The sequence below is a fragment of the Buchnera aphidicola (Pemphigus populi) genome, assembly GCF_964058935.1.
Classification (GTDB): Bacteria; Pseudomonadota; Gammaproteobacteria; order Enterobacterales; family Enterobacteriaceae; genus Buchnera_C; species Buchnera_C aphidicola_D.
Genome location: NZ_OZ060372.1, coordinates 403,701 through 461,371, shown reverse-complemented (window position 1 = coordinate 461,371; position 57,671 = coordinate 403,701). Strand labels below are relative to the sequence as shown.

Below are 57,671 nucleotides of genomic sequence, written 5' to 3'. Positions count from 1 at the left end.
TTTTTTTATTTTTAATTCTAAATGTGTGATGATTTTTATCATTTTATATAAATTTTCGTTTTTGCTATTTATGCAAGCATTAATTAATATTAGATTTCGTTTATGACAAATTTTTTTTTCATTTAAAAATAGATGATAATTTATTTTTTGATTTCTTTTCATATGAATTAATATTAGCAAATCTTTTTGTATTAATCGGATTAAAAGTGTAGGATTATATTGTTGTTTATGCAATCTATCTATTATTTTAAGAGACTTTTTTTTTTATTTTCAAATATGGCATTTATCCATTGTACAGGAGTAAACAGTGATAAATCTTCTATTATTTTTTTTGATTGATGTAAGGTAATTTCAGTAGATGGATAAAGCAATGCAAATATATTTAATATATTTGATAATGCAAAGAGATTCCCTTCATAGTTTTGATATAATAATTTTTTTACATTATCATTGATATTTAGTTTCATTTTTAAAATTTTTTTATCTACCCAATTATACCAATCATTCAATTTAAGCGTATTACAGTAAATAATAGTGGATTTGGTTTGTAATTGATCAAAAAAATTTTTTTTTTGATGATAAATTTTGGTGTTTTCAAATTGCATAATGAATAAAATATTTTTATTAAATAGGAAAGATAGTTTTTTAAAATTTTTATAAAAATTATTATCTAATGTATCTTTTTTATATATTAAAATAATAATTTTTTTTGTAAAAAATATACTCTGATCTTGATACGTATTCATTATTTTTTGCCAATCTGTATTGGATTTAATATATACTGAAATTGTTTCAAAATATTGTTTTTTTTTTGCTAATTTTAATAAAATTTTTTTACTTTCTTGAATAAAGAATTCTTCTTTTCCAATAATAAAATAAGAATTATTTAATCCTTTCAGTAACTGATTTTCTAAATTTTCTGCATTAATTTTAAGAATCATTAATAACTTTTTTCGAATAGATTTTATATTTTTATATTTTATATGATATTTTAAAAAAAGTATAAGAATATTATTCTTATATTTTAAGATATGATAAAGTTTAATACTTTTTTAGGTATATAAATAATTTTATTAATAATGCGATTTTCGATGAATTTAATTATCGATGGTTCTTTTTTTGCTTGAGATAAAATCATTTCTTTAGAGTGATTAATATTTATTGATATTGTACAACGTGTTTTACCATTAATTTGTATTGCAATAATTTTTGATGTTTCTAATATTGCTTCTTGATCAGCAATAGGCCAAGAAATGTCATCTTTTATAGTGTGATTTTTATTTAATATTTGAAAAGTAATAAAACTAAAATGCGGTGTGAATGGATATAGCATTTTTATTACAATCATTAAAGATTCTTGCATTAATGCATAATCTTGTTCATTTTCTTTTTTTTTCTTTATCAAACAGTTTACTAATTCCATAATAGCTGAAATAGCGGTATTAAAAGTTTGACGTCGATTAATATCATCAGAAACTTTTATAATTGTTTTATGTAATTTATAACGTATTTGTTTTTGCTGAATAGTTAATTCAGTTGTATCTAGATTAATATGATAGTTTTTTTCATTTATATGATGATAAATTAATTTCCATAGTTTTTGTAAAAAACGATAGATTCCCTTTATACCTGATTCTTTCCATTCAAGAGAGGATTCTATTGGTGCTGCAAACATAATAAACAATCTAACAGTATCAGCTCCATATTTTTTAATAATTAATTCAGGTTCAATACCATTATTTTTTGATTTTGACATTTTTATCATGCCAGCATAAATTAATTTTTTTCCATTTTCTTTGTAGGTATGTGTAATTTTCCCATATTGGTCTTTTTTTGTATTGACTAATGAGGGAGAAACCCAATACCGTTGATTGGTATTCGTGATAAAATAAAACGCATCTGAAAGAACCATGCCTTGACATAATAATTTTTTTATTGGTTCATCGGTATTAACTAATCCAAAATCTCGTAATAATTTATGATAGAGTCGAATATATATTAAATGCATAGTAGCATGTTCAATTCCTCCTATATATTGATCTATAGGTAGCCAATAATTAGCAGCTTCAGTATTAACCATGCTATTAAAATTTGGAGATGTATATCTTATATAGTACCATGAAGATTCCATAAAGGTGTCAAATGTATCAGTTTCTTGAAAAGCTAATTGATTATTGATATTAATTGGATTTGATTTTTTTCCTTTTTTTAAAAAATCTTGAATTTCTTGTACAGTATTTTTTTCAGGCAAGATAATAGGTAATTGATCATCAGGTATAGGTATTATTCTATTTTTTTTATCTGTTGCCATAGGAATAGGTGTACCCCAGTATCTTTGTCTAGAAACTGTCCAATCTTTTAATTTATAATGTATTGTTTTTTTTGCAATACCCATTTCAAGTAACAAACGACTTATGTCTGAAAAAACTTCTTTCTCGTTGATTTTATTAAATTTTTGATAATTAGAAAATTTTCTTTTTTTTCTTATTACATTATTTATGGGTGTGGATATGTTGCTATTTAAGTTGCTAATAGTAGGTTTACTTTTTAATTTATACTGAATAGCGAAATTCATATCGTTTTGGTTATAAGCAGGTATAGCAATTATTGCATCCGTTATATTTTCCACCAGTAAGTAGTTGGTTATCCAAATAGGCAAAAGAGTATTAGTTAATGGATGAATAACATATTTTTTTGTATTTTTTCCTAATTTTTTTATAGAATCAATACAAGATTGTGAATCCATCATTTCATATGTTTTTTTTATAAATTTTGCTATTATTTTATTTTTAATTGCTAATTTTCGTGAAAATAGATGAAAAGGAGATATAGCAATATATGTTGCTTTCATAATTAAATTAGGTTGAGTAGTATATATTGTTATTTTATTTTTGCTATTTAAGATATTGAAAGTAATATTTAATCCTTCTGAACGACCTATCCAATTTTTCTGCATTTTTTTTACTTTTTCAGGCCAGTATTTTAATTTTTCAATATCATTGAGTAATTCTTCAGCATATTTTGTTGTTTTTATGAACCATTGCGGAATATGTTTAAATATTATTTTTGTATTACAACGCCAACAACAACCATTTATCACTTGTTCGTTAGCTAATACTGTTTTGTCTACAGGGCACCAATTTACAGATGAAGACTTTTTGTAAACAAGTTTTTTTTCATACATTTTAGTAAAAAACCATTGTTCCCAATGATAAAAATTAGGATGACAAGTTGTTATTTCTCGGCTCCAGTCATAACTAAATCCTAGTGATTTCAATTGTTTTTTCATTTTTTTAATATTTCTATAAGTCCATAATTTTGGAGATATATTATTTTTAATAGCAGTTTCTTCTGCTGGTAATCCAAAAGCATCCCAACCTATAGGTTGTAAAACATTTTTTCCCAACATTCTTTGATAACGAGCAATAACATCACTTATCGTATAATTTCTAACATGACCCATATGTAAATTTCCAGAAGGATAAGGCAACATGGCTAAACAATAGTACTTTTCTTTTTTATCATTTTCAGTTACGGTAAAAGTATTATTTTTATTCCAAATATTTTGTACGTATTTTTCTATTTCTTCAGGTTGATATATTTCTTTCATAATATGCTTTAATAAGAATTTAAATTAAAAATTATATTCTAAAAATAGAATAAAAAATGATTATTTTTTATTATTTTTAATAATATAAATAAGTGTTTTTTTAATATTGTATATGAAAAATTATAAATTTATATATAATTTAATGTTTTGTCTTGATAATTCATGATATATATTTTATATATAATTTTATTTAGTTTAGTTTCGTTTAAATATTATTTTAATATATAAAAAATTTAGTATTTTATTTAAATCTGGATTTTTTTTATTAAAAAAATAAGTTAAATGAATAGATATAAAAAATTTTATTTTTTTATTTTTTTAATTTTAATATTTTCTGGAATATTTACATGTAACTGTATGATACGTCTGCTATTTGTTGAGTGTATTGTAAATTGATATCCTTTTATATTGATAATATCACCTCTTCTTGGAAGATGACCACATTCTTGCATAACAAGTCCACCAACAGTATCTACTTCTTTATGTCTAAAATGAGTATTAAAGGTTTCATTAAATTCTTTAATATGAGTTAATGCTTTAATAGTAAATGTATGCTGATTTAATTGGCGAATATTTAAGTTTGTTATATTATCGTATTCATCTTCTATTTTTCCAACAATTAATTCTAAAATATCTTCTATGGTCACTAAACCAGACACCGCTCCAAATTCATCTATTACTATTGCCATGTGATATCGTTTTAAACGGAATTCCTTTAACATATGATTTACATACTTACTTTCTGGAACTACTATGGCTGGACGTAAAATGTTTTTAATACAGAATTTTTCTTTTGTGAGTTTCATAAAAGATAATAAATCTTTAGCCATAAGTAAACCTTCAACATAGTTGGTATCATTACTCATTACAGGAAATCGAGAATGAGCTGATTTAATGATCACATTTAAACATTTATTGATATTATAATTTAGTTTTAATGTAATCATTTGTGATCTTGGAATCATAATTTCACGTACACGTTGTTTAGTGATATCAATCACACCTTCTAGCATATCTCGTGTATCTTGATCTATTAGTTCATTTTTTTTTGAATCTCTTATAAAATTTAATAAATCTTCTTTATTTTTAGGTTCATCATGGAAAATATAGTTTAATAAGATAGAAAAAAAACCTTTCCGATTTTCTTTATTTTGTGTATTTGCATCATTCATAGTATTCTAATGTATATTTAATGATAAATATTTTTATTATGTGATTTTAAATACAAGTTATTTTTAATAAAAATGCATTATTAAGATTTTAAAATGTGTATGGATTTATATATCCTAATGCTAGCATTATATTTATTTCTAATGATTCCATTATTTTTTGTTGAATTTTATTTACATGATCATATCCTAATAAATGAAGAGCACCATGTATGGTCATATGGGCCCAATGAGATTCTAGTGTTTTTTTTTGTGCCTTAGCTTCTTCTTGTACTACTGTGTGACAAATAATTAAATCTCCTAAAAATTTTATTTTTTTTTTGTAGTGTCTAAATTTGGAAAAGATAATATATTAGTAGGTTGGTTTTTTTTTCTATATTTTAAATTTATTTCTTTTATTTCTTTTTTGTCTACTATTCTTATAGTAATTTCATATGTTAATTTTTTATTTTTTAAAATTTTTTTTAACCATATTTTAAAATCTTTTTTTCTTGGTATATAAATATTATTGGAATAGGATTTTTGTATGTCTAGTATTATATTTGTCATTAGTATATCTACGTAATTAATTTTTTTAACTTTTTTATTTTTTACTGATTTAAAATAAAATAATAAGTTATGATTCAATTACATGGCCTTGTAAAGTATTTCTATAATAATCTGTAATCTTTAAATTGATAAATTTTCCTATCATATCAGGTGATCCTGTAAAATGTATAATTCTATTTGTTTCTGTTCTTCCTGATAATTTCATAATATTTTTTTTAGAAACACCTTCTACTAATACCGATTGAGTACTGTATAATAATTTTTTATTCCAGTATGTAGTTTGTTGGTTAATTAGGTTTTGTAAGATATATAATCTTTGTTTTTTCTTATTTTGTGTTACATTATCTGCTAACCTAGCAGCTGGAGTTCCTGGTCTTGGTGAATATAAAAAACTATAACTGATATCAAATTTAATATCATTAATTAATGTTAAAGTATCTTGAAAATCTTGTTCTGTTTCTCCTGGAAATCCGACAATAAAATCAGAGCTAATTTGAATATTAGGTCTTACATTTAATAATTTATTAATAATAGTTTTATATTCTGATACAGTGTAAGATCTCTTCATTAATTTTAAAATTCTGTCTGAACCGCTTTGTACAGGTAAATGTAGAAAACTAACTAGTTTTGGTGTATCACGGTAAACGTCAATAATATCATCTGTAAATTCAATAGGATTACTGGTGGTAAAACGGATTCTATCAATTCCATCTATTTCTGCAATTAATCGTAATAATTCTGAAAATTTACATATTTTTCCATTAAAAGTATTTCCTTTGTAAGCATTAACATTCTGTCCTAATAAATTAACTTCTCTTACTCCTTTTTCAGCTAAAAGAGATATTTCAAATATAATATCATCACAAGGTCTGCTTATTTCTTTTCCTCGTGTATATGGAACTATACAAAAAGAACAATATTTGTTACATCCTTCCATAATAGATACAAAAGATGATATATTAGGAATATATGGTTCTGGAAGATAATCAAATTTTTCTATTTTAGGAAATGTAATGTCTATTATGGTTTTTTTTATTTTATGAGATAAATCTATCATTTTTGGCAAACGATGTAGAGTTTGAGTTCCAAATATAATATCAACATATTTTGCACGTTTTTTTATTTCTTTTCCTTCTTGTGTGGCAACGCATCCTCCAACTGCAATAATTAAATCCGGTTTTTGTTTTTTTAGATATTTCCATCTTCCTAATTGATGAAATACTTTTTCTTGTGCCTTTTCTCTTATAGAACAGGTATTTAGGATTAAAATATCTGCTTTTTCAGGTATATTAGTAATTTCATAGTGCTTTCTTTGTTTGAGTATTCCTGAAATCATTGATGAATCATATTCATTCATTTGACATCCCCAGGTTTTAATATACATTTTTTTTTTCATTTTTATTTATCTTTTCATTCTTTTACTAATAAAGGGATTATTAATATTTTTTTAAATAGAAAAATATAGTATTTCTCACTACTTATAATATTACTCTATATTAAATATTTAATAAAATTTTTATTATAAAATTAAGTTGATTTATGATATTTTTATATCATTACTATATTTTATATTTATCTAATGAATTTAATGTAGAATATATGCATATTTTACTATATCGAAATATCTGCTTTTATTTTCGAAAGAGGTTTGTATCCTATAAAAAGAAAATCTTTAATATGATACTCAAATAATGAGTTTGGTTTATTTTTAATGATTAAAGTGGGTTTTTTTCTAGGTTTTCTAAGGATTTGATTTTTTGCTTGTGTTAAATGGTTATTATATAGGTGAATATCTCCACCTGTCCATAAGAAATCTCCTACTTTTAAATTACATTGTTGGGCTATCATGTGGATTAATATTGCATAACTTGCTATATTAAAAGGAAGTCCTAGAAAAACATCACAAGATCTTTGATAAAGTTGACAACTTAAAGTATTTTCTATCACATAAAATTGAAATAAAACATGACATGGTGGTAGTGCCATTTTATTTATATCGCTTACGTTCCAACTTGAAATAATAATTCGGCGAGAAGATGGTTCTTTTTTTAACATTTTTAATGTATTTTTTATTTGATCAATATTCGTATCATCGTATGAACTCCAGTTTCTCCATTGTTTCCCATAAATAGGTCCAAGATCACCATTTTTATTAGCCCATTGGTTCCAGATTGATACGTGATTATCATTAAGATATTTAATATTAGTATCTCCTCTAAGAAACCAAAGTAGTTCATGTATAATAGATGGAATATGACATTTTTTCGTTGTGACTAAAGGAAAACCTTCTTTTAAATTAAATCTAATATGATGACCAAAAATTGATAAGGTGCCTGTTCCAGTACGATCTTTTTTCGGTTTTCCTTGTTTAATAATTTTTTCTACTAAAGTTAAGTATTCTTTCATAATTTTCCTAATAATAAACATTATACATATTTAATATTATTTTTAATCATTATAGTTATTCCAATAGTAATCATTGGTAATGATAGTATTTGTCCCATACTGATGATACCAAATAATAAACCAATTTGTAGATCTGGTTCACGAAAGAATTCAGCAATAACTCGCAGTACCCCATAACTAATAAGAAATATCGCTGATACAGTTCCTTTTTTTGTTTCCATTCGTGAAAAAAAATGTAAGATAAAAAATAGAATTATTCCTTCTAGAAAAAATTCGTATATTTGAGAAGGATGTCTTGGAAGAACTCCAAATTTATTAATTAAAATTTGTAGTTCTGGATGAAAAGTAGAAAGTATTAAATCTGTTTCTTTTGATCCCGGAAATAAAATTGATAAAGGCATATCAGTAGCCACTTTACCCCATAACTCACCATTAATAAAATTGCCAATACGTCCAGCTCCTAATCCAAAAGGTACTAAAGGAGCAATAAAATCTGTTATTTGTAGGAATGATTTTTTTGTTTTTTTTGAAAAAAAAATACATATATTAAAACTCCAAGGAAACCTCCATGAAAAGACATACCTCCTTCCCATATTTTTAATAAATGTGTTGCATTAGTGAAATAATAAAATGGATTATAAAAAATAATATATCCTAATTTTCCACCTATCAAAAGAGAAAAAAAAGCATTAAAGATAAGATCTTCTATTTCCTTTTGAGTCCATTGATTATTTTTTTTTATTTTTTTTTTCCCATGTATAGGGCAAAAAGGAAACCTAAAAGATACGTAATTCCGTACCAATGCAAAGTAATTGGTCCTATAGAAAAAACTATAGGGTTAAACTGAGGAAAAGATATATAAGTATTGTTCATACAGTTCCTATATATTATATGTTTAATATATAAATATTAAATTTTATGTTTATATTTGATATATACCAGATAGATATATTGTATATTTTATAAATTTTTCTTATTATTTTTACGGAATGTAGCATTCAGTTTCTGATTTAAGCATATCTGATATAGTTTGACGTTTCCTTATTGTATAAAATTTATTATTTTTAAAAAGTATTTCAGAAATTAGAGGTCGACTATTATAATTAGAAGACATGGAAGCGCCATAAGCTCCTGTATCGTGGAATATGAGATAATCTCCTATGTTTACGATAGGTAATTTTCTGGTTTTTATGTTTCCTATTTCTGTTTGTGTAAAAATATCACCTGATTCGCATAATGGTCCTCCTACTATAGTATTGATTTTTTTTTCTGTCTCTATTAGATAACCATGTTTAGAAAAAGCTGATATATGGTGGTAACTACCGTACATAGTTGGTCTCATAAGATCGTTAAAACCAGCATCAACAAGTACAAAATGATTATTCCCCATTTTTTTTACAGCTCTGACTTCAGTTAATAAAATTCCTGATTCAGCAATTAAAAAACGACCGGGTTCAATTTCTAGTTGAATTGGATGTTTTAAATAGTTGGCAATTTTTTTTCTTGCCTTGTCCCATAATGTAAAATAATTTTGAGTGTTAATTTTTTCATCATTAGGATGATATGGAATAGGTAATCCTCCTCCTGCCGATATAGATATAATATCATAATTTAAGTTTAAAACTTCGTTGACCATTGCATCGCAAACTTGTTTTAAATGTTCATAATCAGAACCTGATCCAATATGCATATGGAGACCAATTAGTTTTAGATTGTGCTTTTTTATGATAGATAAAGCTGCAGAAGTATCCCATATCCCGTGTTTACTATTTTCACCACCTGTATTGGTTTTTTTATTATGACCATGTCCAAATTTAGGATTAATCCTTAACCAAACATGATGTCCAGGAGATATTTTTCCAATTTGTTCTAACATATCTATTGAACCAGCATTAATAGTAATATTTAAATCTATTACTTTCAACAAAGTTTCTTTGTCAAAGAGGTCTGCAGTGAAAATTATTTCGTTATTTTTTGGTGTAAATCCTGCAATTATGGCTCGTTCTATTTCTCCTATTGAGACAGCGTCTATTTTTACATTAGATTGGCGCATAATTTTTAAAATATGAATATTAGAGCATGCTTTTTGCGCGTATCTAATGACATCAAATTTTTTTAATTCTTGTATTTTATTTTTTATTTTTTTTTCATCATAAATCCATATAGGAGTATGGTTTTTTTTTGTTAATGATATAATATTTTTTATGTTTATAATTTTTTTTTTATTTTTTAATAGCATTTAATGTTAATCCTGTTATTAAATAGATTTTTTAAATAAAAATATTTATTTTTATTTTGTTTACCATTTTTATATAAAAATAAAACTAATTCAATTGTATTAAATATATTAGTATTTTTATATAGGACGAAGTGTAGGGAATAAGATCACATCTTTAATACTGTGTTGATTTGTGAATAGCATAATCAAACGATCTAATCCAATTCCTAATCCAGCTGTTGGAGGTAATCCATATTCAAGAGCTGTAATATAATCTTCATCATATGAATATTGAGTATCATATTGAGATTCTTTATTTAAAATCTGTTCAGCGAATCTTTTTTTTTGATCTTCGACATCATTTAATTCAGAAAATCCATTGCCTATTTCATGTCCAGCAATAAATAATTCAAATCGATCAGCAATATTATTATTTAGGTTGTTTCTCTTTGCAAGAGGAGATACTTCTATTGGATAATTTGTAATAAATGTAGGTTCTATTAATTTCTTTTCTACAGTTTTTTCAAATATTTGCGTAATATAATGGCCTATTGTCCAATTTTTATTAATTTTGATTTTCAGTTCTAATGTAATATTCTTTAATATTTCTATATTATCTAAATCGAAAGGTGTTATATTTTTGTTAAATAAGAGAATTGCTTGTTTCATAGTTAATCTTTTAAATTTTTTAGAAAAGTCAAAAATATATTTTCCATAATATATTTTTGTAGTATTGTTTATTTTTTTGGATACTGTTTTTAATAAATTTTCTGTAAACTGCATCATATCTTCATAATTTGCATAGGTTATGTATACTTCCATCATAGTAAATTCAGGATTATGTCGTGTTGATAATCCTTCATTTCTAAAATTTCGATTAATTTCAAATATACGATTAAAACCTCCAATAATTAATTTTTTCAAGTATAATTCTGGTGCTACTCGTAAGTATAAATTTATATTAAGAGCATTATGATATGTGATAAATGGACGTGCAGTAGCTCCTCCTGGAATATTATGCATCATTGGTGTTTCCACTTCTAAAAAATTTTTTTCTAACATAAAAGTACGAATATTATTTAAAATAATAGAACGTTTTTTAAATGTTTTTAGTGATTCAGTATTGCTTATTAAATCTAAATAACGTTTTCTATATTTAATTTCTGGATCAGATAATCCATGAAACTTATTTGGAAGGGGACGGAGAGCTTTAGTTAATAATTGTAGAGTATTAGAATAAATTGTTAATTCTCCAGTTTTGGTTTTAAATATATTACCAGTAACCCCTATAATATCTCCTAAATTCCATTTTTTAAAATGTTCAGAATAAAAGTTTATAGGAAAAATTTTATTTGTTACATAAATTTGCATTTTCCCATCTGCATCTTGTAATGTAAAAAAAGAACTTTTACCCATAATTCTTTTTTGCGTCATTCTTCCAGCAATACTAATTTCAATTTTTTCTTTTTTTAGATATTGATTAGTTTTATGAAAATATAGCTCATGAATTTGAATTATAGTGGTAGTGGGTCTGAAATTGTTAGGAAAATTAAATCCTTCTTGACGAATATCAATTAATTTTTTTTTTCTTATTTTTTCTTCTTGATTCAATGATTTTTGAGTTTTATTGTTTTTGATATTTCTTTTAAACATAGTGTTTCCTAAAATCCTAATTTTAAATTAGTTGTAATAAATTGGTCTATTTTTCCATTTAGTACAGATTGTACATCACGGGTTTCCATTCCGGTACGTATGTCTTTTATTCTAGAATCATCTAATACATAAGAGCGTATTTGTTTTCCCCAACTTATATCCAATTTATTGCTATTTAGTTCTTTTTTTTCTATTTTCTTTTTTTGGATTTCTAATTGGTATAATTTTGCTCTCATTTGTTTCATAGCTTGTTCTTTATTTTTATGTTGAGATCGATCATTTTGACATTGAGTAATAATACCAGAAGGTAAATGAGTAATTCTTACAGCAGATTCCGTTCTGTTAACGTGTTGACCGCCTGCACCTGATGCTCGATAAACATCAATACGTAAATCTGTAGTATTAACATTAATGTATATTTTATCGTCTAAATCAGGATATATAAAGGCAGAACAAAATGAAGTATGTCTTCGATTATTCGCATTAAAAGGACTTTTACGGACTAAACGATGAATTCCACTTTCTGTACGCAACCATCCAAAAGCGTATTCCCCAGTAATTTTTACTGTAGCTGATTTAATTCCAGCTATATCTCCTTCTGATTCTTCTATGATATTTGTTTTAAATCCTTTTTCATTACTCCATTTTAAATACATACGCAGTAACATTTTTGCCCAATCTTGAGCTTCTATTCCTCCAGATCCAGATTGCAAATCAAGATAACAATCTAAATAATCGTTTTTTTTAGAAAACATACGATAAAATTCTAGTTTATTTATTTTGTTTTCTATTTTTTCTATTTCTTTTTTTATTTCATATAAAAAATTTTTGTTAGATTCTGATACAGAAAGATTTGAAAGATAAATAATATCTTCAATATTTTTTTTTATTTCTTTAATAGAATTTATTATTTTTTTTAATTGATGATATTCTTTATTAATTTTTTTTATTAGTTGTGAATTGTTCCATATTTCAGGATTTTCTAGTTCAGAATTTATTTCAATCACACGTTCTTTTATTTTATTATATTCAAAAACAGTTTCTAATATTTTTATTCGTTGATCTAGATTTTTTATCTTATTTTTTATTAAATTAATTTCAAACATGCTTATATACCCCTTGTTATATATGTTTAAATATAATTTAAGAATATTATAATTTTTTCAGAGATATGCATTATCATATAACTATAAAAAATAATATATATTAATTTTAATAAGTACTACTATGATATAGTATTAATTATTTTTAAATATTAATTAAAAATATTGTGGATAATGTTTTAATGGAAAATATAAATTTTGAAAAATTGGTTTACCCTTCTAAGAAACTAGCCTTAAGTTTGATTGAATTAGATGATTGGTCTTTAATTAGAGTAAGTGGTACCGATAGTAGGACGTATTTACAAAGCCAGCTTACAATTAATGTTGATTTATTACAATCAAATAAACATATTATTTGTGCCCATTGTAATATCAATGGGAAAGTATGGAGTATATTACGTTTGTTTTTTTTTAATAACGATTACGCTTATATTGAAAGAAAAGATGTTGTGAACATCCAAATTAGAGCATTAAAAAAATATTCTATTTTTTCACGGGTTTTTATTCATGAAGAAAATAATTTTTTATTATTTGGGGTAGCTGGATCTGGATACAAAGCTAGAGAAATGTTGTCTAGGTTATTCATTAATCTTCCAGATAAGAATAATACTCTAGTAACTGATAAAAATATAACTTTATTATGGATTGGCGTTCCAGAAGAACGTTTTTTATTAATTATTCCTAAAGATCATAAAATAATAAATAATATAAAAAAAAGCAATATTATTGTTGCTAAAAGTAATCAGTGGTTATCTTTGGATATTGAATCTGGTTTTCCGATCATTAATAAAAAAATGATGAATAAATTTGTTCCTTTGTTTTTAAATTTAGAAAAAGTAGATGGAATAGATTTTAAAAAAGGTTGTTATTGTGGTCAAGAAGTGATTGCTAAAATAAAATTTAGATCTATAAATAAGTATTCGTTATATTGGTTAGTAAGTGTTACACATAGTCAGAATCTTCCTGAGATTGGTTCATTATTAGAATTAAAAAAATTTAAACAGTGGTATGTAGTAGGATATGTACTAGTATCTGTCATCATGTATGATGGTTCTATTTGGATGCAAGCAGTACTACACAGTGGTTTAATAAAAAAAAGTGAATTTCGCGTATGTGGTGAAAAAAATAATTTTTTTTATGCAAAAACTGATTTTTTATAAAAATATTAGATATTTTTTGTTGTATTTCTTATTAAGTGATATAATATATTTTAATTTTGTTAAAAATATTTTTCATATATTTACATATATAGAATATGTATAAAATATATCTCTTTTTATTAAATTTATTTGCTATTAATTGCATGAGTGAAGATTTTTAAAATGTATTGCGAAAATCATGAATAAAGGCATAATTTTTATTATTTCTGCCCCGAGTGGTACAGGTAAATCCAGTTTAATTCGAGAAATTTTAAAAACTATTTATTTTTATAAAATAGAAGTTTCGATATCGTATACTACTCGTATGAGAAGACCAGGGGAAATACATGGTAAGCATTATTTTTTTGTATCAAAAAAAGAATTTAAACATATGATTGATACAAGAAAATTTTTAGAATATGCTAAAGTTTTTAATCATTATTACGGTACTTCACAAAAAAAAATTAATAATATTTTATTAAGAGGTATAGATGTTTTTTTAAATATTGATTGGCAAGGTGCTAAAAAAATTCGTAAAAAAATTCCAGAATCTATAAGTATTTTTATATTTCCTCCATCTAGTGACGAGTTATTTCGTAGAATTAAAGAACGTGGACAAGATAGTAATATCGTTATATTAAAGCGAATGAAAGAAGCGGAAACAGAAATGAGTCATTATTCAGAATATGACTATTTAATCATTAATGATAATTTTAATACAGCAGTATCTGATTTAAAATCGATTATTCATGCCGAACATCTTTGTGTTAAACGACAAAATTATAGAAATATACATATCATTAGAAAATTATTGAATTATGAATGAATTTTTTAACGTCTAATATTATTAATTTTTTAGAAAAAAAGTATTGAACCTTGATTAGAATAAGTAATGATATTAATATGTGATTAACTCATAAAGTTATTTATTCTAATCAAGGTTCAATTAATTTTGAATATAATAAAATAACGAATAAAAAATTATTTCATAGAAAAATATTTAATTTCTATTAGATCTAGATACTCGTTTTCTTTCATTTTCTGTTAAATATCTTTTTCTCAATCTAATTGATTTTGGCGTGACTTCTACCAATTCATCATCATTAATGAAACTTAAAGCGTTATCAAGTGTAATTTTTATAGGTGGAATTAATACTATGGCTTCATCTGTCCCTGAAGCACGCATATTAGTTAATTTTTTCCCTGTTAGACAATTGACAGTCAGATCATTAGAACGATTATGTATGCCAATAATTTGTCCTTCGTATACCTGGGTTCCGTGACCTAAAAATAACTTACCTCTTTCTTGTAAGTTGTAAAGAGCAAATCCTACAGCCATACCTGTATTGTTAGAAATTAATACGCCGTTTCTTCTATTTCCCGTATTATTGAATTGCATATTTCCGTAATGACTAAAGGATGAATAAAATAATCCAGTTCCAGAAGTTATATTAATGAATTCTGCTCGAAATCCAATTAAAGATCTGCTAGTCAATATATAGTCTAACCGAACTCTTCCTTTATTATCTGGTATCATATTTTTTATTTCTCCTTTTTTATGACCCATAACTGTCATGATTGCTCCTTGATGTTTTTCTTCTATGTCTAATGTTACATCTTCGAAAGGTTCTTGGATCTCATTCTTTTTTTCACGAAAAATTACTTTAGGACGAGATACAGATAATTCAAAACCTTCTCTTCTCATATTTTCAATTAATATAGATAAATGTAATTCTCCTCTTCCAGATACACAAAATACATTTGCATCAGTAGTTTCTTCAATAAGTAGAGCTACATTATGGATTTCTTCTTTTTTTAATCTTTTAAAAATTTGTCTAGAAGTTAAATATTTACCTTCTTTCCCAGAAAAAGGTGATGTATTTACACAAAAAAACATTTTTACTGTAGGTTTATCTATATTTAAATTTGGTAGTGGTTGTAATTTTTTAGGATCACAAATAGTATCAGAGATATTTAATTCATTAAGTCCAGTTAAAGCAATAATATCTCCAGCGTAGGCAATAGGCGTTTCTATTCGTTTTAATCCAAAATAATTCAATACTTTTCCTATTTTACCTGAACGTGTTATGCCATTATTATTAATAATAGTGACTTGTTGATTGGGACAGATTGAACCTTGTTGAATTCTCCCTATACCAATAATACCAAGATAGTTATTATAATCTAACTGAGATATTTGCATTTGCAAAGTACCGTTAGGATTAACATATGGTGGAGAAACATATTTTACTATAGCTTTATAGAGAGGACTCATGTCTTTTTTCATATTAATATAATCTGTTCCTGCTATACCAAGTAATGCGGAAGTATATATAATAGGGAAATCTAATTGTTCATCTGTTGCATTTAAGTTTACAAATAGATCAAATACTTGATCTACTACCCAATTTGGTCTAGAATTTTTTCTGTCAATTTTATTAATTACTACAATTGGTTTTATACCATGATTAAAAGCTTTTTGTGTTACAAATCTAGTTTGTGGCATAGGACCATCAAGAGCATCTACTACCAATAATACAGAATCAACCATAGACATTACTCGTTCTACTTCACCACCGAAATCAGCATGACCAGGTGTGTCTACAATATTGATACGATAGTGATTCCACTGAATGGCTGTATTTTTAGATAAAATAGTAATTCCTCTTTCTTTTTCTAGATCATTGGAGTCCATGATTCTATCAGTGGTTTCTTCATGATCTTGAAAGGTGCCTGATTGTTGTAGTAATTTATCTACTAATGTTGTTTTACCGTGATCGACATGAGCTATTATAGCTATATTCCTTAAATTTTTGTTCATTTTACTACCTTAAAATATTAGGGTATAATAATATCAATTATTATTTAAGTATTACTGATATCAGATAAAAATATAAAATATGTCGATACCATCTTTATTTATTTAAGATTAGTTAGATCTTGTATTATTATAAAATATAAAAGTGAATCATACTAATTTTTTTTATGTATTTTATGATTTCTTGAATATATTAACATTAAATTGAATTATATCTTATATAAAGGTATGTATTTATTTTTTTGATTTAAAAAAATGGAAAATAATATTTTGAAAAATAATTATGAAAATACGTACTTTTTAAGTAGTATGGCACATATAAAAAAACAAAATAATTCTGATGTATCCGAGGTTTTATTCGTTGGCTATTCCAATTCTGGTAAATCTAGCGCTATTAATGTGCTAACAAATAAAAAAAAATTAGCCAGAATTAGTAAAACTCCAGGTAGAACAAATTTAATTAATTTTTTTTCTGTGACGAAAAAATGTTATTTAGTGGATATGCCTGGATATGGTTATTCAAAAACATCTAAAGTATTAAAACTACAATGGGAAAAAATTATTATTAAATATTTAAAAATGAATAAATCCTTAAAAGGATTGGTATTATTTATGGATATTAGACATCCTATGAAGCCATTTGATAAAAATATGATTATCATTTCTAAGAAATTTAATATTCCAATATTAGTGTTGTTAACAAAATCAGACAAAATTATATTTGAAAGTCAAAGACAAAAATTAAAAATGGTTTCTGAAAAATTATCTCTATTTTTATTAACATCTTTGAATGTATGTTTATTTTCTTCTTTTAAAAAAATAGGGGTTGATGTATTGCGTAAACAATTAGACGATTGGTATAGCTAATAAGAATGAAATATTAATATATTTTTTATATCAAATTATTTTTTTATAAAAAATATTACAGATTGATTAGATAGTTTTTATGGTATCTTGCCAATTATGACCTATTTTAATTCTTACAGGTATTGGGGTATCTAATATGGTATTAGATTCCATAATATTACGTATTTCTTTACAGATACTATTTATTTTTTCTTTTTTTATTTCGAATACTAATTCGTCATGAACTTGCATAATTATTTTTGCATTTAAATGATGTTGTGTTTTAAAAAAATTATATATTTTAACCATTGCCAACTTGATTATATCAGAAGACGTTCCTTGAATAGCAGCATTTACTGCTGTTCTTTCTGCGGATTGACGTATTAAAAAGTTTTTTGAAGTAATATGTGGAATATGTATCTTTCTTCCATACAATGTCAGTACGTATCCTTTTTTTAGTGCAAATTGATAAGTATGTTTTATATATTTTTTAATACCTCTATAACGTTTAAAATATGTTTTTATATATTCTTTTGCTGTTAATATATTGATATTAAGTTTATTTGACAAACCAAAGGGTCCCATTCCATAAATTAAACTAAAATTGATTACTTTTGCATGCTGCCTTTGTTCATCAGTGACATTTATTATGGGAATATTGAATATTTCAGATGCTGTTATTTTATATATATCTGAATCGTTAGAAAATGCTTTAATCAATTCTTTATCTTTTGATACATATGCAAGAATTCTTAGTTCAATTTGAGAGTAATCAGCAGAAACGATGAAATAATTTTTTTCAGATATAAATGCTTTTCGGATTTCTTTACCTTCTTTAGTTTTAGATGGAATATTTTGTACATTAGGATTTTTAGATGATAAGCGACCTGTTAAAGTATTTGTTTGATAATAACATGTATGTATTCTACCTGTTATTTTATTAATTCTTTTTGGTAGTGGATCAATGTATGTTGATTTTAATTTATATAAACTACGGTAATTTTTAACAATATTAAGTAGCATATCGTTTTTTTTGATATTAGATGTAACACTATTTTTTCTATTTTTAATTATGAGTAGATTTTTCTTTAATTGTTGCGAAGAAAGTATATTAAATGATGTACCTGTTAATTGATAAGCATCATGTTTTAATTTAACTAATTGAGTAGTAATTTTTTTTGATTGTTCTTTTAATTGTTTAATATTTATTAAAATTCCATTTTCTTCAATATTAGCTATTATTTTTACTAATGGAATTTCTATATTTTCTATTATTTTTTTAATTTTTTCTTCTTTATTTAAATAAAGAAGCATTACTATGTATATTTTTAAATTTATTTCAGATTCTTGACCTATATTTTTTTCTCGATTAGTATTTTTTTTTTTATTATTCTGAATCCATAGATTTTCTAACTCTTCTATTTTTATATGGTTTTTATGTGTATTATTTAATACATATGATGCAATCATGGTATCAAATGTATTACCAGATAATTTAATATTATATTTTTTTAATAGATGATAATTGTTTTTTATATTATGACCTATTTTTAGTTGATTGTGATTTTCAAATAAATTTTTTATTTTTTTTAAAATATTATTTTTATCCTTAATTTTTAAAGATAATATGTTTTTATCAATTATGGGTATGTAAAATACTTGATTAATAATAACGGAAAAAGAAAATCCAGTAATATTATTAGTATGTATATCTGGTAAGTTTGTTTTAATTATAAAAGAAAAGTTGTTATATTTTTCTATTATTTTTAACATTTTTTCAAATTGTTCTTTTTTTAAAATTATATTGTATTCAATATTTTTTATATTTTCGGTATATTTTGTTATTACTGTATTGGTAACCATGAATCATTTTTTACCTGTTGATTCCATTTTTTAAAGTTATAGTAATGGAAAAAATATAATAGCTCTTGTTTTTTTAATTTTGATATTTTTAAATCTTTGAAATTAATATTAATTGGTACATCTAATCGAATTGTTGATAATTTTTTTGAAAGAAAAGCAATTTCTTTATTTTTTTTCATATTTATAATGATATTTTTTTTTCCACGAATTGGTAATATCATTATATTTTCTATTTTTTCATATATCTTTTCAAGACAACCAAAATTTCTTAAGAGTATTAAAGCTGTTTTTTCTCCTATTCCTGGTACCCCTGGTATATTATCAGAAGTATCTCCCATTAATGCTAATAAATCAATTATTAGTATTGGTGGTATGCCATATTTTTTTTTTACTTCATCAGGTCCTATTTTAATATTATATGTAGAATTAATAATTCTAATATTTTGAGTTACTAATTGCATCATATCTTTATCATTACTCATAATTAATACAGAGAAATTTTCTTTTTCAGCACAATAAGATAAAGTGCCGATGATATCATCTGCTTCTACTAATGGTACAGTGATTATAGGTATTCCAATTGATGTTATTATTTTATATAACATTGGAATTTGATTTTTTAAACTTGTGGGCATATTTGGTCTATTTTTTTTATAGTTTTTAAATAGAATGTGACGAAAATTTTTATGAGGTGAATCAAATACTACTATAATTGGATTTTCTTTATATTGTATTAATAATTTACGCAACATACTAATTACACCGTATATTGCTCCAGACGGTTCTCCCCATCTATTGGTTAAAGATGGAAAAGTATAGTAAGCACGATATAAATAAAATGTACCATCTACAATTAATATTTTTTTTTATTTTAGTATTCATGAACATCCTTAAATATATACGATACTAATCGTAATTATAATGTTAAAATATAGCATATATAATAAAAATTATATAGAGATTATAACAGATAAATATTATTTATACATACGTATCATTCATAGTACATGCTATTTTTATTTAATATGTAATTAATTGATTTACATTGCAACATTTCAACTAATTTTTAAAAATATATTATTTATCCTTTCATTGCGATAAAATATTATTTTATTTTTTACTCTATTTTTTAGATATAATTTTTTAAATATATTAATTTATTTTATTATGTCAAATAATTCATGTATGTATAAATCAAGAAGATATATATTTTTTATTAAAAAATAATTAAATTATATAACCAAATTATATTTTAATAAACCGTTATAGGAAATATATGAATAAAAAATATCAAATCAATCATCATACACCTATGATTCAACAATATCTTAAATTAAAATATAATTATCCAGATATGCTATTGTTTTATAGAATAGGAGATTTTTATGAATTATTTTATGAAGATGCTAAAAAAATTTCTAATCTATTAAATATTACTTTAACAAAAAGAGGCTATTCAGCAGGAAAAGAAATTCCTATGTCTGGAATACCTTATCATTCAGCAGAGATCTATTTATTAAAATTAATAAAATTAGGTGAATCGGTAGCAATTTGTGAACAAATGGAAGACTCCTCTTCTGGGAAAAAATTATTAAAACGTAAAATTGTTAGAATTGTTACTCCTGGAACTGTTACCGATGATATCTTTTTGAAAGATAATAAAGATAATTTATTAGCATCAATTTTTATGGAAAATAATATTTTTGGTTATGCTACTTTAAATATTTGTTCCGGTGAATTTATTATTTCAGAATTCAGTAGTACTGAAGATTTATTATCTGAATTAAAACGGACTGATCCTGAAGAATTATTATATCCCGAAAAATTTTTATATTATGATTTTATTAAAAAAAATCGTGGATTGCGTAAACGTTCCTTATTAGAATTTAAATTAGATACTGCACATCGTCAATTAAATTTTCAATTTGGTACTAATACTTTAAATGGTTTCGGTGTACAGATAGCGAGTGTAGCCTTATGTGCAGCGGGTTGTTTATTCCAATATGTCAAAAATACACAAAATTCTTTGTTACCTCATATAAAATCAATTAAAATACATAATATAAAAGATTATATTATTATCAATGCATCTACTCGTAAAAATTTAGAAATCATTAAAAACATTTCAGGAGGTTATAAAAACACCTTGTGTCATACCTTGGATCACACGTCTACGTCTATGGGCAGTAGAATGTTAAAACGTTGGTTAAATTCTCCTGGACGTAATGTTGATATCATCAAAAATAGGCAAGATAGCATACAAGCGTTACGAAATATTTATCATAAATTAAAAACTATGTTATATCAAATCTGTGATTTAGAACGTATTTCTTCTCGTATAGCGTTACATACAGCATCACCAAAAGATCTAATCTCTATTAGAGATACTTTTTTAAAATTACCTAAAATAAAAAAAATATTAATGAACATTGATGTGGGACATATTCAATATTTATCTAATTTAATTGGAAATTTTATAAATTTGTCAGATTTATTAAACCGCGCTATATCTTCATCTCCTGCTAAATCAATTCGTGAAGGTTCCGTAATAGCTAATGGATATAATATTGAATTAGATGAATTAAGATTGATAAAAAATAATGCACAACAGTATCTTAAGAATTTTGAAATAAAAACAAGACGTGTTCTAGGAATAGAATCATTAAAAATTGGAAATAATAGAATTATTGGATATTATATTCAAGTTAATAAAAGACACAGTCATTTAATTCCTAATTTTTATCAAAAATGTCAAACATTAAAAAATTGTGAACGATATATTGTACAAGAATTAAAAAATTATGAAAAAAATATTTTCATTGCCGGGGAAAAAAGTATAGAGTTAGAAAAAATATTATATAAAGAAATTTTTGATATTTTATTTTCTTATTTAGATGAATTACAAATTAGTGCTCAGGCATTGGCAGAAATAGATGTATTAACTAATTTAGCAGAACGTTCTGTTACCATGAATTATACACGTCCCATTGTGAAAGACAAAACAATAATTTCTTTGTTAGATAGTCGTCATCCTGTAATTGAAGAAGTATTAAATACTCCTTTTATTCCTAATTCCGTATTCCTTTCGAAAGATAATAGAATGATTATTATTACAGGTAGCAATATGGGAGGAAAAAGTACTTACATGAGACAAATAGCATTAATTGTTATTATGGCATGGATAGGTAGTTACGTTCCCGCTAAAACAGCAGTTATTGGTATGTTTGATAAAATTTTTATACGAGTAGGTTCAGCTGATGATTTATCAATGGGTCAATCAACTTTTATGATGGAAATGACAGAAATGGCCAGCATTTTAAATAATGCTAGTTGTTATAGTTTAGTTTTAATAGATGAAATTGGGAGGGGAACTTCGATTTATGACGGTTTATCTTTATCATTAGCATGTGCTGAATATTTAATAATTCATATAAAATCTATTACATTATTTTCTACACATTATTTTGAATTAACTTATTTAGAAAAAAAATTTAAAGAAATTAAAAATGTTCATTGTAAAGTAATCGAATATGATAATAGTATTTCATTTACGCATACTATAAAAGATGGTTCCACAGAAAAGAGTTATGGATTAGCTGTAGCTTCTTTAGCAGGTATACCAGAGACAATTATTAATCAGGCAAAAATAAAGTTCAAAGAATTAGTAGAATCGTCTAAAAATAATTGTAAAAAATATTTTCTTAAAAAAGTATTAGACAATTCTGTTTTAGAATATATTAATACGGTGGATCCTAATAAAATATCTCCTCGTCAAGCGTTAGATATTATTTATTATTTGAAGAGTATTATATAAATATATATTAATATTTTTAAGGTGAGTATTATATACATAATATATATTTTTTTATAAAAATAATTATATAGTTATTTCATAGTATAATATTTGTTCAAGATAATATATTGATATTCAAAATTATTATATTAATTTAACATTATAATGTTAGTTTTTTTATAAGAATTAATTTTTTAATTCAATGAATAACTTTATTTAATACAGAGATATATCTATATGTATATATATAATTTGTTTTTTATTTTTTATAAACAATTTTATATGAAATATATTTCAATTTTTTTAGTAAAAAATAATATATAGGTAATAATACAATGGAAGATATTCAACAAGATTATTTATTGCCTTTAAGTAAAAAAAAATTAGCGATGTTAGAGTTGATAAGTACTAATTTTTCTAGTACAGAACAAGTTTGGTTATCTGGTTATTTTTGGGGATTATCTAAACAAAAAAAAGATACATTACCCATAAAAAACATTATTTCTAATGAATGTATAGTTACGATATTATCTGCGTCACAAACTGGTAACGCACGTGCATTATCTAAATTATTATATAAAGAATGTAAATTAAAGGATATTAAAGCTAAATTAGTAAATGCATTTGATTATAAATTTAAAAAAATTAATAAAGAAAAAATATTTATTATTATCACTTCAACTCAAGGAGAAGGTGAACCACCAGAAGAAGCTTTGGATTTATATAGATTTTTGATGTCAAAAAAGGCTCCTAAATTAAATAATTTTTATTATAGTGTTTTTGGACTGGGTGATAGTTCTTATAATTTTTTTTGTCAATCTAGCAAAGATTTTGATAAAAAATTACATGAATTGGGTGGAATTCGGTTGTTTGATCGTGTGGATGCTGATATTGAATATACTGAAATAGCTCAAAAATGGTTTAAAGATATAGTTAAAAAGATTAGTGAATTATTAAAAAATATAAATATTAAAATTAACACTAGTTTTTCGGCAGAAAAAGAATCTATTTTTTCTTCTGTTTCTTATACGAAGGAAAAACCTTTTTCAGCTAAATTATGTGTTAATAAAAAAATTACTGGACGTAATTCCATAAGAGATGTGCGTCATATTGAAATAGATATCAGTAATTCTGGTATAATTTATCGACCTGGCGATGTGTTGGGTGTTTGGTATGAAAATGATCCTGTATTAGTAAAAGAATTATTAAAATTATTAAGTATTAAAAAAAATACTGTAATAATGGTAAAGAAGCAAAAAAAAATAATATATGATGTATTAAAAAATAATTTTGAACTTACTGTAAATAGTATTAATGTCGTATCTTTATATGCTAAATTATCTAATAATAAGATATTACAAGATATAGTTTTGAATAAAGATAAATTAAGAATATATGCTAATACTGTATCTATCATTAATATGATAAGGCAATTTCCTCCTATTAATACATTTAATCAAAGTATTCTAGATATTTTAAGACCCATGCAGCCTCGTTTATATTCAATATCTTCGTCTCAATCAGAAATGGAAAATGAAGTACATATTACTGTAAGGGTAATACAATATTTAGATCAAGGAAAGTTATATTTGGGAGGAGCCTCTGGATATTTAACTCATCGTGTGCAAGAAGATGGAATAATTAATGTTTTTATTGTTGAAAATGATCATTTTCGTTTACCTAAAGATCATAATATTCCAATCATTATGATTGGCGCTGGAACGGGAATTGCTCCTTTTCGTTCTTTCATGCAAGAAAGAGATAGTAAAAATGCAAATGGAAAGAACTGGTTATTTTTTGGCAATCCGTCTTTTACTGAAGATTTTTTATATCAAATAGAATGGCAAAGATATTTTAAAAAAGGGTTATTAACTAATATTGATCTAGCCTGGTCTAGAGATCAAATAAATAAAATTTATGTACAAGATAAAATTAGAGAAAAAGGTGGTAAAATATGGAATTGGATTAAAGACGGAGCTTACATTTATGTGTGCGGAGATGCGTCCAATATGGCTAAAGGTGTAGAATTGGCTTTGTTGGATATATTTATTCAATATAATAATATGAATTTAGATGAAGCTAAATATTTTTTAAATAATCTCCGGAAAGACAAACGTTACCAAAGAGATCTTTATTAATGAAAGAAAAAAAAAATAAAAAATTATATATTGAAGGAAAGTTAACTGATTTTGAACGTATAAAAATGAATAGTAATTATTTAAGAGGAACTATTAATGAAGATTTAAAAGATTGTATTACTAATGGATTTAATGGTGATAATTTTTCTTTGATTCGTTTCCATGGTATGTATCAACAAGATGATAGGGATATTCGATTAGAAAGAATTGAACAAAAATTAGAACCACGTTATGCTATCATGTTACGTTGTCGGTTACCAGCTGGAGTTATCACTACTAATCAATGGTTAAAAATTGATAAATTTGCAACTGAAAAAACTTTATATCGTACTATTCGTTTAACAAATCGTCAAACATTTCAATTTCATGGTATTTTTAAAAAAGATTTAAAGTCTGTACATAAGATGTTACATAGTATTGGATTAGATTCGTTAGGAACAGCTAACGATGTAAACAGAAATGTCATTTGTACTTCTAATCCTATTGAATCTGAATTGCATCATGAAGTGTATGAATGGGCGAAAAAAATATCTGAGCACTTATTACCACAAACTAAAGCTTATGCAGAAATTTGGTTAGATAAAAAAAAGATTTCTACCACTGATCATGAACCAATTCTCAGTAAAACATATTTACCAAGAAAATTTAAAACTAGTATAGTTATACCTCCACATAATGATGTTGATTTACATGCAAATGATATGAATTTTATAGCTATTGCAGAAAAAAGAAAATTAGTAGGATTTAACGTATTAATTGGAGGTGGTTTATCAATCGAACATGGGAATAAAAATACATGGCCATCTTGTGCTATTCCTCTTGGTTTTATTCCTATTAACAAAGTATTATCTGTATCTGAATCAATAGTGACAACACAACGTGATTGGGGTAATCGTACTAATAGAAAAAATGCTAAAACAAGATATACTTTACATCGTGTAGGATTTCATGTGTTTAAGAAAGAAGTTGAAAAAAGGGCTCATATAACGTTTGATAGTATTCGTCCTTATTATTTTACTACTAGAGGTGATCGTTTTGGATGGATTGAAGGTATTGATAATAAGTGGCATTTTACTGTGTTTATTCCAAATGGACGGATTATTGATAATTCAGATCAGTCTATTAAATCAGCTTTGGCTCAAGTAGCTAGAATACATAAAGGTGATTTTCGTTTGACAGCAAATCAAAATATTATCATAGCAGGTGTTGATCAAAAAGATAAAAAAGAAATCGAAAATATTTTTTTTGCACATGGCATGTTAAATAAAATAACTGAATTAAGAAAAAATTCTATGGCTTGTGTATCTTTTCCTACTTGTCCTTTAGCTATGGCAGAAGCAGAACGTAAATTACCTTTTTTTATTACTCAAATAGAAAAAATTTTATTAAAATACAATATGGAAAAAGAAAAGATAGTATTTAGGATTACAGGATGTCCCAATGGTTGTGGTAGATCTTTATTGGCTGAAATTGGATTAATAGGAAAATCACCTGGACATTATAATTTATATTTAGGTGGTAATCATATCGGTACTCGCATTGCCAAGATATATGCTGAAAATTGTACTGAAAAAGAAATACTGGATCATTTAGAGGAGTTAATAAAAATTTGGTCTGAGAAAAGAGATTATAAAGAATATTTTGGTGATTTTGTTATTCGATTTGGCATCGTAAAAGCTGTTATCAATTCAGAAACTGATTTTTGGATAAAATAAAAGAGGTTATTATGTCTACTTTGAATTTATTTGAAATTAATACATTGAATAAAGAAGAACAATATAACTTTTTTTCTCAGATAAATATATTTTTAAAAAATATTTCTGCAGAGAAACGTATTGCTTGGGCAATAGAAAATTTATGTTCGGAATTTGTTTTATCATCTAGTTTTGGAATTCAGTCAGCGGTATGTTTGCATCTTATTATCCAACAAAAACCTGATATCCCTGTTATTTTAATTGATACTGGATATCTTTTTCCTGAGACTTATATTTTTATTGATCAATTAACTGATAAATTAAAATTAAATTTACATGTATTTCGTTCAAAGATATCAGCGGCTTGGCAAGAAGCAAGATATGGAAAATTATGGGAAAAAGGTATTACAGGAATAGAATTCTATAATACTGTGAACAAAGTAGAACCTATGAATGAGGCTTTACAAAGTTTATCAGCAAAAACATGGTTTGCTGGACTTCGTCGTCAGCAATCTAGTAGTAGGTATCATTTATCTTTTATTAGTATGCAAAAAAAAATATTTAAGTTTTTACCTATTTTAGATTGGGATACTCATAAAGTATTTAAGTATCTTAAAAAAAATAATTTAAGTTATCATCCTTTGTGGGATAAAGGTTATTTATCAATAGGAGATGTGCATACAACTAGTAAGCCTTCATGTGGAATGAAGGAAGAAGATACGCGATTTTTTGGTTTGAAACGTGAATGTGGTTTGCATGTAGAATAATACTATTAAAATAAATTATCTTTTATTTATCGATGATCATATATTTTCATATAGAAATTTTTTAATTAATTTTCATTCAAAAATATTTTTATTCGTAAATTATTTTTATACATTTAAAGTTAGGTCAACGTGAATTACTTTCCTATTTTTGCTAATTTAAAATCCAGACGTATATTAATAGTTGGTGGTGGAGCAGTCGCAGCTCGTAAGGTTTTATTATTATTGCGTACAGGTGCAATAATTACTATTATTGCTTATAAAATTTGTTTTGAATTATTATCATTTTTTAAAAAAAACAAAATTAAATGGTTAAAAACTGGATTCAAAGAAAAATACTTAGATCAAGTATTTTTAGTAATTGCAGCAACAAATGATAGAAGTTTAAATGAAGAAATTTTTATAGCGTCAAATAAAAGATGTATATTTGTTAATACTGTAGATGATGAATCAAAATGTTCTTTTATATTTCCTTCTATTATAGATCGTTCTCCTATTATAATAGGAATCTCTTCAGGTGGTTTTGCACCAGTATTGTCGCGTTTGTTACGTGAACGTATGGAGTCTTTATTGCCTATAAAATTAGGTGTAATAGCAAATATAGCAAAAACAATAAGAGAAAAAGTTAAGAAAAAATTTATATTGTCGTCTGAACGACGTTTTTTTTGGGAACGTTTATTTAATGGTTCATTTTCTGGACAGATATTAAGTGGTAATATTAATAATGCCATAAATATTTTAAATAAAGAAATAATGACACCTCAGGTATCTATAGGAGAAATTATTTTAGTAGGAGCTGGTCCAGGAGATGCTGGTTTGTTGACTTTAAAAGGTTTACAAGTTATACAACAAGCGGATTATATTTTATATGATTTTTTAGTTAGTAAGGAAATATTAGAATTGGTTCGTCGTGATGCACATTGTGTTTATGTAGGAAAAAGTTCCGGTATAAAAGGGATGTCACAGCAAGATATTAATGAATTATTAATATCTTTAGCAAAAAAAGGGAAAAAAGTTGTTCGTTTAAAAGGAGGTGATCCTTTTATATTTGGTAGAGGTGGAGAGGAATTAATGTTTCTTAAAAAATACTCTATTCCTTTTCAAGTGGTACCTGGTATTACCGCGGCTATTGGTGCTGCAGCGTATTCTGGTATTCCATTGACACATCGATCTTATGCTCATAGTGTTATTTTTATTACTGGTAATCGAACGAATAATAAATTAGATATAATTAATTGGTCTCAGTTAGCTACTTCCGCAAGTACAATAGTAATATATATGTTTAAAGCAAACGTAGATGAAATCTATAAAAAATTAATTATTTATGGTTTTTTTAAAAAAACACCAGTTGCTGTGATTGAGCAGGCAACTACTTTAAATCAAAAGATTTTAATTGGTACCATAGCTAATCTTCCTAATTTATCATTACGTGTTTCATATCCATCAATTTTAATTATTGGTGAAGTGGTAAAATTACATAAAAAATTAAAATGGTTCAATTAATCTATAAAATAGATTAAATAATCTACATTATATTTTTGAGAAATGATATGAAAAAAAAGAAATTTACTTATTTAGAACAACTTGAATCAGAAAGTATTTATATTATCCGTGAAGTAGTAGCAGAATTTCAAAATCCTGTCATGTTATATTCAATAGGAAAAGATTCTTCAGTGATGTTACATCTTGCTAAAAAAGCTTTTTATCCGGGTAATATACCATTCCCTTTATTACATGTTGATACAGGTTGGAAATTTTCTGAAATGTATAAATTTCGCGATAAAGTAGTTAAAGATTTAGGAATTCAGCTAATTATTCACTCTAACAAAATAGGATTATCTTCGGGTATAAATCCTTTTATACATAGTTCAAATAAATATACCGATATCATGAAAACAGAAGGATTAAAGCAGGCTATTAATCAATATAGTTTTGATGCTGCTTTTGGTGGAGCAAGAAGAGACGAAGAAAAATCACGATCTAAAGAACGTATATATTCATTTCGGGACTCATCTCATCAATGGGATCCTAAAAAACAGAGACCTGAATTATGGAATCTTTATAATGGTCACATTAACAAGGGAGAAAGTATCAGGGTATTTCCATTATCTAATTGGACTGAATTAGATATTTGGCAATATATATATGCAGAAAAAATACATATTGTTTCTTTATATTTTGCTGATAATCGTCCTATTTTAGAAAGAAATGGTATGTTGCTAATGATAGACGATGAACGTATCGTTTTTGAAAAAAACGAGAAAGTTACACAAAAAATGGTAAGATTTCGTACTTTAGGATGTTGGCCTTTGACTAGTGCTCATTTATCAAATGCTAAAACTATTCCTGATATTATAGCAGAAATGTTAATAATAAATAAAAGTGAGAGAACTGGTAGATTAATTGATAACGATATTAGTTGTTCTATGGAATTAAAAAAAAGACAAGGTTATTTCTAAATATGAATAAAAAAAGTGATGTTTTTATTAAAAAGAATATTAGTGATACATTAATTCTTAAAAATTGGATTGATTCAGATAAAAAGAAAAGTTTGTTACGATTTTTAACTTGTGGAAGTGTAGATGATGGTAAAAGTACTTTAATTGGTAGATTGTTATATGATACAAAACATATTTATGAAGATCATTTGCTTTCTTTACATGGTGATAGTAAGAAACATGGAACTCAGGGGGATAAATTAGATTTAGCATTATTGGTAGATGGATTACAGGCAGAAAAGGAGCAGGGTATTACCATTGATGTTGCATATCGTTATTTTTCTACAAATAGGAGAAAATTTATTATTTTGGATACCCCAGGTCATGAACAGTATACTAGAAATATGGTGACTGGGGCTTCTAATTGTGATCTTGCTATATTGCTGATAGATTCTCGTAGAGGTTTATTGGAACAAACATGTAGACATAGTTTTATTGCTACTCTATTTGGCATTAATTATTTAGTGGTAGCTGTTAATAAAATGGATCTGGTTAATTACAAAAAAGATATTTTTGATAAAATTCAACAAGATTTTTTATCTTTTTCTAATAAATTAAAAAAGAAATTAAAAATTTTTTTCATTCCTATAGTGGCTACTATTGGGGAAAATATAGTTTTTGCAAGTAAGTTTATGAATTGGTATGTTGGGCCAACATTATTGCATATTTTAGAAACAGTAAAAATCAATAATGTAACTAGGAAAAGACATATTAGATTTCCTATTCAATATGTTAATCGTCCTAATTTAGATTTTCGTGGTTATTCTGGTACATTAGTTTCAGGAATTTTGAAATTAGATGATGAAATAAAGGTATTACCGTCTGGTATGGTATCAAAAATAAAAAGAATTGTCACTTGTAATGGAGATCAAGATCAAGCAAAAGAAAAACAGGCTATCACTGTAGTATTAAAAGATAATATAGATATTAGTCGTGGAGATATGTTAGTTAATTTAGATTCAGATTTAATTTGTTTAAAAAGAGCTATCATTTATATTGTTTGGATGTCCGAAACGGATTTATGTTTAAATAAATTATATAATGTTAAATTAGTGAACCAAAACACACGTGTGTGTATTAAAAAAATATTGTATAATATTAACGTGAATACACTGAAAAGAAATAAAACTAATAGTTTATACTTAAATAGTATTGGTGTAGTAGAAATTAAATTTGAAAAACCGATATTATTTGATTTATTTAGTTTTAATACTACAACAGGTAGCTTAATTATTATTGATCCATTAAATAATATTACTATTGCTGCAGGTATGATAAAAAAGAAATTAAAAAAAGACCATGTAGAAAAAAATAAAGATATTAATGGTTTTGAATTGGAATTACATTCTTTGATATCCAGATATTTTCCACATTGGGGGGTATAAGAAAACTTGTTTGATAATTAGGATGCAATGTTAATGACGATTAAATATAGAGACGACATCATTTGGCATAAACATGCAATTGGTAGAAAAGAACGTGAAAAATTAAATAATCACCAATCTGGTGTACTTTGGTTTACGGGTTTATCTGGATCTGGAAAATCAACTATTGCTAGCAAATTAGAAAGAGTATTGTATAAAAAAAAAATTAGTACATATTTGTTAGATGGAGATAATGTTAGACATGGTCTTTGTAGAGATTTAAGTTTTACTAAGAAAGACAGAAAAGAAAATATTCGTAGGGTAGCAGAAGTAGTAAAATTAATGGTGGATTCGGGTTTATTAGTATTAACTGCATTTATTTCTCCATATCGAAAAGATAGAAAAAATATTCGTAATATTATAGGTTGTAATAATTTTTTTGAAATATTTGTTGATACTCCAATTCATATTTGTGAAAAACGTGATCCAAAAGGTTTATATAAAAAATCTAGATTAAATTTGTTAAATAATTTTACTGGTATTGGTTCTGATTATGAAATTCCTAATAAACCAGATATTTACTTAAGCGGACAAGATTCTTTTTTTAAAATTATTAATGATATATTATATATATTAAAGAGAAAAAAATTTTTATAGTATGAATGTCAAATTCATAAAAATACTTTTATGGAATGTATGGTATGAATGAATAATATAGAATATATATTTTATTAATTATTTTAATTCATTTAATGATATTAACTATTATCAGAAAATATTATATATAATATTTATCATATTTATGTATTATTGAAAATAAAATAATAAAAAAATTAATAATTATGAATAAAAATCATTACTAGTATTGAATATTAGTAATATATTTTAAGTGTCAAAAGAAAAATTGTATTTTTGGTTTTTAATGCTAAATTACTTAGCATTTTTTTAATTTTATCAAAAATAAAAAGTAAATTACTTAATAATTTTTTTCTATTATATTAGAACAATAAAAAATATTATTAAATTATTTTTTAAAAATAATTACACTAAAGTTTGGTTATGGAAGGGTGCATTAAATATATCTATATTATGTTTTAATATAAAAGAACATACTATTTTAATAATTTTTTATTAATATTTATCATTTCATTTTAAGATAAAAAAATAATTCTTAGTGTAATTAAAAATAATTTTTATTAGTTATTTTTTAAATTTTTCTGTTTGTTCTGTTATTGAAAATATATTCTTTTTTTTGATGTATGAAGGAATTACATATTTTCTGAATATATTGAGAGATATTATTTTAAATACTTTATATTTTATATTTATTGATTTACATTGGTTAGATATATATAGAATATATGAATATTATTATTTATAAAAAATAATTTCATTAATATTTTATTTAAATGTTTAAATTATTATATCTTTTTTAAGATATATTCGGTATTCATTATAGAATGAAAATTAATTTTTTGTTTTATTCCATCTAAATTGTTATTATTATTAATAATAGGAAATATTAAAAGATAAAATTTTATAGATTGAGACATCTACATTGAAAAATATTACTTAATTACGTATTATGTAGAAATAATTATTATATAACAGTATTGTGATAATTGATGTATATCTTTTTTATTAATATAATTCATTATTTAATTAGCACATGAATTACTAATTACGTATTTTTAAATAAAAATCTAATATGATTAAAATTTAGTTTCATAGAATTTGATAAATATACTTTCCATTAAAAAATAATAATTAAAAATATTTAAATAATATTTATTAAAAAAATATTTTATAGAACATTAAAATATCTTTTATTTAAAAAGATTTTAGTCATGAAGATTTTAAATATTTATTTAGTTTTAATATTACTATTTTAGATAGTATCTTAGTTATAAAAATTTATTTTTTTTAAATCAATATTAACGTTTTTTATTTATTATATATAGCAATATAATAACTATTCATCAAGTATGACATAGGATTTATATCCTACAAAATAAATTATAAATATATCCTAAGATAATTATCTCATTAGTTAATAATTTATTTTAATTGTAAATAATCACGTTAGTATTAATAAATGAATTATTATTTTTCATTACTTATAATAAGATTATTACTGTGCTTAGTATTAGTATTGATAATTATTTTTTATTTATTAATTTTTTTTAAAAATTTTTTGTTTATTACATTTTCATATAATAAAGATATGATATCTATGAAATTATTCATAATTTTTTATATAAATCAATGATACCATAATTTTTTGTTATTACTTTATATCAATATAATTAATTTGGTTACATTTATTTAAAAAAATTATGATGTATATTTTAAATATTATTAAAAATATAGTTAGTATATTCTATATTTTATATAGTTATAAACGTTATATAAGTTGAAAAAAATAGTAAAAAGGTAAATATTTCTTGGTTTTTAAAAAAAATTATATTTGTATCTTACATTTGAAAAATAATTTGATAAATCATTTATCACTTAAAGGTAATTATATTTTATATAAAAATATTATGATAAAAAATATTTAAGTTATATTTATATAAACGATAATGTATCGATAGATACATAAAGATATAGTAAAATAGATAAAATTTTTATATATATGTTTTCATAGTATTTTACTATTGTTAATTTTTAAAATTAGTTATAAAAAATACTGATTAGCAATTCTTTAATTACATATCGTTACAAACGATAAATATATGAACATAAATGGTATATTTATTAATTATAATTTCATTTTTTAAAAATTAATTTTAACACTCTTGAACAGAAAATATTATTTTTTTATCTGTTATTTTTACAGTAAAATAAATAACAGGCTTTATCTATTTTAATAGATAGCTCAGCCGGTTATTTATTAATATTTTATTTTTCTTTAAATAAATTTATAATTTTTTATTTCTTTTATTCCATTAAACGGAGCAAATTCATTACCTAATGTTTCTTCGATTCTTATTAATTGATTATATTTTGCTGTTCTTTCAGAACGACTAACAGAACCTGTTTTAATTTGTCCAGACGCTGTTCCCACAGCTAAATCAGAAATAGATGCATCTTCAGTTTCTCCTGATCTATGTGAAATAATTACAGCATAGTTTGCTTTTTTTGCCATTTTAATGGCAGCAAGAGTTTCAGTAAGTGAACCGATTTGATTTAATTTAATTAAAATAGCATTAGCTATTCCTTGTTTGATACCTTTATTTAAAATATCAGTGTTAGTTACAAATAGGTCATCACCTACTATCTGTATTCGATTACCTAATTTCTTTGTTTGATAAGCAAAACCTTTCCAATCTGATTCATCTTGCCCGTCTTCAATAGAAGAAATTGGATATTTTTTAGTTAAATTTTCTAAATAGTTCGTAAATTCATAAGAAGTAAAAATTTTTTCTTCATTTTCTAATTTATATGTTTTAGTTTTAATATCATAAAATTCAGATGCTGCACAATCGATAGCTAAGGCAATATCTTTACCTAGTATATATCCAGATTTTTCAACAGCTTCTTTAATAATTTTTAATGCTGCATCATTGGAAGGTAGTTCTGGAGAATACCCTCCTTCATCTCCTACACCTGTATTCAAACCTTTTTCTTTTAAAACATGAGCTAACATATGGAATATTTCGGAAGATATACGAATAGCTTCTTTGATGTTTTTAGATCCAATTGGTTGTATCATAAATTCTTGTATGTCTAGATTATTATTAGCATGTTTACCTCCATTGATGATATTAATCATAGGAAGGGGCATAGAAAATATTCCAGGTGTTCCGTTAATTTCTGAAATATGTTGATATAAAGGCATACCTTTGGCTGCAGCAGCTGCTTTTGCTGTTGCTAAAGATACTGCTAAAATAGAATTAGCTCCTAGTTTAGATTTATTTTTGGTACCATCTAAATTTATCATGATGTTATCTATATTTTCTTGATCTCTGGCATCTTTTTTATAAATAGCTGAATATATAGGTCCATTAATAAGTGTAACAGCTTTGGTTACTCCTTTTCCTAAAAATCTTGATTGATCATTATCACGTAGTTCAAGAGCTTCTCTAGAACCAGTAGAGGCTCCTGAAGGTGATGCAGCCATGCCAACAAAACCTCCTTCTAAATGCACTTCAGCTTCAATAGTTGGATGACCACGAGAGTCAATTATTTCTCGAGACATAATTTTCATTATTTTAGACATGTTTTCTCCTTTTGTTATTTGAAATAGATTATATATTTAGTATATTTTCTCTTTTTTATATTTTTTTGCTGCTTGGATGAAACCTATAAATAGGGGATGACCATTTCTTGGTGTTGAAGTAAATTCTGGATGAAATTGACACGCAATAAACCAAGGATGATTAGATAATTCAATTATTTCTATGAATTTTTTATTTTCTGATCGTCCAGTAATTAAAAATCCAGATTTGGCTATTTTTTTGAATAAAAAACTATTTACTTCATATCGATGTCGATGCCTTTCTTGTATTTTGTTTTTTCCATATAATTTTTTAGATAGGCTTTCTCCTTCTAATGTGCATATTTGATTACCCAGTCTCATAGTACCACCTAAATTATTATTTTTTTTGTTTAGTTCTTTTTTTTTATTTTTATATTTATATTTCTTTATTAAAGTTATGATTGGATATGTACATTGTGGTTCAAATTCTGTGGAGTTTGCATCTTTTATTCCAATAACATGACGAGCAAATTCTATTATCGCTATTTGCATACCTAAACAAATTCCAAAATAAGGTATTTTTTTTTCACGAGCATAACGTACTGTTAACAATTTTCCTTTTATTCCTCTTTTCCCAAATCCTCCAGGAATTAATATTCCATCAAGTGAATTTAATAATTCAACACCTTTTTTTTCTATATGTTGAGAATTAATTAATTTTATTTTAACAGAAATACGTGATTTTAATCCTCCATGTTTTAATGCTTCTATCACAGATTTATATGCGTCTGGTAATTCAACATATTTCCCTATCATTCCGATGGTAACTGTTCCGTATGGATTTTCTTCATCATATATTACTTTTTCCCATTCTGCTAAATTAGCTTCTGGTGCTCGAATATTGAATTGTTCGCAAATATAATTATCTACTTGTTGTAATTTTAGTAATTTAGGAATTTTATATACCGAATTAACATCTTGCAATGCAATTACTGCTTTTTCTGGTACGTTACAGAATAAGGCAATTTTTTGTTTTGCATTTTTTGAAACAGGGTGTTCTGAACGACAAATAAGAATATCAGGTTGTATTCCGATAGATAATAATTCTTTTACAGAATGTTGAGTAGGTTTTGTTTTTATTTCCCCTGATGCAGAAATATATGGTACTAATGTTAAATGTAAATATATAATTTTTCTTTTACCTATATTTACTGCCATTTGACGAATGGCTTCTAAGAATGGTAGTGATTCGATATCACCAACTGTCCCTCCTATTTCAACAATAGCAATTTTATGTCCTTGTGCACCCATAATAATTCTATCTTTAATTTCATTAGTAATATGTGGTATAACTTGAATAGTAGCGCCTAAATAATCTCCTTGTCTTTCTTTTCTTAATACTTCAGCATAAATACTTCCTGTGGTAAAATTGTTATAACGTGTCATTTTATTGTGAATAAAACGTTCATAATGACCAAGATCTAAATCAGTTTCTGCACCATCTTCGGTTACAAAAACTTCTCCATGTTGTGTTGGATTCATAGTACCTGGATCTAAATTTATATATGGATCTAATTTCATTATGGTAACATTAATATTACGAGCTTCAAGAATAGCCCCTAAAGAAGCCGCTGTAATCCCTTTACCTAAAGATGAAACAACTCCACCAGTGATAAAAATATAATTTGTAGTCATGATTAACCACAGAGTTAAATTTTAATAGAATATTAAATATATAGCATTGAATAATGCCATGATATGTTTAAAATATATTAATTAAAGAAGTGATATTTTGTTTTTTAAGTTTATAAATTTGTTTTTAAAATAAAGTTTTTATGGATATAAAATATGTTATTCATTATATTTTTTAAAAAATATCATATATCATATATCATATATATGATATTAATATGTTTTGCACTACATATATTTTTAAAATACATCAAGAAAATTTAATATAAATATTATTTTTTTAAGTAAGTACTCTTGAGTGTAACAGTTTTAAGTTTCATAGGGAATATTCATTTTATATATCTTTTTAATGTGTATACATTTAGTTACTGTCCGGGACAGTAGTTTGATTAATTATTTAATTGATTAAACTTTAATATACGATATTATTTTTTATCAATTTTTTTATTTGTATTGCTTAGATTTATTATTTTATTAAATATTAAATCAGTATTTTTATCGTTTTTATCGATACAAAAATAACCTTCTCTTTCAAATTGAAAGATATTATTTATTTTTTTTATATTTAGTTCAACAAATCCTTTTTTGATTAAAAATGATTTTGGATTAACATAGTTTAAAAAATCTTTTTCTTTTTCTGGATTTTTTATAGTGAATAATTTTTCGTATAAGTGGAAAAAAGCTGGTAACGTATTTTTTGTTGATAACCAATGAATTACACCTTTTACTTGTCTATTTTTAGGGTTTTTACCTAAAGTATTTTTATCACAGGTGCATATGATTTGTACAATATTATTGTTATTATCTTTTTTAACTTCTATTGCTTTGATTATATAACCATAACGTAATCTTATTTCTTTTCCAAGTATTAATCCGTAGTTTTTATTATTGTCCACCTCATAAAAATCAAAGTAATCGATGTATAATTCATTGGTGAATAGTAATGGACGAAAACCCATACGATTATTTGCAGGATGGTTAGGAACCATAAAAATTTCTTGATAATTTTCAGGTAAATTACATAACAGTATTTTGATTGGATTTAATACAGCCATATTACGAGGAGCTGTTTTATTTAGTTCATCTCTTATGCAGGATTCTAGAGATGATGTTTCTATTAAATTATCTTGTTTAGTAATGCCTATGTTGTCACAAAATTTACGTATTGAAGATGGTGTATATCCTCGACGGCGTAATCCGGAAAGAGTTGGCATTCTAGGATCATCCCATCCATTTACTATTTTATTAGTTACAAGGATATTTAATTTTCGTTTAGATAGTATAGTATACTCTAAATTTAATCGAGAATATTCGTATTGATTTGGATGATGTTGAATGGTAATGTGATTTAATATCCAGTCATATAATCTTCGATTATCTTGAAATTCTAGAGTACAAATAGAATGAGTTATACCTTCTAAAGCATCAGATATACAATGTGAAAAATCGTATGTTGGATATATACACCATTTATCTTGAGTTTGATGATGTTTTGAAAAGATTATACGATATAAAACAGGATCTCTCATTATCATAAAAGGAGAGTTCATGTTTATTTTTGCACGCAGACATACAGAACCTGTAGGGAAATGACCGTTTTTCATTTTTTTAAAAAGTAATATGTTTTCTGCAATACTTTGATTACGATATGGACTATTGATACCTGGTGTTTTTAAAGTACCTCGATATTTTCGAATTTCTTCTTTATTTAATTTGTCCACATAGGCCAATCCTTTATTTATTAACTCTATAGCATACTTATTAAGTATATTAAAATATTTTGATGAATATAAAATTTCACCATTCCATTTAAAACCTAACCATTTAATATCTTTTTTAATAGCATGAATATATTCTATATTTTCTTTAATTGGATTAGTATCGTCAAAACGAAGATTACATTTTCCTTTATAATACTGAGCCAGTCCAAAGTTTAAACATATTGATTTAGCATGACCAATATGAAGATATCCGTTTGGTTCAGGTGGAAATCGTGTTTGTAAAGATAAATATTTTTTATCTTTTAAATCTTTTTCAATTATTTTTTTAATAAAATTAGAATTTGAATGAGTAGATATTTTCATTTTTACCTTAATAGTTATTTGATACTATTATATTTTTATATTTGAGAATACATATTCTATAATTATTTTTATAATAAACGAAATAATTATATAATATGTATTATTTTAAGTAATTTAATTTTTTATAAATATTAATAATAATTAATCATTATTTTAATTATTTTATTTTACTATATATGTAAAATATAATGTATAATAGTTTTTTTGCAAAAATTATAGAATACAAAGTAGTTTATATTTCATTTATTTAAATATTTTATATAAATTTATTGACGATACGTGATTTATTTAGCATAATTTAGATATTAAATAAATAGGCTATGTAGCTCAGTTGGTTAGAGCACAGCACTCATAACGCTGGGGTCATGGGTTCAAATCCCGTCGTAGCCAATAATATGTTAGCGGAAGTGGCGAAATTGGTAGACGCACCAGATTTAGGTTCTGGCACTGAAAGGTTTGCGAGTTCAAATCTCGCCTTCCGTAAAATTTATAGTTAAAAAAGTATATTACCAAATATATATTGGGGTATAGCCAAGAGGTAAGGCACCGGTTTTTGATACCGGCATCCCTGGTTCGAATCCAGGTACCCCAGATTTATTAAAATTTTTATTATCGGATTTATTCTGAAAAAATTATATGTGTAATTTATAAGTTTCTTATTAAAATATTTTTTAATAAAATTTGGACAGTTTTATGGTAGAATTAAATAAGATAAAGAAATCTGTAGCATGGGCGGCATTGAAATATATTCTTCCTGGTACCATAGTGGGAGTAGGTACTGGTTCTACAGTTTCTTATTTTATTGAAGCATTATCCACCATAAAACATTTGATTAATGGAGTAGTATCTAGTTCTTTATATTCAACTAATATCTTAAAAAAATATGGAATTCCCATCTATGATTTAAATCAAGTAAATTATTTACCAACTTATATCGATGGTGCAGATGAAATTAATGCTGATATGCATATGATTAAAGGTGGTGGTGCAGCATTAACTCAAGAAAAAATTATTTCCTCTGTGTCTGAGACTTTTGTTTGTATTATTGACGAATCTAAGAAAGTAGAAATATTAGGTGCATTCCCCCTTCCTATAGAAGTTATTCCTATGGCTTGTTCTTATGTATCTAATGAATTAATTAAATTAGGTGGTATCCCTAAATATAGAAAAAATGTTATTACAGATAACGGGAATATTATTATTGATATCCATAATTTTAAAATAAGAGATCCTGTTGCTATGGAAAATAGAATAAATGCTTTAGCTGGTGTGGTAACTGTAGGATTATTTACATCGAGGACAGCAGATGTTGTATTAGTTGGAACAAAATTTGGTATAGATACTATAAAAAATAATCATTAATATTTTACTTATTTAAAAATAATACTTATATATCACTTTTTTATTTTTTTAAATATCAAAAATTAATTATGTTTTTGGTGTATTTAAAATTCAGTTTAAATTAAATTTTTGAATTTATAATAAATATTATTTAATATAAAATTTGGTATTTTAATATATTTTTTATTGTAAATAATAAAATAATAACTTATTTTATTATTTGGCAAATTCTTCTGATAAATAGTATTTCTACTATTTAAATAAAAATTTAAAAAATATTGGTCATAAATGAATAAAATTTAATGTTATTCATTTTATGAATCATTAAAAATGATGCTTTATAGAATATATGATTTAAAAGATATTATTTTATCAATATTTATTAAATATTATTTCTTTAGTAAATTTAAAAAATTAATACTGTTTTATTAATTTTTATATTTTTAATAAGTAATTTTTCTTGTTATTTAAAAATAATCTTTAATTAAAATATATTTAATATACATTAAATAAATATTTTTTTATTTTTTATAATTTTTATAAAAAGTTTATAAAAACTTTTTATAAAAATATAATGATATTCATATATTATTTATAATTCATATATAAATATCATTATATTTAGGTAGGATTATATTGTACAAGATATTTTTTCATTATATTTTTCAGAAGGGAATCATGATGAAATATCTGATGCTTTTTAGATATTTTTTTAATCACAGATCCAAAAGCTGATGTTTTTTATAAAAAAGATATAAAAAAAGAAATGGTTGTGGTTAGAGGAAAAATTTAAATCATGGATTTAAAAAGCAGAAATAATGAGTATTATTGTATAATATTGGATATCTCTAAATTAGATATCTTTTTGATATTCATTTTTGTTGTGCCTAACACTATAGGAAAAATTTTCTAATATTAATTTAGCTATAAAAAAGTAAATTCTTTAGAAAAAGTTGTGGAAAATGAAGATGTTATATCTTATTGGATATTCTATTAACGAGAAATATTTGTTAATTCTGGTACTCATTTTACATATACATCAATTAGTATGCATGTTTTTTAAGAAAAAACTAAAATATTTATTTGGTTTAGATTCGATAGAAAAGAAACTTGGGTTTTGGATATAACGGAATAGAAATGATGGGTATTAATACAATAGTCATATTTACTAAATGTTAAGAAGATGTTTCAATGTAAAACTTAAAAAACTGTTATGGATGACATAATACACTGGTTTTAAAAAAATTGATTTATTGTAATACTACATTTTTTTATTAATCCTACTTGGTAAATTTATGGCATATAGACGAATGTAATATTTTGTTTCTTAACTAATATAGATACATGTTAGGGGTATTTGATTATGGATTCTTTATTTTTTAGAAAACTCTACTTCAAGTAGATCGTTCATCTGTTTATTCTTTAAGATATGTTGTTAAAGACATAATGTTTTAGTAGATATTGTAGATTGTTATGAAATTTTACTCATTTATTTAATAGGTAAGGCTGAATCTATATTTATAGATCGATATTTTGATATAGGTAAAGTAGATAGTTTTTGATTAATACCATTCATTAGTATTGTATTGGATTGACAACTATGTGTATTAACTTTTATGTTGTATTATATTAAATAAAAATATTTTTAAAATAGTTGTAATATTCATTTTGTTTTAAATTTATTTCCATGAAAATAGATAAAATTGATAAATTAAAAATAATATATTTTTTAAATTTCAATTTCATATGTTTAAATATTATTAGTACTTATTATTAATTTATTAATATGAAATTTTTTATATATTTATTAATTTGTATAAATTATAATTAGGTGTATTTTTTTAGATATTCCTCAAAACTTAATTTATCGTTTTTTTCAATTTTATTTTGTTTTTTATGAGAAGAGATAAATTCTTTATGCATTATTTTATCAGATAAAACTGTCATTTTTTCGCTAATAAGTTTTTCTTTATATTTTTTTGCTAGATTTAAACCTGTTGTTTTTATTCCATTTTTAAGTATTTCTGAAAGTATTTTACTAGAATATGTCAATTCTGGATATTCAAAATATTTTGAGAATTCTTTACAAACTTTTTTATAAGGATCTTTATAAGAATATTGATCTAGATAAATAGCTACTTGATATAAACTTTTAAATATTTTTGAACTGATGGTAATTAGTTTTTCTTTTTCATATTTATTATTGATGTGAATTTTTTGGTTGGGTTTTCTTCCTTCTAAGGTAATAATATTCCAGTTTTTTTTACAGTATTCGAATTCTGAGTGATTCATATTCGGTGAATCTATTAACAAGCACCAAATTAAAAACAAATCTAAAAATAATATTTGTTTTTTATCGATTCCTATAGGTGAAAACGGATTGATATCTAGTGATCGCACTTCAATATATCGTATACCTCTTTCTTCTAAAGCATCGGATAAAGATTCATTTTTTTTTATTATTTGTTTTGGTCTTATATGTGTATAAAATTCGTTTTCCATTTGTAATAAATTTGTATTTATTTGTTTTAATTTTCCTAAATTATCTTTTAATCCTATTTTTTTAAATTTTTTTGAAGGTGTATTGGTAGCATGTCTTAAAAAATTAATATATTCTTGTAAATAGTTAAAAGTGATATTTGTTTTTTTTGTATCATGATTTCTATGTCCTATCGTACTAAGTCTTAACGAAGTTGACCATGGTAAATAAAGTAAACCATTTTGGCTTTTTTTGAATTTTATGCTGTATTTTTTATTTTTTATAAAAGAAGGATATATTGCAGGAGAGGCGCCAAATAAATAGGGAATTATCCAACCAAATTTATGATAATTACGTATTATTTTTAAATATTCAGAGGAAATGATATGTTTTTCATGTTTTATGTCTTTTATATTTTTCCATTTTCGCCAAAAATTAATGGGTAATGAAAAATTGTAATGAACACCTGAAATAATATTCATAAAATCTCCATATCTATTTTTTAAACCTTTTCTATATAGTGTTTTCATTTTTGCTATATTGGATTTTCCATATTTAGCTAATTTTATGGAACAATTCGTATTCATAAAGTAAGGAAAACTAAAAGGCCATAGATACTCATTTTCTATATTTTTATTGGTATATTTATGTAAATCATTTAAAAAAGATAAAGAATAATTTAAGTCATTGCTTTTAGGTGTTATAAATTCCAATAATATTTCAGAAAAATCAGTAGTGATCCATTTGTGAGTTAAAGCAGATCCCATAGAATAAGGATGGTCTGTATTTGGCATATTCCCGTTTTCAGTTATTCTTAAAGTTTCTCGTTCGATACCTCTAGTAATGTTTTTAAATATATTTGGATTAGATTGTAACCAAGTAAGAGCGTATGAAATATCAGGAATCAATTTTATCTCCTTATATGAAACATTTTTAGAAACGTATTCTTATTTTTAATAATTTCAAAATGATTAAAAAAAATAAAAATTAAATATTTTTACTAAATATTAGTAAAAAATATATTTAATTTTAGCTCTTAATTTTGCATCCGGAAGGACTTGAACCTCCGACCTCTCGGTTCGTAGCCGAGTGCTCTATCCAACTGAGCTACGGATGCAAATATTGTCATGGTGAGAGAGGGATTCGAACCCTCGATGCAATTTTACATACTCCCTTAGCAGGGGAGCGCCTTAAACCACTCGGCCATCTCACCTTGTTTTATTTTTTAAAATTTAAGTATTTTAAATTAAGTAAAACTTTTTTTATAAATTTTTTTATAAAAATAAAGTTATTAACTCATAATAAATTATTTATTTTTAATTATAACAAATAAATATTTTTTAGTAAAAATATTTATTTGTTATAATTAAAAATAAATAATTTATTATGAGTTAATAACTTTATAAGATTAGACATAATATAAATATTTTTATATGAACTATTAGTGGCGTATCTTGCTAATAATTTAGCAAGATACGCCACTAATATTGATAATAATATTATTTTTTATTTTTTTCTGCTTGAATACGTTGATAAATTTCTTCACGATGTACCGAAACTTCTTTAGGTGCATTGACTCCAATTCGAACTTGATTCCCTTTGACTCCCAGTACCGTCACAGTTACTTCATCTCCGATTATAAGTGTTTCTCCAACTCGACGAGTTAGGATAAGCATTCTTTGCTCCTTGAATGATTGAGAGAATCTGTCTGATTTGATTCTTATTTTAGATTATATAATACGAGGTTACATATGGACCGTAAAGATATGTTAATACAAAATATTAAAATATATTTTTGTTAATATTATAGTATAGAATTAATCCATATTTTAATATTTGATAATGCTTCTGGTAGTTTTTGAATATATATACTTCCTCCTTCAGCTATGTCTACTTTCCCTCCTCCTTTTCCATTTATTTTCTTTAAAATAATATGCATTATTTGGTTTGCTTGTATTGATTGGGTTAAATTTTTTGTAATCCCTACAATAAGAGTGACTTTGTTATTGATAATATTTGCTAAAATTATTATTGCATATTTGAATTTACTTTTTAATCTATCCATTATATTACGTAGTGTTTTAGTATTTTGATTATTTAATGTATCAATTAATAATATTACATGATTTATTTTAGTTATCTTTTTAGTTAATTCATTAATAATAATAATCATATTTTTTTCTTTTAATTCAGATATATTTTTTTCTAGATTTTTTTGTTTTAACGTTATTTTTTCAAAAGTAGTTTTTAAAAAATTAGGATTAGTTTTTAAGAGTGTGCAAATTTCATATATATTTTTTTCTTGAATATGTATTGAATCTAATGCCTTTCTACCTGTTATTGCTTCTACACGATGTATATTAGATGATATACTGCGTTCAGATTTAATTTTAAAAAATCCAATATCTCCAGTTCTATCGGTATGAGTACCTCCACATAGTTCGTTAGAATAATGGTTTATGGAAACTGTTCGTACGTATTTATCATATTTTTTATTTGATAAAAAAGTTATATTTCTTTTTTTTGCATCTTTGAAGTTTATTATTTCTGTTTTTATAAGAATATTTCTACGAATAAGTTGATTAACGAATTGTTCTATTTCTTGAATTATAGTTAATGGAATTGGTATATTATGAAAGAAATCAAATCTAATATAATCAGGAGTTACCAAAGATCCGTTTTGATAAACATGATTACCTAATTTTTTTTTCAGAGCAGCACTTAGCAAGTGTATGGCTGAATGATTTTTTTTAATAGAAGAACGAAATTGAGTATTAATTTCAGAAAAAACAGTTGTTTTGACTTCTAACATACCAGATAATAGTATTCCAATATGAAGAATTATTTTCCCATTTTTTTTTGTATCTTCTACCTTAAAGGTTCCTGTTTTGTTATGAATAATACCTATATCGCCTACTTGTCCTCCTGACTCAGGATAAAAAGGTGTATTTTTTAGCAAAATAATTCCTTTTTCTCCTGATGATATATATGTTTCTGATTTTCCATTTATAAAAATGTTTTCTATAAAAGATTTTACTTTATATGTATTGTATCCTACAAATATAGATGTATTTTCTGTATGATTCATTATACTATAGTTTGTATTAAATATTTTTTTTTCTCTAGATCTATTTTTTTGTACATCCATGTTTTTTTTAAAACCTAAATAATCTATACGAATATTATGTTCACGACAAACTTCTTCTGTTAAATCAATAGGAAAACCAAATGTATCATATAAATAAAACACTATTTCTCCATCAAGAGTATTATCAATTACTGTTTTAATCTTTGAATCAAGAAGTTGTAAACCACGTTCAAGAGTAGAATTAAATTTTATTTCTTCTACTTTTAGTATGTTTTCAATATTTTCTTTTTTACTTAAAAGATGAATATTATTAATATTCATGGATTTATTTACACTAGTGACCAATTTATAAAGAAAAATTGTTTTTACGCCTAGTAAATACCCATGTCTTACAGCTCGGCGAATAATACGTCGTAGTACATATCCTCTATTTTCATTAGAGGGTAAGATATTTTCTGCTATCATGAAATAACATGCACGAATATGATCTGCAATAATGTATAAAGACTTATTTTTTAAATTGGTGGTATTGGTTATTTTAGCTATATCTTTTATTAATATTTGGAAGATATCAATATCATAGTTAGAAGAGACGTCATTTATAATGGAAGAAATTCGTTCTAGTCCCATTCCAGTGTCTACCGATGGATTAGGTAATCTTAATAAAGAATGGTCATTAATACGGTTGAATTGCATAAAAACGATATTCCATATTTCAATATAATTTTCTATGATATTTTCAGAATTTTTATTTTTTTTACTAGATAGATTATTTTTAATATTATAGAATATTTCTGTGCATGGACCACATGGACCAGTATCACCCATTTGCCAAAAGTTATCTGAAGTATCAGGATATTCTGTTTTATTCCCAATAAGAATAATACGATTAAGTGGAATACCTATTACATTGGCCCATATGTCATATGTTTCTTCATCTGTTTTATACACAGTTATTAAAAAGTTATCTTTTGGTAATGCAAACCATTTTTTAGAAGTTAATAATTCCCAGGAATATAGAATAGCTTTTTTTTTAAAGTAATCACCAAAGCTAAAATTTCCTAACATCTCAAAAAAAGTGTGATGACGAGAACTATATCCTACATTTTCTAAATCATTGTGTTTTCCTCCAGTTCTAAGACAATATTGAGCAGTGGCAATTTTAGAATATTGGTAAGATTTATTGTTTCCTAAAAAAATATCTTTAAATTGATTCATTCCTGCATTGGTAAACAAAAGTGAAGAATCGTTCTGAGGTATTAAAGAACTACCTGGTATAATTTTATGTTTTTTTTTATGAAAAAAATGTAGGAATTGCTTCCGTATTTCTATAGTTTTTTTATTCATATAATTTGACGTAATGTAGATTTAAAAACTTTTATATTTATAAAAAATTTTTAAATATAATAATTATTATTATAAAGTTAATTTTTTTATTAAATAACATTCTTATATATTATTAAAGTATTATTTCTAATAATATATCGACTAGAAAAAATATTTTTATTTATATTTTATAAATTGATATTTTTTAAAAAAAGTATTATCACTATAATATTTTATTATTTTTTGTTAAAAAAAAATATATATAATTTCCATTATAAAAAATTATTTCTTAAATAATAAATCAAGGATATTTGATATTATCATTTTCTGAATAAAATATTTACTGTTTAGGTGAAATATTTTCAAGGATATTTATGATTAAAAAAGGAAAAATATCAGTAACAGTTCCTATACATTTTGGATCTAAAAAACGTTTGGATCAATTTTTAGCAAATTTTTTTAATCAGTATTCACGTACTATTTTAAAAAATTGGATCTTAAATGCACAAGTTGACATTAATGGGAGTATAGTAACAAAACCTAGTAAATTAGTGTTTATAGGAGATTTAATAACAATTAATATTTTTGAGAAAAGAAAAATTTTTTTTGCTGAAAATATTTTTTTAAATATTGTGTATGAAGATGATGATATATTAGTAATTAATAAACCTATCAACCTTGTTGTTCATCCTGGATCCGGACGTGATAATGGAACTATTTTGAATGCTTTATTATATAAAGATAATAGATTTCAAAAAATACCTCGTGCAGGTATCATTCATAGATTAGATAAAAATACAACTGGTTTAATGGTGATTGCAAAAAATATTCTCGCCTACGAAGCATTAGTAAAATTTTTGAAAAATAGGGAAATATTTCGTGAATATGAAGCCATAGTTATAGGAAATTTAATTTCAGGTGGAACGATAAAAAAAAAAATTGGTCGTCATAAAAAAAATAGAACTAAAATGTGTATAGATTCTATTGGGAAAACAGCTATAACACATTATCGTATTATTGAACGTTTTAAATATCATACTCATTTACGAGTTTGGTTAGAAACAGGTAGAACACATCAAATTCGTGTACATATGTTATATCTGACGTATCCAATATTGGGGGATCCTGTTTACCGCAGTAAATTTGGTATTCCTAAAGGTATGCCTGAAATAATTTTAAAAAAAATAAATTTTTTTTCTAGACCAGCACTACACGCCAGTAAATTGAGATTTTATCATCCTAGAACAAATATATTAATGGAATTTAAAGCAGTTCTTCCAAAAGACATGAAAAAAATAATTTATATTTTAAAAACAAATTAATGGTATTAAATTAGTATAATTATGTATAATATTTTTAATATTCATTAAAATAAAATATTATTAACATAATATTTATTAGTTGATTATTAGATAGCAAGTAAGACTAAAGAGTATTCTGAAAAATATTTTATATGATTGACATTAATATCAGTGAACGAAAGAGATGATAGCATTATGTTTGAACAACCGATACATTCTGAGTTATTAACAGTTTCTATTATTAATTCTAATAATCAAGTTGTTAAAAAGCCTTTACGAACATCAGTAAAACAAGCTTTAAAAAATTATTTTTTGCAATTTCATAATAAAAATATAACTAATTTGTACGAATTAGCTTTGTTTGAAATTGAACAACCGTTGTTAGATATAGTCATGCAGTATACCCGAGGAAATCAAACTAGAGCAGCTTTAATAATGGGAATTAATAGGGGTACACTACGTAAAAAATTAAAAAAATACGGTATGAATTAAAAAGTTATATTTTGCACTTTCTAAATGGAACCGAGAGTGCAAAAAGTATATATAATTTACTTTTTTTAATTTAATTTATATTTTTTATTCTTTTGACAGCACTTTGTAAAGACCAAAAATAACCATCTAATCCAAATCCTGAAACAACTCCGGAAGAGATATCAGAAAACCAAGAATTAGATCGAAATTGTTCTCTTGCATGAATATTAGAAATATGGACTTCAATAAAAGGTATATTGACAGATAATAAGGCATCACGTAAAGCTATACTAGTATGTGTAAATGATCCAGGATTAATAATAATATAGTCTATATTTTCTTTTGCTTGATGAATACGTTCAATTAAAATATGTTCGGCATTAGATTGTAAATGATGTAATTTTATATTTAATTTTTCTGCTTTTTTATTCAATTTTTTTAGTAATTCTGATAATGTAATTTTACCATAAATATCAGGTTCTCGCATTCCTAATAAATTAAGATTTGGTCCATTAAGTAACAAAATATTAAAGATATGAGTCATAATTCTTTTCTCTTTAAAAGATAATGTTTAATAAAATTTTTTATATTTTTATTTATTAGTACAATAAATAATTTTTATTAAAAAAATTTTATTATATACAAAACAAAGATATATAGTATATCCAATACTTTTACTTTTGAACATATAATATCATATCTATAAATTTTGTATTATAGAAAATAGTTAATTTATATTATATTTTTATAAGTGTAAAATGAAATTTTTACTTTGCAATATTACATGTATAAGATTTTATTTATGTATGTTATCAATGAAATTGATATGTAAAGTATCAAAAATATTGAAAAATAATGCATTTTACATTATCAATTATCTTAATTATTTAATGATTATTAATCATAATAAGTGAGTTATAATGATACTTAATTTAGTAACAGAAAAATTATTATTATTAAATAATATTGATAAACAAGATATTTTTTTAATTTTAAGCGATTTATCTGAAAAAAAATTTAATTACGCAGATTTATATTTTCAATCTATTTTCCGTGAATCATGGACTCTAGAAGATAAAATTATTAAAGAGGGTATTTATGATATTGATCAAGGAATTGGAGTGAGAGTAATTGTTAATAATACTATTGGTTTCTCCTATACTAATGAAATCACCCCGCATGAATTAAAAAATAGTGTTAATTTAGTTAAAAAAATCTCTGATAATCATCTTATTAAAAAAGCAAAGAAAGTATCTATTATCAATAATAAAAAATTATACAGTTGTAAAAACCCTTTAGATAGTTTGTCTGATCAGGAAAAAATAGAAATTTTATATTATATAGATAAAATAGCAAGAAATTTAGATCCAAGGGTTATTAAAGTAAGTGCTGTATTAAGTGGTAAGTACGAGCAAGTGTTGATAACAGCTACTGATGGAACTTTTGCAGCAGATATTCGTCCTTTGGTTCATATTTCTATTGCTGTAATAGTAGAAGAGAAAGGGAAAAGAGAACAGGGTTCTAGTGGTGGAGGTATGCGTAAAGATTATAATTATTTTCTTAAAAAACATTCTTCTGGTAGTATTTATCTTGAATATTTAGTACGTGAAGCAGTAAGAATAGCTTTATTGAATTTATTTGCAAAAGAAGCACCTTCTGGTAGTTTTCCTGTAGTACTTGGCCCAGGTTGGCCTGGAGTTATGCTACATGAAGCTGTAGGACATGGATTGGAAGGTGATTTTAATTATCGTGGAACATCGGTATTTACTAATAAGATTGGAAAACAAGTTACATCTAATTTATGTACTATAGTAGATAATGGAACTATTGATGATAGAAGAGGTTCATTAAGTATAGATGATGAAGGTATTCCTGGTCAATATAATGTTTTAATTGAAAAAGGTATTCTTAAAGGTTATATGCAAGATAAATTTCATTCTAATTTACTTGGTATAAAATCGACAGGAAATGGAAGAAGAGAATCTTATGCTTCTTTACCGATGCCAAGAATGACAAATACTTATATGTTGCCAGGTGAATCTAAACCAGAAGATATTATACATAGTATAAAATATGGTATATTTGCATCAAATTTCGGAGGAGGACAAGTAGATATTACTTCTGGAAAATTTGTTTTTTCTACTTCTGAAGCTTATTTAATAGAAAAAGGGAAAATAACCAAACCAATAAAAAAAGTAATGTTGATTGGATCAGGATTGGAAAGTATGAATCAAATTTCAATGGTGGGTAATGATTTATTGATGGATGAAGGAGTTGGAATTTGTGTTAAAGATGGGCAAAGTGTACCGGTAGGTGTTGGTCAACCCACTATAAAATTAAATAATTTAACAGTAGGTGGAACTAACTAAATGAGATTTATATTTTTTATAATTTTTAATTTTAGATATTAATAACAGTTGTATAAACTTAAAATTATGCAGTCAAATATTAACATGTGACTGCATGATATCCATTTTATTAAATGCAATATGATAATATTGATGATTTATTTTATTTTTTCTTTAATTCTAGCTGCTTTACCTTTTTTATATCTTAAATAATATAATTTAGCTTTTCTAACATCACCTCGTCGTTTTACTAGAATTTTATCAATTATAGGAGAATATATTTGAAATACCCGTTCAATTCCCTCTCCATTAGAGATTTTTCTTATTGTTACTGCAGAGTTTAAATTTCTATTACGAATAGCTATAACCACTCCTTCAAAAGATTGAATTCTTTTTTTTGTACCCTCTACAACCCATACTTGTATTTCTAAAGTATCTCCAGACCTAAAAATAGGTACGGTTTTTTTCATTTGTTCTTTTTCAATTTTTTTAATGATGTTCATTAATTTGTTATTCCTTTAAATTAATTTTTATTTTCATTTTTTATTCCAGTCTTTTTTAAATTCAGATAATAGTGTTTTCTGCTCTTCAGAGAGTTTTATAACTTTTAAAAGATCTGGTCGTTTTAGCCATGTTGCTCCTAAAGATTGTTTTAATTTCCATTTTTTTATTTTAAGGTGATGACCTGATAACAATATTTTTGGTACTGGTATTCCTTTTATAAAATTTGGTCTTGTATACTGAGGGCAATCAAGTAATCCATTGCAAAAAGAATCTTCTTCAATATATATTTTTTTCCCTATCAGATTTGGAATTAATCTAGATAAAGTATCTATAAATATCATCGCTGGAAGTTCTCCTCCAGTTGTTATGTAGTCACCAATAGACCATTCTTCATCAACTGAACTATGAATTACCCTTTCGTCTATACCTTTATATCGTCCACATATTAAAATAAAATTAGATATTTTAGATAATTTTGATACTGATTTTTGATTTAATGGTTTTCCTTGTGGAGAAAGGTATATAATTTTAGTATTAATTTGAGTTGTTTTTTTTGCATGCTCAATAGCAATGAGTAAAGGTTCTGCTTTCATTAGCATTCCAGATCCTCCTCCATAAGGACGATCATCTATAGTATGATATTTATCATACGTATAATCACGAGGATTCCATATTTTAATGCTTATAATATTTTTTTTGATGGCTCTACTTACGATTCCATACTTTATAATTGCATCAAACATTTTTGGGAAAATACTAATTATATTAAAGTGTATTGCAACATCATGTGATCGATTTAATAATTTTTTATTCAAACATAGGATTCCAATCTACTGTTATAGTGGTATTGATAATATCAATATTTTTTATAATTTCGTTATCTATAAAAGGTATTAATGTTTCTATCATTTTATTTTTTTTGTAATTTTTTATTACTAAAATATCATAAGATTGAGTTCTCAAAAATTTATCCACCTGTCCTAAATGGCAACCGGTGGTAGAAATAATTTTAAAATTTAGTAATTCATTCCAATAATATTCATTTTTTTTTAATAACGGAAGTATTTTTTTTTCTATTAGAATCATACAATTGGTTAATTTTTTTGCTTCGTTTCTATTATTTATGTTTTTTATTTTTATTAAAAAAAAATGTTTATTATTTTTTTTATATTCTAAGTTTAAAATAGTCCATTTATTATTATTTTTAATAAACCATGGATAATATTTAAAAATATCATTTTTGTTTTCAGTAAAAGAGAACAATTTAAGATAACCTAGAATTCCATGTGCTGCGCCTATTTTACCTATTACACAAGGATTGTGTGGAATATTAAGTTTTTTATTTGTTTTATACATTAGAGCTTAATATTTTTTTGTTTTCTTGAATTAAATAATGAGCTCTTTTAGAGAAGATTGCTCCTTGACTTGTCCAGTATGTGATTTTATTTACATCTATATATATTTTTTTATCTTTCTTAGAAGCAATTGGATTAAAATATCCAATTCTTTCAATAAATCTACCGTTTCTTGGGAAACGGCTATCTGCAACAATAATTTGGTAAAAAGGACGTTTTTTTGAACCATGTCGTGCTAATCGTATTTTTAACATAGAAACCTCTTATTAAGAAAATAATATGACATTGGATATTAAATTAATATTTTTATGAATAAAATATTTTTATATATATTAAAATTTAATTGTTTAAATATGAATTTATTACTTTAATAAAAGTGTTAATTGAACATATTTTTTGGAGTAATATTTTTAATTTTTTTTATTATTGTTTTTACATTCCATGTTCTTATATTTTTCATTATTTTTTTCAAGTCATTAAATTGTTTTAGTAATTTATTAATATCTTGTATATGAACTCTAGATCCTAAAGCAATACGACGTTTTCGTGATCCTTTAATAATTTCTGGTTTTTCTCGTTCTTGTTTTGTCATTGAATTAATCATTGCTTCAAATTTAATTAAAATAGTATCATTTATATAGGATTTTAAATAATTTAATTGTACTTGATTATGAGGTAACTTTTCAATTAAATTAGATACACCTCCCATAGTACGCATTTGTTTAATTTGTATTAAAAAGTCACTTAAATCAAATTTACTTTTATTTTTGAGTTTATTTTTTAATTTTTGTGATTCCTTTTTTTCGATATGTTCTTCTATATTTTCTATAAGAGATAACATATCTCCCATACCAAGAATACGAGATGCGATTCTATCTGGATAGAATGGTTCTATATCATTTAGTTTTTCACCTGTTCCTATGAATTTAATAGGTTTACCAGTCATATATCGTATTGATAATGCTACTCCACCTCTGGTATCACTATCTATTTTAGTTAAAATGATTCCTGATATTGGTATAATATTATTAAATGCTGGTAGTATATTAATACTATCTTGTCCCATCATAGAATCAATAACGAATAATGTTTCTATCGGTTGTATATTATCATATATTGCTTTAATTTCATTCATCATTTTTTTTTCAATATGAAGTCTGCCTGCTGTATCGACAAGTAGTATGTCATATAATTTTATTTTTGCATATTCTAATGCTTTAGAAGAAATATCTATTGGGTTTTGAGTATTATTTGAGGGAAAGAAATCGATATTGACTTCTGATGATAAAATTTCTAATTGTCTAATGGCAGCAGGTCGATAGATATCAGTGGAAACTGTCAGTATTTTTTTTTGGTTTTTTTCTTTTAGTAATTTTGCTAGTTTTATTAAACTGGTAGTTTTCCCTGATCCTTGTATACCTACCATCAGTAATACTGCAGGTGGCGCCACAGTAAAATTTAAAGTATTATTTTTTTCTCCCATTAATGTTATTAGTTCTTTTTTAACAATTTTTATAAATGTTTGTCCTGGAGTTAAAGTATTATTTATTTTATTTCCTAATGATTTTTTTTTTACATGAAGTATAAATCTTTTTATTACAGGTAATCCCACATCAGCTTCTAATAAAGCAATTCGCACTTCACGTAACGTGTCTTGAATGTTATTTTCTGTTAATCTTCCTATGTTAGTAATTTTATTTAAAGTTTCTGTTATACGTTTAGTGAGATTATCAAACATAATTTTTCTCTTTGATGAAGTAATATATAAATTAATAGCTATTTTGTGATATAAATAATATATAGATACCAGATTGAATCTAGTGTATGCTACAATCTATATTTATATATTTTATATAAATATAGTAAAAATTTAATTTTATATTCTATATGTTTTATTAATTATATTATGATTGATAATATATAAATATAGTATACAAACTACATGAGTAAGTTTTTAATATATATAAAATATATAAAAATTAAGAATAATATAAATTATATATATATTCATTATTGTTTATTAATATTTTATATGTTAGTAATGTTATTACTGGAACAGCTCTATTTTAACTTCATTTTATTAATATAGAGCTATTTTTTCTTATTTTATATTGGTATTTAGTGATTCATATTGATAACATCCTAATATTTTTAAATATGTAGTAATATTACGTAATTTAGTAATAGCATTTTGCATAAGCGGTGAATGTAAATTTATAAGAATATCTATGAAGAATATTTCTTCCCATGGGTAATTATATATTGGTCGAGATTCTAATTTCTTTATAATTAAATTATGTTCTTGTAAAATAAGTAAAACTTTTAAAAGAGATCCTACCTTTTTTCTAATTTTTAATGATAATGTAGTTTTTGCTGGTTGATCTTCCGATATATTAATAGGATTATTAGATAATATTATAAAACGGGTTATATTATTTTTTTGATTTGATATGTTATGTAACAAAACTTTTAATTTATAATATCTTCCTCCTTTTTCACTACCTATGGCAGCAATATTATTTTTTTTTATTTTAGCTACACGATGCATAGCATCAGCTGAACTTAATGTATATCTTATTTTCCAATTAGGAAATTTTTGCATAAAAATATTACATTGCTGAAAAGGTTGTGTATGGCTATAAATTTTTTCTATATTTTTTAAAGTGGTATGAGGAAGTGCTAATAAACAATGATTGATAGGGATATAAATTTCTCCAATAATAGATAAATGAGTATTTTGTAATAAATCATATACTTCATTAATAGAACCAGAAGATATATTTTCTATAGGTAATATAGCGAAATCAGATTTTTTATTTTCTACTAATTGAATAGTTTCTTTAAAAGAAATACATTCTTTTTCTTTTACTTTTTCATGTTTTTTTTTATTATATTTTTTGACAGCTATATGGGAGTAAGAACCTTTAGGACCAAGAAAGGAAAATATGGTAGGTGAGAAATTATTTTTTTTTTCTATTATTTTTTTTTGAGTAGATACCGAATATTGTATAATAATTTTAAATATATTTTTTATAAACTTAGCATCAAGATTAAATTTTTCACCTAAATTGATTGCTGTTTTTAATAATAATATTTCACGTTCTATATCTCTAATAGGTTGAGATGTATTTTTTTTTTCTTCTGCTATTTTTTTTATTATTTTTTGCCTTTCAGAAAAAATTTTTATCAATTCTTGATCAATTAAATTAATTTTATCACGTAAATAAAGTAATGAATTTTTGTAAATCATAATTGGCTACTTGTAGAATATTTAATAAATTTGATTTTAAGGAGAGGATTTATGTACTAGATTTTATTATTTAGTACAATAATATTGTTTTTAAAAATGAAATATTATTTATTTTAATAAAAATAAAGAAAATATTTTTACTAAAAAATAAATCCTTTATCTGTATCATAAATAGATATAATATTGTTTTTTTTTTAAATAAATGATATGATTTTTGATCAATAATATTGATCAATGTAATTTATAAAAAAATTATTTTTATTTAAATAAAACATAAATTTTATTTAAATAATATAACTGAAATTAGTTTATTTTGTCAAATATAAAGTATATCTTTTGTTTATTAATTGAATATTCTAGATATATATTATTTTAATTTTTATAAATTAAAATTTTAATATTTTTTAATTTATTTTTTTGGGTGGTTTTAGATGAAAACTTTTTCAGCTAAATCAAGTGATATAAAAAAAAATTGGTATTTTATTGATGCTACAGGAAAAATATTAGGTAGATTAGCAACTGAGTTATCTCGATATCTTCGAGGTAAGCATAAAGTAGAATATACACCTCATGTGGATACAGGAGATTATATCATTGTTTTGAATG

Annotated in this window: 41 protein-coding genes, 5 tRNA genes and 2 pseudogenes (2 of these 48 cut by a window edge); 19 read left to right on the top strand and 29 right to left on the bottom strand. The window is 24.3% G+C overall.

The features are described 5' to 3' along the window. From AB4W65_RS01915 to prfB, 11 genes and pseudogenes are all read right to left on the bottom strand, one after another. Nucleotides 1–234, bottom strand: partial view of a hypothetical protein gene (locus AB4W65_RS01915; RefSeq protein WP_367673474.1) — the 5' portion only. 57 nt of this gene lie to the left of the window's left edge; only the first 234 of its 291 coding nucleotides appear in the window; it begins with the start codon at nucleotides 232–234; its stop codon lies beyond the left edge, outside the window. 8 nt (nucleotides 235–242) lie between these two features. Then, nucleotides 243–941, bottom strand: coding sequence for a DNA polymerase III subunit delta (gene holA / locus AB4W65_RS01910; protein ID WP_367673473.1), 699 nt, complete (start codon nucleotides 939–941; stop codon nucleotides 243–245). An 83-nt stretch (nucleotides 942–1,024) separates the two neighbouring features. Beyond that, complete coding sequence (gene leuS, locus AB4W65_RS01905) at nucleotides 1,025–3,610, bottom strand: leucine--tRNA ligase (RefSeq protein WP_367673472.1); 2,586 nt, start codon at nucleotides 3,608–3,610, stop codon at nucleotides 1,025–1,027. 302 nt (nucleotides 3,611–3,912) lie between these two features. Beyond that, nucleotides 3,913–4,782 carry a CNNM family magnesium/cobalt transport protein CorC gene (gene corC / locus AB4W65_RS01900; RefSeq protein ID WP_367673471.1) on the bottom strand — a complete coding sequence of 290 codons (870 nt, stop codon included), beginning with the start codon at nucleotides 4,780–4,782 and terminating at the stop codon, nucleotides 3,913–3,915. Nucleotides 4,783–4,870: 88 nt separating this feature from the next. Beyond that, nucleotides 4,871–5,328: pseudogene (ybeY, locus tag AB4W65_RS01895) on the bottom strand (rRNA maturation RNase YbeY). Between the two features lie 67 nt (nucleotides 5,329–5,395). Beyond that, nucleotides 5,396–6,730 (bottom strand): tRNA (N6-isopentenyl adenosine(37)-C2)-methylthiotransferase MiaB, encoded by a 1,335-nt coding sequence (miaB, locus tag AB4W65_RS01890; RefSeq protein WP_367673833.1) that lies wholly within the window; start codon nucleotides 6,728–6,730, stop codon nucleotides 5,396–5,398. A 209-nt stretch (nucleotides 6,731–6,939) separates the two neighbouring features. Further along, complete coding sequence (gene thyA, locus AB4W65_RS01885) at nucleotides 6,940–7,734, bottom strand: thymidylate synthase (protein ID WP_367673470.1); 795 nt, start codon at nucleotides 7,732–7,734, stop codon at nucleotides 6,940–6,942. Nucleotides 7,735–7,754: 20 nt separating this feature from the next. Continuing rightward, nucleotides 7,755–8,607: pseudogene (gene lgt, locus AB4W65_RS01880) on the bottom strand (prolipoprotein diacylglyceryl transferase). Nucleotides 8,608–8,716: 109 nt separating this feature from the next. Continuing rightward, nucleotides 8,717–9,973, bottom strand: coding sequence for a diaminopimelate decarboxylase (gene lysA, locus AB4W65_RS01875; protein ID WP_367673469.1), 1,257 nt, complete (start codon nucleotides 9,971–9,973; stop codon nucleotides 8,717–8,719). Nucleotides 9,974–10,090: 117 nt separating this feature from the next. Further along, complete coding sequence (gene lysS, locus AB4W65_RS01870) at nucleotides 10,091–11,605, bottom strand: lysine--tRNA ligase (protein WP_367673468.1); 1,515 nt, start codon at nucleotides 11,603–11,605, stop codon at nucleotides 10,091–10,093. 8 nt (nucleotides 11,606–11,613) lie between these two features. After that, a complete protein-coding gene (gene prfB / locus AB4W65_RS01865) occupies nucleotides 11,614–12,711 on the bottom strand; it encodes a peptide chain release factor 2 (RefSeq protein WP_367673467.1) in 1,098 nt (365 codons plus the stop codon). 179 nt (nucleotides 12,712–12,890) lie between these two features. Between prfB and ygfZ the strand changes: the two genes are divergently transcribed. Then, nucleotides 12,891–13,868, top strand: coding sequence for a tRNA-modifying protein YgfZ (gene ygfZ / locus AB4W65_RS01860; protein WP_367673466.1), 978 nt, complete (start codon nucleotides 12,891–12,893; stop codon nucleotides 13,866–13,868). Between the two features lie 178 nt (nucleotides 13,869–14,046). Beyond that, nucleotides 14,047–14,673: a guanylate kinase gene (gmk, locus tag AB4W65_RS01855; protein ID WP_367673465.1), complete on the top strand. Its 627-nt coding sequence runs from the start codon at nucleotides 14,047–14,049 to the stop codon at nucleotides 14,671–14,673. A 174-nt stretch (nucleotides 14,674–14,847) separates the two neighbouring features. On the opposite strand, the gene typA is transcribed toward gmk, so the two are convergent. Further along, complete coding sequence (typA, locus tag AB4W65_RS01850; RefSeq protein WP_367673464.1) at nucleotides 14,848–16,668, bottom strand: translational GTPase TypA; 1,821 nt, start codon at nucleotides 16,666–16,668, stop codon at nucleotides 14,848–14,850. 267 nt (nucleotides 16,669–16,935) lie between these two features. Here typA and yihA point away from each other — a divergent pair, with 267 nt between their 5' ends. Beyond that, nucleotides 16,936–17,532 (top strand): ribosome biogenesis GTP-binding protein YihA/YsxC, encoded by a 597-nt coding sequence (yihA, locus tag AB4W65_RS01845; RefSeq protein WP_367673463.1) that lies wholly within the window; start codon nucleotides 16,936–16,938, stop codon nucleotides 17,530–17,532. Between the two features lie 66 nt (nucleotides 17,533–17,598). Here yihA and AB4W65_RS01840 read toward each other — a convergent pair whose 3' ends face one another. Further along, nucleotides 17,599–19,374 (bottom strand): DNA polymerase, encoded by a 1,776-nt coding sequence (locus AB4W65_RS01840; protein WP_367673462.1) that lies wholly within the window; start codon nucleotides 19,372–19,374, stop codon nucleotides 17,599–17,601. Next, on the bottom strand, nucleotides 19,356–20,228 hold the full coding sequence (locus AB4W65_RS01835) for a 5'-3' exonuclease H3TH domain-containing protein (protein ID WP_367673832.1): 873 nt from the start codon (nucleotides 20,226–20,228) through the stop codon (nucleotides 19,356–19,358). The genes AB4W65_RS01840 and AB4W65_RS01835 overlap by 19 nt, the downstream gene beginning before the upstream one ends. Before the next feature lie 422 nt (nucleotides 20,229–20,650). Between AB4W65_RS01835 and mutS the strand changes: the two genes are divergently transcribed. The 8 genes from mutS (at nucleotide 20,651) to cysC (ending at nucleotide 32,282) form a co-directional block, all read left to right on the top strand. Then, on the top strand, nucleotides 20,651–23,188 hold the full coding sequence (mutS, locus tag AB4W65_RS01830; RefSeq protein WP_367673461.1) for a DNA mismatch repair protein MutS: 2,538 nt from the start codon (nucleotides 20,651–20,653) through the stop codon (nucleotides 23,186–23,188). Nucleotides 23,189–23,502: 314 nt separating this feature from the next. Continuing rightward, entirely contained in the window at nucleotides 23,503–25,305 is a 1,803-nt protein-coding gene (locus tag AB4W65_RS01825; RefSeq protein ID WP_367673460.1) for an assimilatory sulfite reductase (NADPH) flavoprotein subunit, read from the top strand. Continuing rightward, nucleotides 25,305–27,020, top strand: coding sequence for an assimilatory sulfite reductase (NADPH) hemoprotein subunit (gene cysI, locus AB4W65_RS01820; protein ID WP_367673459.1), 1,716 nt, complete (start codon nucleotides 25,305–25,307; stop codon nucleotides 27,018–27,020). The genes AB4W65_RS01825 and cysI overlap by 1 nt, the downstream gene beginning before the upstream one ends. A gap of 11 nt (nucleotides 27,021–27,031) precedes the next feature. Further along, nucleotides 27,032–27,766 carry a phosphoadenylyl-sulfate reductase gene (locus AB4W65_RS01815; protein WP_367673458.1) on the top strand — a complete coding sequence of 245 codons (735 nt, stop codon included), beginning with the start codon at nucleotides 27,032–27,034 and terminating at the stop codon, nucleotides 27,764–27,766. A gap of 129 nt (nucleotides 27,767–27,895) precedes the next feature. Further along, a complete protein-coding gene (cysG, locus tag AB4W65_RS01810; RefSeq protein ID WP_367673457.1) occupies nucleotides 27,896–29,266 on the top strand; it encodes a siroheme synthase CysG in 1,371 nt (456 codons plus the stop codon). Between the two features lie 47 nt (nucleotides 29,267–29,313). Continuing rightward, nucleotides 29,314–30,222, top strand: a complete 909-nt coding sequence (gene cysD / locus AB4W65_RS01805; RefSeq protein ID WP_367673456.1) for a sulfate adenylyltransferase subunit CysD — start codon at nucleotides 29,314–29,316, stop codon at nucleotides 30,220–30,222. A gap of 2 nt (nucleotides 30,223–30,224) precedes the next feature. Beyond that, on the top strand, nucleotides 30,225–31,646 hold the full coding sequence (gene cysN, locus AB4W65_RS01800; RefSeq protein ID WP_367673455.1) for a sulfate adenylyltransferase subunit CysN: 1,422 nt from the start codon (nucleotides 30,225–30,227) through the stop codon (nucleotides 31,644–31,646). A 33-nt stretch (nucleotides 31,647–31,679) separates the two neighbouring features. After that, a complete protein-coding gene (cysC, locus tag AB4W65_RS01795) occupies nucleotides 31,680–32,282 on the top strand; it encodes an adenylyl-sulfate kinase (protein ID WP_367673454.1) in 603 nt (200 codons plus the stop codon). A gap of 2,254 nt (nucleotides 32,283–34,536) precedes the next feature. On the opposite strand, the gene eno is transcribed toward cysC, so the two are convergent. The 3 genes from eno to glnS form a co-directional block, all read right to left on the bottom strand. Further along, a complete protein-coding gene (gene eno / locus AB4W65_RS01790; protein WP_367673453.1) occupies nucleotides 34,537–35,847 on the bottom strand; it encodes a phosphopyruvate hydratase in 1,311 nt (436 codons plus the stop codon). A gap of 36 nt (nucleotides 35,848–35,883) precedes the next feature. Further along, nucleotides 35,884–37,521, bottom strand: coding sequence for a CTP synthase (locus tag AB4W65_RS01785; RefSeq protein ID WP_367673452.1), 1,638 nt, complete (start codon nucleotides 37,519–37,521; stop codon nucleotides 35,884–35,886). A gap of 422 nt (nucleotides 37,522–37,943) precedes the next feature. Further along, the gene (gene glnS / locus AB4W65_RS01780; protein WP_367673451.1) at nucleotides 37,944–39,602 is read right to left on the bottom strand and encodes a glutamine--tRNA ligase; all 1,659 of its coding nucleotides are present in this window, start codon (nucleotides 39,600–39,602) and stop codon (nucleotides 37,944–37,946) included. A 316-nt stretch (nucleotides 39,603–39,918) separates the two neighbouring features. On the opposite strand from glnS, the gene AB4W65_RS01775 reads away from it, so the two are divergent. From AB4W65_RS01775 to rpiA, 4 genes are all read left to right on the top strand, one after another. Beyond that, a tRNA-Met gene (locus tag AB4W65_RS01775) sits at nucleotides 39,919–39,992 on the top strand. A gap of 11 nt (nucleotides 39,993–40,003) precedes the next feature. Further along, a tRNA-Leu gene (locus tag AB4W65_RS01770) sits at nucleotides 40,004–40,085 on the top strand. Nucleotides 40,086–40,123: 38 nt separating this feature from the next. Beyond that, a tRNA-Gln gene (locus tag AB4W65_RS01765) sits at nucleotides 40,124–40,194 on the top strand. 101 nt (nucleotides 40,195–40,295) lie between these two features. Beyond that, nucleotides 40,296–40,964 carry a ribose-5-phosphate isomerase RpiA gene (rpiA, locus tag AB4W65_RS01760; protein WP_367673450.1) on the top strand — a complete coding sequence of 223 codons (669 nt, stop codon included), beginning with the start codon at nucleotides 40,296–40,298 and terminating at the stop codon, nucleotides 40,962–40,964. A gap of 1,806 nt (nucleotides 40,965–42,770) precedes the next feature. On the opposite strand, the gene gshA is transcribed toward rpiA, so the two are convergent. The 5 genes from gshA to alaS all read right to left on the bottom strand — a co-directional run bounded on the left by gshA (nucleotide 42,771) and on the right by alaS (nucleotide 47,857). Beyond that, nucleotides 42,771–44,330: a glutamate--cysteine ligase gene (gene gshA, locus AB4W65_RS01755; protein WP_367673449.1), complete on the bottom strand. Its 1,560-nt coding sequence runs from the start codon at nucleotides 44,328–44,330 to the stop codon at nucleotides 42,771–42,773. Between the two features lie 135 nt (nucleotides 44,331–44,465). Continuing rightward, a tRNA-Arg gene (locus tag AB4W65_RS01750) sits at nucleotides 44,466–44,539 on the bottom strand. A gap of 11 nt (nucleotides 44,540–44,550) precedes the next feature. Beyond that, nucleotides 44,551–44,635 (bottom strand) — tRNA-Ser (locus AB4W65_RS01745). Nucleotides 44,636–44,921: 286 nt separating this feature from the next. Next, nucleotides 44,922–45,098, bottom strand: coding sequence for a carbon storage regulator CsrA (csrA, locus tag AB4W65_RS01740; protein ID WP_367673448.1), 177 nt, complete (start codon nucleotides 45,096–45,098; stop codon nucleotides 44,922–44,924). A 128-nt stretch (nucleotides 45,099–45,226) separates the two neighbouring features. After that, nucleotides 45,227–47,857: an alanine--tRNA ligase gene (gene alaS, locus AB4W65_RS01735; protein WP_367673447.1), complete on the bottom strand. Its 2,631-nt coding sequence runs from the start codon at nucleotides 47,855–47,857 to the stop codon at nucleotides 45,227–45,229. 353 nt (nucleotides 47,858–48,210) lie between these two features. Here alaS and rluD point away from each other — a divergent pair, with 353 nt between their 5' ends. Both rluD and fis read left to right on the top strand, forming a co-directional pair. Beyond that, nucleotides 48,211–49,158 carry a 23S rRNA pseudouridine(1911/1915/1917) synthase RluD gene (gene rluD / locus AB4W65_RS01730; protein WP_367673446.1) on the top strand — a complete coding sequence of 316 codons (948 nt, stop codon included), beginning with the start codon at nucleotides 48,211–48,213 and terminating at the stop codon, nucleotides 49,156–49,158. Nucleotides 49,159–49,332: 174 nt separating this feature from the next. Beyond that, the gene (gene fis, locus AB4W65_RS01725; RefSeq protein WP_367673831.1) at nucleotides 49,333–49,629 is read left to right on the top strand and encodes a DNA-binding transcriptional regulator Fis; all 297 of its coding nucleotides are present in this window, start codon (nucleotides 49,333–49,335) and stop codon (nucleotides 49,627–49,629) included. A 70-nt stretch (nucleotides 49,630–49,699) separates the two neighbouring features. Here fis and aroQ read toward each other — a convergent pair whose 3' ends face one another. Continuing rightward, complete coding sequence (gene aroQ, locus AB4W65_RS01720) at nucleotides 49,700–50,152, bottom strand: type II 3-dehydroquinate dehydratase (RefSeq protein WP_367673445.1); 453 nt, start codon at nucleotides 50,150–50,152, stop codon at nucleotides 49,700–49,702. A 376-nt stretch (nucleotides 50,153–50,528) separates the two neighbouring features. Here aroQ and tldD point away from each other — a divergent pair, with 376 nt between their 5' ends. Beyond that, nucleotides 50,529–51,977, top strand: coding sequence for a metalloprotease TldD (gene tldD, locus AB4W65_RS01715; protein WP_367673444.1), 1,449 nt, complete (start codon nucleotides 50,529–50,531; stop codon nucleotides 51,975–51,977). 137 nt (nucleotides 51,978–52,114) lie between these two features. Here tldD and rplS read toward each other — a convergent pair whose 3' ends face one another. The 6 genes from rplS to AB4W65_RS01685 form a co-directional block, all read right to left on the bottom strand. Beyond that, complete coding sequence (gene rplS, locus AB4W65_RS01710; RefSeq protein ID WP_367673443.1) at nucleotides 52,115–52,459, bottom strand: 50S ribosomal protein L19; 345 nt, start codon at nucleotides 52,457–52,459, stop codon at nucleotides 52,115–52,117. Between the two features lie 33 nt (nucleotides 52,460–52,492). After that, nucleotides 52,493–53,236, bottom strand: a complete 744-nt coding sequence (gene trmD, locus AB4W65_RS01705; RefSeq protein ID WP_367673830.1) for a tRNA (guanosine(37)-N1)-methyltransferase TrmD — start codon at nucleotides 53,234–53,236, stop codon at nucleotides 52,493–52,495. Nucleotides 53,237–53,267: 31 nt separating this feature from the next. Then, a complete protein-coding gene (rimM, locus tag AB4W65_RS01700) occupies nucleotides 53,268–53,816 on the bottom strand; it encodes a ribosome maturation factor RimM (RefSeq protein WP_367673442.1) in 549 nt (182 codons plus the stop codon). Continuing rightward, nucleotides 53,809–54,069: a 30S ribosomal protein S16 gene (rpsP, locus tag AB4W65_RS01695; RefSeq protein WP_367673441.1), complete on the bottom strand. Its 261-nt coding sequence runs from the start codon at nucleotides 54,067–54,069 to the stop codon at nucleotides 53,809–53,811. Before rpsP ends, rimM begins: the two co-directional genes overlap by 8 nt. A gap of 125 nt (nucleotides 54,070–54,194) precedes the next feature. Next, complete coding sequence (ffh, locus tag AB4W65_RS01690) at nucleotides 54,195–55,553, bottom strand: signal recognition particle protein (RefSeq protein ID WP_367673440.1); 1,359 nt, start codon at nucleotides 55,551–55,553, stop codon at nucleotides 54,195–54,197. Between the two features lie 363 nt (nucleotides 55,554–55,916). Beyond that, nucleotides 55,917–57,065, bottom strand: coding sequence for a chorismate mutase (locus AB4W65_RS01685; RefSeq protein WP_367673439.1), 1,149 nt, complete (start codon nucleotides 57,063–57,065; stop codon nucleotides 55,917–55,919). Nucleotides 57,066–57,496: 431 nt separating this feature from the next. On the opposite strand from AB4W65_RS01685, the gene rplM reads away from it, so the two are divergent. Next, nucleotides 57,497–57,671, top strand: the 5' portion of a protein-coding gene (gene rplM, locus AB4W65_RS01680) for a 50S ribosomal protein L13 (RefSeq protein WP_367673438.1). It continues 254 nt past the right edge of the window; the window shows 175 of its 429 coding nt (coding positions 1–175); the start codon lies at nucleotides 57,497–57,499; its stop codon lies beyond the right edge, outside the window.

Excerpts from the sequence above, each read along its gene's own strand:
- holA (WP_367673473.1), bottom strand. The coding sequence starts at position 941 with ATGATTCTTAAAATTAATGCAGAAAATTTAGAAAATCAGTTACTGAAA.
- leuS (WP_367673472.1), bottom strand. The coding sequence starts at position 3,610 with ATGAAAGAAATATATCAACCTGAAGAAATAGAAAAATACGTACAAAAT.
- corC (WP_367673471.1), bottom strand. The coding sequence starts at position 4,782 with ATGAATGATGCAAATACACAAAATAAAGAAAATCGGAAAGGTTTTTTT.
- thyA (WP_367673470.1), bottom strand. The coding sequence starts at position 7,734 with ATGAAAGAATACTTAACTTTAGTAGAAAAAATTATTAAACAAGGAAAA.
- lysA (WP_367673469.1), bottom strand. The coding sequence starts at position 9,973 with ATGCTATTAAAAAATAAAAAAAAAATTATAAACATAAAAAATATTATA.
- lysS (WP_367673468.1), bottom strand. The coding sequence starts at position 11,605 with ATGTTTAAAAGAAATATCAAAAACAATAAAACTCAAAAATCATTGAAT.
- prfB (WP_367673467.1), bottom strand. The coding sequence starts at position 12,711 with ATGTTTGAAATTAATTTAATAAAAAATAAGATAAAAAATCTAGATCAA.
- ygfZ (WP_367673466.1), top strand. The coding sequence starts at position 12,891 with ATGGAAAATATAAATTTTGAAAAATTGGTTTACCCTTCTAAGAAACTA.
- gmk (WP_367673465.1), top strand. The coding sequence starts at position 14,047 with ATGAATAAAGGCATAATTTTTATTATTTCTGCCCCGAGTGGTACAGGT.
- typA (WP_367673464.1), bottom strand. The coding sequence starts at position 16,668 with ATGAACAAAAATTTAAGGAATATAGCTATAATAGCTCATGTCGATCAC.
- AB4W65_RS01840 (WP_367673462.1), bottom strand. The coding sequence starts at position 19,374 with ATGGTTACCAATACAGTAATAACAAAATATACCGAAAATATAAAAAAT.
- mutS (WP_367673461.1), top strand. The coding sequence starts at position 20,651 with ATGAATAAAAAATATCAAATCAATCATCATACACCTATGATTCAACAA.
- AB4W65_RS01825 (WP_367673460.1), top strand. The coding sequence starts at position 23,503 with ATGGAAGATATTCAACAAGATTATTTATTGCCTTTAAGTAAAAAAAAA.
- cysI (WP_367673459.1), top strand. The coding sequence starts at position 25,305 with ATGAAAGAAAAAAAAAATAAAAAATTATATATTGAAGGAAAGTTAACT.
- AB4W65_RS01815 (WP_367673458.1), top strand. The coding sequence starts at position 27,032 with ATGTCTACTTTGAATTTATTTGAAATTAATACATTGAATAAAGAAGAA.
- cysD (WP_367673456.1), top strand. The coding sequence starts at position 29,314 with ATGAAAAAAAAGAAATTTACTTATTTAGAACAACTTGAATCAGAAAGT.
- cysN (WP_367673455.1), top strand. The coding sequence starts at position 30,225 with ATGAATAAAAAAAGTGATGTTTTTATTAAAAAGAATATTAGTGATACA.
- cysC (WP_367673454.1), top strand. The coding sequence starts at position 31,680 with ATGACGATTAAATATAGAGACGACATCATTTGGCATAAACATGCAATT.
- eno (WP_367673453.1), bottom strand. The coding sequence starts at position 35,847 with ATGTCTAAAATAATGAAAATTATGTCTCGAGAAATAATTGACTCTCGT.
- AB4W65_RS01785 (WP_367673452.1), bottom strand. The coding sequence starts at position 37,521 with ATGACTACAAATTATATTTTTATCACTGGTGGAGTTGTTTCATCTTTA.
- glnS (WP_367673451.1), bottom strand. The coding sequence starts at position 39,602 with ATGAAAATATCTACTCATTCAAATTCTAATTTTATTAAAAAAATAATT.
- rpiA (WP_367673450.1), top strand. The coding sequence starts at position 40,296 with ATGGTAGAATTAAATAAGATAAAGAAATCTGTAGCATGGGCGGCATTG.
- csrA (WP_367673448.1), bottom strand. The coding sequence starts at position 45,098 with ATGCTTATCCTAACTCGTCGAGTTGGAGAAACACTTATAATCGGAGAT.
- alaS (WP_367673447.1), bottom strand. The coding sequence starts at position 47,857 with ATGAATAAAAAAACTATAGAAATACGGAAGCAATTCCTACATTTTTTT.
- rluD (WP_367673446.1), top strand. The coding sequence starts at position 48,211 with ATGATTAAAAAAGGAAAAATATCAGTAACAGTTCCTATACATTTTGGA.
- fis (WP_367673831.1), top strand. The coding sequence starts at position 49,333 with ATGTTTGAACAACCGATACATTCTGAGTTATTAACAGTTTCTATTATT.
- aroQ (WP_367673445.1), bottom strand. The coding sequence starts at position 50,152 with ATGACTCATATCTTTAATATTTTGTTACTTAATGGACCAAATCTTAAT.
- tldD (WP_367673444.1), top strand. The coding sequence starts at position 50,529 with ATGATACTTAATTTAGTAACAGAAAAATTATTATTATTAAATAATATT.
- rplS (WP_367673443.1), bottom strand. The coding sequence starts at position 52,459 with ATGAACATCATTAAAAAAATTGAAAAAGAACAAATGAAAAAAACCGTA.
- rimM (WP_367673442.1), bottom strand. The coding sequence starts at position 53,816 with ATGTATAAAACAAATAAAAAACTTAATATTCCACACAATCCTTGTGTA.
- rpsP (WP_367673441.1), bottom strand. The coding sequence starts at position 54,069 with ATGTTAAAAATACGATTAGCACGACATGGTTCAAAAAAACGTCCTTTT.
- ffh (WP_367673440.1), bottom strand. The coding sequence starts at position 55,553 with ATGTTTGATAATCTCACTAAACGTATAACAGAAACTTTAAATAAAATT.
- AB4W65_RS01685 (WP_367673439.1), bottom strand. The coding sequence starts at position 57,065 with ATGATTTACAAAAATTCATTACTTTATTTACGTGATAAAATTAATTTA.